The organism is Streptomyces sp. NPDC059895 (assembly GCF_042731035.1).
In the GTDB taxonomy this organism is placed as follows: Bacteria; Actinomycetota; Actinomycetes; order Streptomycetales; family Streptomycetaceae; genus Streptomyces.
Window position 1 is genome coordinate 1 of the sequence record NZ_JBHWKO010000046.1, and the last position, 57671, is coordinate 57671.

Annotated in this window: 37 protein-coding genes and 5 pseudogenes (1 of these 42 running past the window's edge); 20 read left to right on the forward strand and 22 right to left on the reverse strand. The window is 71.8% G+C overall.

Annotated elements, in window-relative coordinates; all coding sequences use genetic code 11:
* Nucleotides 1-583: 583 nt before the first annotated feature.
* Both ACFV9M_RS34285 and ACFV9M_RS34290 read right to left on the reverse strand, forming a co-directional pair.
* Nucleotides 584-925 (reverse strand): annotated as a pseudogene (locus ACFV9M_RS34285) (IS5/IS1182 family transposase); the annotation flags it as partial.
* Between the two features lie 335 nt (nt 926-1260).
* Entirely contained in the window at nt 1261-1830 is a 570-nt protein-coding gene (locus ACFV9M_RS34290) for a hypothetical protein (RefSeq protein WP_385079866.1), read from the reverse strand.
* 765 nt (nt 1831-2595) lie between these two features.
* Between ACFV9M_RS34290 and ACFV9M_RS34295 the strand changes: the two genes are divergently transcribed.
* The 4 genes from ACFV9M_RS34295 (at nt 2596) to ACFV9M_RS34310 (ending at nt 5474) form a co-directional block, all read left to right on the forward strand.
* Nucleotides 2596-2940 carry a MerR family transcriptional regulator gene (locus tag ACFV9M_RS34295; RefSeq protein WP_385077071.1) on the forward strand — a complete coding sequence of 115 codons (345 nt, stop codon included), beginning with the start codon at nt 2596-2598 and terminating at the stop codon, nt 2938-2940.
* Between the two features lie 211 nt (nt 2941-3151).
* Nucleotides 3152-4120 carry a hypothetical protein gene (locus tag ACFV9M_RS34300; protein ID WP_385077076.1) on the forward strand — a complete coding sequence of 323 codons (969 nt, stop codon included), beginning with the start codon at nt 3152-3154 and terminating at the stop codon, nt 4118-4120.
* A gap of 276 nt (nt 4121-4396) precedes the next feature.
* Nucleotides 4397-4657, forward strand: a complete 261-nt coding sequence (locus tag ACFV9M_RS34305) for a hypothetical protein (RefSeq protein ID WP_385077068.1) — start codon at nt 4397-4399, stop codon at nt 4655-4657.
* A 424-nt stretch (nt 4658-5081) separates the two neighbouring features.
* A complete protein-coding gene (locus ACFV9M_RS34310) occupies nt 5082-5474 on the forward strand; it encodes a hypothetical protein (protein ID WP_385077065.1) in 393 nt (130 codons plus the stop codon).
* 665 nt (nt 5475-6139) lie between these two features.
* On the opposite strand, the pseudogene ACFV9M_RS34315 reads toward ACFV9M_RS34310, so the two are convergent.
* The 3 genes and pseudogenes from ACFV9M_RS34315 to ACFV9M_RS34325 form a co-directional block, all read right to left on the reverse strand.
* Nucleotides 6140-6520, reverse strand: a pseudogene (locus tag ACFV9M_RS34315) (GyrI-like domain-containing protein); the annotation flags it as partial.
* A gap of 150 nt (nt 6521-6670) precedes the next feature.
* Nucleotides 6671-7727, reverse strand: a pseudogene (locus ACFV9M_RS34320) (ISAs1 family transposase); the annotation flags it as partial.
* A gap of 286 nt (nt 7728-8013) precedes the next feature.
* Nucleotides 8014-8595, reverse strand: coding sequence for a TetR/AcrR family transcriptional regulator (locus ACFV9M_RS34325; RefSeq protein ID WP_385077063.1), 582 nt, complete (start codon nt 8593-8595; stop codon nt 8014-8016).
* Nucleotides 8596-8736: 141 nt separating this feature from the next.
* On the opposite strand from ACFV9M_RS34325, the gene ACFV9M_RS34330 reads away from it, so the two are divergent.
* From ACFV9M_RS34330 to ACFV9M_RS34345, 4 genes are all read left to right on the forward strand, one after another.
* Nucleotides 8737-10239 carry an aldehyde dehydrogenase family protein gene (locus ACFV9M_RS34330; RefSeq protein WP_385077060.1) on the forward strand — a complete coding sequence of 501 codons (1503 nt, stop codon included), beginning with the start codon at nt 8737-8739 and terminating at the stop codon, nt 10237-10239.
* A 559-nt stretch (nt 10240-10798) separates the two neighbouring features.
* Nucleotides 10799-12136, forward strand: a complete 1338-nt coding sequence (locus ACFV9M_RS34335) for a cytochrome P450 (protein ID WP_385102629.1) — start codon at nt 10799-10801, stop codon at nt 12134-12136.
* An 85-nt stretch (nt 12137-12221) separates the two neighbouring features.
* Entirely contained in the window at nt 12222-13187 is a 966-nt protein-coding gene (locus ACFV9M_RS34340; RefSeq protein WP_385077054.1) for a pentalenene synthase, read from the forward strand.
* Between the two features lie 64 nt (nt 13188-13251).
* Entirely contained in the window at nt 13252-14451 is a 1200-nt protein-coding gene (locus tag ACFV9M_RS34345; protein ID WP_385077051.1) for a cytochrome P450, read from the forward strand.
* 351 nt (nt 14452-14802) lie between these two features.
* Here the strand turns inward: ACFV9M_RS34345 and ACFV9M_RS34350 are convergent, their stop codons facing one another.
* From ACFV9M_RS34350 to ACFV9M_RS34365, 4 genes are all read right to left on the reverse strand, one after another.
* Complete coding sequence (locus ACFV9M_RS34350; RefSeq protein ID WP_385077049.1) at nt 14803-15207, reverse strand: hypothetical protein; 405 nt, start codon at nt 15205-15207, stop codon at nt 14803-14805.
* A gap of 405 nt (nt 15208-15612) precedes the next feature.
* Entirely contained in the window at nt 15613-15789 is a 177-nt protein-coding gene (locus ACFV9M_RS34355) for a hypothetical protein (protein WP_385077046.1), read from the reverse strand.
* Nucleotide 15790: 1 nt separating this feature from the next.
* Nucleotides 15791-16447 carry an MFS transporter gene (locus tag ACFV9M_RS34360; protein ID WP_385077043.1) on the reverse strand — a complete coding sequence of 219 codons (657 nt, stop codon included), beginning with the start codon at nt 16445-16447 and terminating at the stop codon, nt 15791-15793.
* Nucleotides 16448-17407: 960 nt separating this feature from the next.
* A complete protein-coding gene (locus tag ACFV9M_RS34365) occupies nt 17408-18250 on the reverse strand; it encodes a helix-turn-helix transcriptional regulator (protein WP_385077040.1) in 843 nt (280 codons plus the stop codon).
* Nucleotides 18251-18520: 270 nt separating this feature from the next.
* Here ACFV9M_RS34365 and ACFV9M_RS34370 point away from each other — a divergent pair, with 270 nt between their 5' ends.
* Nucleotides 18521-19465: an SDR family oxidoreductase gene (locus ACFV9M_RS34370; protein WP_385077037.1), complete on the forward strand. Its 945-nt coding sequence runs from the start codon at nt 18521-18523 to the stop codon at nt 19463-19465.
* Nucleotides 19466-20100: 635 nt separating this feature from the next.
* Here ACFV9M_RS34370 and ACFV9M_RS34375 read toward each other — a convergent pair.
* From ACFV9M_RS34375 to ACFV9M_RS34385, 3 genes are all read right to left on the reverse strand, one after another.
* Nucleotides 20101-21474: a family 43 glycosylhydrolase gene (locus ACFV9M_RS34375; protein ID WP_385077034.1), complete on the reverse strand. Its 1374-nt coding sequence runs from the start codon at nt 21472-21474 to the stop codon at nt 20101-20103.
* Nucleotides 21475-22651: 1177 nt separating this feature from the next.
* Complete coding sequence (locus tag ACFV9M_RS34380; RefSeq protein WP_385077073.1) at nt 22652-23104, reverse strand: GNAT family N-acetyltransferase; 453 nt, start codon at nt 23102-23104, stop codon at nt 22652-22654.
* 148 nt (nt 23105-23252) lie between these two features.
* The gene (locus ACFV9M_RS34385) at nt 23253-24230 is read right to left on the reverse strand and encodes an oxidoreductase (protein WP_385077031.1); all 978 of its coding nucleotides are present in this window, start codon (nt 24228-24230) and stop codon (nt 23253-23255) included.
* Nucleotides 24231-24310: 80 nt separating this feature from the next.
* On the opposite strand from ACFV9M_RS34385, the gene ACFV9M_RS34390 reads away from it, so the two are divergent.
* Nucleotides 24311-24916 (forward strand): TetR family transcriptional regulator, encoded by a 606-nt coding sequence (locus ACFV9M_RS34390; RefSeq protein WP_385077029.1) that lies wholly within the window; start codon nt 24311-24313, stop codon nt 24914-24916.
* A gap of 531 nt (nt 24917-25447) precedes the next feature.
* On the opposite strand, the gene ACFV9M_RS34395 is transcribed toward ACFV9M_RS34390, so the two are convergent.
* Nucleotides 25448-25750 carry an NIPSNAP family protein gene (locus tag ACFV9M_RS34395; RefSeq protein ID WP_385077027.1) on the reverse strand — a complete coding sequence of 101 codons (303 nt, stop codon included), beginning with the start codon at nt 25748-25750 and terminating at the stop codon, nt 25448-25450.
* 155 nt (nt 25751-25905) lie between these two features.
* Here ACFV9M_RS34395 and ACFV9M_RS34400 point away from each other — a divergent pair.
* Nucleotides 25906-26646 (forward strand): annotated as a pseudogene (locus ACFV9M_RS34400) (integrase core domain-containing protein).
* A 31-nt stretch (nt 26647-26677) separates the two neighbouring features.
* On the opposite strand, the pseudogene ACFV9M_RS34405 reads toward ACFV9M_RS34400, so the two are convergent.
* Nucleotides 26678-27172: pseudogene (locus ACFV9M_RS34405) on the reverse strand (hypothetical protein); the annotation flags it as partial.
* A 217-nt stretch (nt 27173-27389) separates the two neighbouring features.
* On the opposite strand from ACFV9M_RS34405, the gene ACFV9M_RS34410 reads away from it, so the two are divergent.
* Nucleotides 27390-27764, forward strand: a complete 375-nt coding sequence (locus ACFV9M_RS34410) for a hypothetical protein (RefSeq protein ID WP_385077024.1) — start codon at nt 27390-27392, stop codon at nt 27762-27764.
* 219 nt (nt 27765-27983) lie between these two features.
* On the opposite strand, the gene ACFV9M_RS34415 is transcribed toward ACFV9M_RS34410, so the two are convergent.
* The 4 genes from ACFV9M_RS34415 to ACFV9M_RS34430 form a co-directional block, all read right to left on the reverse strand.
* Nucleotides 27984-28910, reverse strand: coding sequence for an Imm49 family immunity protein (locus ACFV9M_RS34415; protein WP_385077021.1), 927 nt, complete (start codon nt 28908-28910; stop codon nt 27984-27986).
* A gap of 315 nt (nt 28911-29225) precedes the next feature.
* The gene (gene gap, locus ACFV9M_RS34420; protein ID WP_385076341.1) at nt 29226-30224 is read right to left on the reverse strand and encodes a type I glyceraldehyde-3-phosphate dehydrogenase; all 999 of its coding nucleotides are present in this window, start codon (nt 30222-30224) and stop codon (nt 29226-29228) included.
* Nucleotides 30225-30331: 107 nt separating this feature from the next.
* The gene (locus ACFV9M_RS34425; protein WP_385076338.1) at nt 30332-31288 is read right to left on the reverse strand and encodes a GlxA family transcriptional regulator; all 957 of its coding nucleotides are present in this window, start codon (nt 31286-31288) and stop codon (nt 30332-30334) included.
* A gap of 256 nt (nt 31289-31544) precedes the next feature.
* Nucleotides 31545-31925, reverse strand: a complete 381-nt coding sequence (locus ACFV9M_RS34430) for a MerR family transcriptional regulator (protein WP_385076336.1) — start codon at nt 31923-31925, stop codon at nt 31545-31547.
* 58 nt (nt 31926-31983) lie between these two features.
* Between ACFV9M_RS34430 and ACFV9M_RS34435 the strand changes: the two genes are divergently transcribed.
* From ACFV9M_RS34435 to ACFV9M_RS34450, 4 genes are all read left to right on the forward strand, one after another.
* Nucleotides 31984-33174 carry an MFS transporter gene (locus ACFV9M_RS34435; RefSeq protein WP_385076334.1) on the forward strand — a complete coding sequence of 397 codons (1191 nt, stop codon included), beginning with the start codon at nt 31984-31986 and terminating at the stop codon, nt 33172-33174.
* 412 nt (nt 33175-33586) lie between these two features.
* A complete protein-coding gene (locus ACFV9M_RS34440) occupies nt 33587-34837 on the forward strand; it encodes a GNAT family N-acetyltransferase (RefSeq protein WP_385076332.1) in 1251 nt (416 codons plus the stop codon).
* Between the two features lie 378 nt (nt 34838-35215).
* Nucleotides 35216-35686, forward strand: a complete 471-nt coding sequence (locus tag ACFV9M_RS34445) for a hypothetical protein (RefSeq protein WP_385076331.1) — start codon at nt 35216-35218, stop codon at nt 35684-35686.
* Between the two features lie 197 nt (nt 35687-35883).
* On the forward strand, nt 35884-36417 hold the full coding sequence (locus ACFV9M_RS34450) for a hypothetical protein (RefSeq protein ID WP_385076329.1): 534 nt from the start codon (nt 35884-35886) through the stop codon (nt 36415-36417).
* Between the two features lie 291 nt (nt 36418-36708).
* Here the strand turns inward: ACFV9M_RS34450 and ACFV9M_RS34455 are convergent, their stop codons facing one another.
* The 3 genes from ACFV9M_RS34455 to ACFV9M_RS34465 all read right to left on the reverse strand — a co-directional run bounded on the left by ACFV9M_RS34455 (nt 36709) and on the right by ACFV9M_RS34465 (nt 43285).
* Nucleotides 36709-39633, reverse strand: a complete 2925-nt coding sequence (locus ACFV9M_RS34455) for an AAA family ATPase (RefSeq protein ID WP_385076326.1) — start codon at nt 39631-39633, stop codon at nt 36709-36711.
* A 137-nt stretch (nt 39634-39770) separates the two neighbouring features.
* A complete protein-coding gene (locus ACFV9M_RS34460; protein WP_385076323.1) occupies nt 39771-39992 on the reverse strand; it encodes a hypothetical protein in 222 nt (73 codons plus the stop codon).
* A gap of 155 nt (nt 39993-40147) precedes the next feature.
* A complete protein-coding gene (locus tag ACFV9M_RS34465) occupies nt 40148-43285 on the reverse strand; it encodes a type 2 lanthipeptide synthetase LanM family protein (RefSeq protein WP_385076322.1) in 3138 nt (1045 codons plus the stop codon).
* 798 nt (nt 43286-44083) lie between these two features.
* Here ACFV9M_RS34465 and ACFV9M_RS34470 point away from each other — a divergent pair.
* The gene (locus tag ACFV9M_RS34470) at nt 44084-45079 is read left to right on the forward strand and encodes a LuxR C-terminal-related transcriptional regulator (RefSeq protein ID WP_385076320.1); all 996 of its coding nucleotides are present in this window, start codon (nt 44084-44086) and stop codon (nt 45077-45079) included.
* A gap of 353 nt (nt 45080-45432) precedes the next feature.
* Here the strand turns inward: ACFV9M_RS34470 and ACFV9M_RS34475 are convergent, their stop codons facing one another.
* Entirely contained in the window at nt 45433-54300 is an 8868-nt protein-coding gene (locus ACFV9M_RS34475) for an amino acid adenylation domain-containing protein (protein ID WP_385076318.1), read from the reverse strand.
* 527 nt (nt 54301-54827) lie between these two features.
* On the opposite strand from ACFV9M_RS34475, the gene ACFV9M_RS34480 reads away from it, so the two are divergent.
* The 3 genes from ACFV9M_RS34480 to ACFV9M_RS34490 all read left to right on the forward strand — a co-directional run.
* The gene (locus tag ACFV9M_RS34480) at nt 54828-55298 is read left to right on the forward strand and encodes a cobalamin B12-binding domain-containing protein (RefSeq protein ID WP_385076316.1); all 471 of its coding nucleotides are present in this window, start codon (nt 54828-54830) and stop codon (nt 55296-55298) included.
* A complete protein-coding gene (locus ACFV9M_RS34485; protein WP_385076314.1) occupies nt 55285-56583 on the forward strand; it encodes a methylaspartate mutase in 1299 nt (432 codons plus the stop codon). The genes ACFV9M_RS34480 and ACFV9M_RS34485 overlap by 14 nt, the downstream gene beginning before the upstream one ends.
* 111 nt (nt 56584-56694) lie before the next feature.
* Nucleotides 56695-57671 carry the 5' portion of an asparagine synthetase A gene (locus ACFV9M_RS34490; RefSeq protein WP_385076312.1) on the forward strand. 40 nt of this gene lie beyond the right edge of the window, so 977 of the gene's 1017 nt are visible here — the first part of the coding sequence; it begins with the start codon at nt 56695-56697; its stop codon lies off the right edge, out of view.

Below are 57671 nucleotides of genomic sequence, written 5' to 3' on the forward strand. Positions count from 1 at the left end.
CACCTGACTCCCATGGAGCCAGACTGATCACTCGATCACGGAAGGGGTCACTTTTCATCGACCGATAGGGGGTCACGGTTCAAGGAACGGCGACAGGGGGGTGTTCCGGCTGGGTGCCGGAGCAGGGGGCGCGGCAGCTCTGTTGAGGCGGGGGCAGGGCTGCTGGTCGCGGGGCTTCGGTCGGCTACTGCATCCTGGTGAAGCTGCCGGTGTCGACTTCGATGAGGACGTCGAGCTTGACCAGTCGTCTCGGCTTGGCGCGGGTGCCCTCGATGGTCCTGGGCAGCAGCTCGTGGGCGAGGGCATCGCAGACGTCACGGGCCCGTAGCGGGCCGGCGGCTTCGTGGAAGACGGCGAGGATGCGCGGACAGTCCGGGTGCTCGGGCAGGTCCGGCGAGGAGGGCTGGGCCGGGAGACGGTCGGCGAGGGCGGTGATGGTCTTCCGGGTGATCGCGAGGTGCGAGATGGGCCTCGGCCTCCCGCAGTCGGCCCTGCAGTTCGTCGACTGCGTGCGCAGATCGTCGGCCAGGACCCCGGCGGCGTGCTCCTGGACGTCGAGCGCCTCGAGCAGGGGGCTCGACGTTCACGCCCCTACCGCCTGCGCATCGCGCCAGGTGGAAGTGGTCGCGCCGGTCAGACGGCGGACCATGAGGTGGGTCATGGCCCAGTAGACGCGGGAGGCGGAGGAGGCCGGGTGGTGCTCGTGGTCGCGCACCAGACGCCGGTGCAGCATGAGGATCCCGTAGGTCTGCTCGACCCTCCACCGTTTCGGCTGCGGGACGAACCCCTCGTCCTGCGGGTTGCGCTCGACGGTAGCGACGCCGATGCCGAGACCGCTGCCGTGCGTGGCGACCTTGTTCTTGAAGCCCTGGTCCACCAGGGCCTTCTCGACGGTGCCGCCGGCGTGCTCGGCGACCTGGTTGACAGCCCGCGGATGCCCTGAGACACCGACTGGCTGAGGCGCACCGACAGGTCACATGACCCCGTCCAGCCCGTTGTCGTCCGCCGGCAGCGCGCGAGGGACGCCGTGCGGATCTCGGGAACCGGGGCCGTCTGTCCGTCCGCTGCCGGGAGCGCGGCAGCACCCGGCCGCCTGTGCGCACGGCCAGCTGGGTGCGGAAGCCGCCCCAGGCCGGCCCCGCAGCCCACCCGGCCGACAGTGCGGGGCCGGCCGCGGCGAGGGAGCGGACATCGGCTCCGTTCTCGCCGTTCCTGTGGCCGAAGCCTTGGAGCACAGGATCGAGTTCGGCAGGCGGAGCCCTACGACACGAAGGGGGTCGCGGAGCGGGCCCGCTCCCAGATACCCGGAATCTGCTCGACGGGACGCTGCTGCTCACCGTGCAGGGCGTTGAGCACCACCAGGCATCCGGTCAGGGCCGGCACCGCCCACTGCGCGCAGGCGAGCTGCCGTCGGGCCTTGTCGATGTCGATGGGGTGCTTCGCCGCCTTCTCGGTGTCCTCGGGATCGGAGGAGGAGGCCAGCTCGATCTTCTTGCCCAGGACACGGGCGTAGGCGGTGGCGGCCAGGGCTGCGGCGGTGACGACGGTCTTGGCCGTGGTGGAAGCGGCCACGCCCTTCTGGGTGGCGACGCGATGGGCGTTCGCGGCGAGCAGGCCACCGCCGCCGTACAGGTGCGCGCCGATGGCGGCGGCGTTGACCGGCGCCCACTTCGCCCACCCCGACGAAGAGATGCGATCCCTGATCGCCTCCACTCCGCCCTCGTCCTTCGCCGCGCCGTTCAGGCCGACTGCGCCCATCAGCGAGCCGCCGAACCAAGCGGCCAGACCCACATCGTGCAGGCTGCGGATGACGGTGTTGCGTTCGGACATGACAGTGCTCCTTCAAGGGAAACGGGGACAGGCCGATGGGGACTTCGAGCGCTACCCCACCCTCGCCGGACCTCGGCCGCACCGCCATCACGGCTGACCCGGACGGGTGCAAACCACCGGCGAAACGACGAGTCCGACGGGGCTGTGGCCCTGAACGGACCGCAGAGGGCCGGGGGGCTCGGAAGCCGCCGTGCGGGCCGCCTCCGTGCTGTCCATTCGTTGCTACCGCCGCCCTGGACGGCCTGCGCCCGACGCTCCTCGGGTTGGAACCCCACCCCCTGGCATCACCCTTTCGGGCGCAGCTCTGCCAGAAGTCCGGACAGCAGCCGTAGAGAAAATCTGTCGTGGCGAGGGTAGACATTGCCCTGTCGCAGGGCTACTGTTCTGGTTGTAGCCAGGAAGTCGAAGAGGGCGCGGCAGAGACGAACTGCCGTGCATGCACGTCGCAGGACGCAGCCCCACGGGGGCTGCGAGCAGTACCAGCGGTATCCAGCAGTACAACCGAGTAGCCGAAAGTCCGAAAGTAAGGAGCAGACGCCATCAGGATCGCCCGGGCGAGGAAGAAGTCCGCCCGGGTACCGCAGGCCCCGGATTGGAAGGTGGTCCCCGGTCACGCATCCGCGATCCCCGCAGCTCGCCCTTCCGAGGGAAGCCTGCGGAAACAAGAGGCCGGCGCAGTCAGCCGGTAGATGGTGTTGAAAACTCGGGGCCCGGGTGCCGGTACGGCACCCGGGCCCCCGACTCGTCCCCTGGAAGAAGAGGTCTATGCCCCCTCGCAGTACCCGTTCCGTCGCCCCTCTCGACGACGACGACTATCCCGCCTACACGATGGGCCGGGCGGCCGAGATGCTCGGCGCCACCCCCGCCTTCCTCCGCGCCCTCGGCGAACACCGCCTGATCACCCCCCTGCGCTCCGAAGGCGGCCACCGCCGCTACTCCCGCTACCAGTTGCGCATCGCCGCCCGTGCCCGCGAACTCGTCGACCAGGGCACCCCCGTCGAGGCCGCCTGCCGCATCATCATCCTCGAAGACCAGCTAGAAGAAGCCCAACGCATCAACGAGCAACTGCGCGCCCAGGGCGATGCGTCGCAGTCGAAGACCACGGCCTGATCGCAACGCCAGGCAACAGGAAGCCACCGGAGACACACACCCGCTCCTCATCGCACTCCTCCGCACGCGTGAACCCGCAGCAAGCCTGTCTGGCCGGTGCCGGGCGACCCGTATGCGCCCTCGCGTGTTCGATTTTCCGTTCGATAGTCTGGCGGGGGAGGTGGGAGCAGTGAGCGTGGAGAAGGCGTCCGGTGGCGGGGTGTCGTCGGTGATGCATGTGCGCTGCCCGGACCGCTTGCCGGTAGAGGCCTACCGACAGGTCCTGGAAGAGCTCGCCGGCCTGTCGGCGGTCGTACAGGCGCTGCCACCGACGGCGGCGCTGGTGGAGCTGAAGGGCGCCCTGCGCTATCACGGCGCCGACGCCCGCCGCCTCGGCGAGCTCCTGCGGGTGCGGACCCTGTCCCGTCTCGGCGTCGACGTACGGGTGGGCATCGGCCCTACGATCACCGTCGCCGCCACCGCCTCCGCCCAGGTCCCTCACCCCGGCGGCGTCCTGGCCGTCGACCCGGGCCAGGCCGCCGACTGGCTGGCACCGCTGCCGGTGGAGGCCCTGCACGGCATCGGCCCCCGCCAGGCCGAAGCGCTGCACGACTACGGCATCCACCGTGTCGGCCTCCTCGCCGCCGTCGACCCCACGACCGTGCAACGCCTCCTCGGCGGCCGCGCCGGCCGCCAGGCCGCCGACCGGGCCCGCGGCATCGACCCCCGCCCCGTCGTCCCCCGCACCCTGCCCGCCACCGCGACCGTCCGGCGCCCCTTCGACCGGCACGTCGTGGACGGCGCCGACGTCCGCGCCGCCCTCCTCGATCTGGTGGTCCAGCTCGCCCTGCTGCTGCGCCGACGAGGCCAGGCGGCCCGCGCGCTGACACTGACGCTGACCTTCGCCGGGAACTGCAGCTGGGAGAAGACCCGCTGCCTGAAAGAGCCGTCCGCGCACGACGAGGACCTGCGCGTCCTCGCCTACCGGCTGATGGACGCCGCCGGCCTGCAACGCGGCCGCCTCACGCGGATCACTCTGAAGGGCGAGGACCTCATCAGCGCCGACCAGGTCACCCGGCAGATCAGCCTCGACGACGCCCGCGAGGCCCGCCTGGTCGCCGAAGCGGCCGTGGACCGCGTCCGCGACAAGTTCGGCCCGCACGTCATCGGCCCGGCGACCGTCTTCCGCCACGCCTCATGACCTCGGCAGAAGGTTGGCTGTCCGGCCGGTAACAGCACCAGAAGCCGTCGTCCGCGGAAATCCGGGGCCTCCTGCCCACCCCGCGTGGCCGTCCGGGCACCCCGACTCGGCAATTCCCGGCGAGGCGGCACACTGCTCGGGTACGGGCGGGCCACGGCGTACAGGACGTTCCGCAGGCCGGGCAGGGTTTCGCGGTCCTCGCGCCAGACGAGGCGCAGGCTGAGGTCCGGCAGAGGCAGGTCGAGTGGGACCAAGGTGCCGGCATGGAGGCTTTCGGTGACCGCGAAGTGCGGAGCACTCCGGGACGTTGACCAGGAGCCGCTCACGGTCGAGGTCGGCGGGGGACAGCGCGGTACGGCCGGCCAGGGGGCGGGCCGGAGCGGCGACGAGGGCGAGCGGGACCGGGTCGAGATCGATGGAGGCCAGTGGTTCGGCCGGTGCGGTGAGGGTCTTTCCGTGTCGAGGAGGCGGCGTGCCGGCATGCTCACCGGCATCTCGCTGGGCTACTTCATGGTGCTGCTCGGACCCGTTCGGTGACCTGCCCGTGCAGTGACCGCCGCATCGACTGGCCGACCCAGCTGGCCGCGGCAGTGGTGCTGGCGCTGCTCACGGACGCGCTGATCACCGCCGGCGCGCCGGGCCTGGGGCCACACTCTCTGGTCCTCGACGGGACTCGTCATCGCGGTGCTGACATTCGTGCTGCTCGAACGCAGAAGCAAGTCGCCGGTCGTGAACCGGGCCCTGCTGCGGTCGGACCGAGTACGCGCCGGCCTGCTGGCCGCCGCGGTCGCCAACGTCGCCCTGGCCGGGACACTGCCCCTGCTGCCCCTGCTGCCCCTGCTGCCCCTGCTGCTGCAGCGACAACGACACCTGAGCCCTCTCCAGCCGGGCTCGCGTTCCTGCCGCTCACCCTCCCCGCCGGCCCCCCTTCGCCGCCAACCCGCCACTGACCGGCCGGATCATGGCCCGCATCGGCCCGAGGCACCCCGTCCTGGCCGGCCTGGCTCTGCTGACCTGCGGCGGCACGGTCCTCGCCGGCACCGTCTTCGCCGGCACCGTCTTCGCCGAAGGCGCCTACCACTGGCTCGCCCTGGGCCTCCTGCTCACCGGCTTCGGGATCGCCTACGTCCTGCCCGCCCTCGTCGCGGCCGTCATCAGCGCCGCGCCCGACGGCACCGCCGGTGCGGCCGGCGGCCTCCTCAACGCCGTACGTCAGGTCGGCGCCACACTCGGTGTCGCCGGTATGGGCGCCGCCGCAGCCGCCAACACCGTATGGGCACTGATGCTGTCGGCCGGAGCCTGCGCCCTCGCCGGGATCGTCTTCGCGTCAACCCATCCCACTTACTCACCCTGAAATAGCGACGGCCCCTTTCTACAAGCAGGGCCGGTCCCGTCCGGCGGCGACGTTCGGGTGGGCTATGATTGATCTTGAGCTGGTCGACGTGAATTCGTTCGGCTGGTGCTGCGTTGGTGGTCCAAGGAAAGACGTCCCGCTTCCTGCGGGGAGATGCAGGTGCAAGGCCTGCCCAGCGCTCGATCATGGAGCCCGGCCGTGAAGTGCGCGGCCGGGCTCCGCCGTTTCCCGGAGCCGGGATGACTTCGACGCCCCAGCGCATGCGGGCCGACGCGGTGAGGCGGTGGCGCGGGGCCTCCGAGTACGAAACCCGCTCGCCCCCCCGTCGAACGGCCCCGCCGGCAGCGGCAGGTCGCCACCACCGGCGGGACCACGACCGATCCCTTCCGTGATCCGCCGGAGATCGCACGGCCCGGAGATCAGCGGGATCAGGAGTGGTGGGAACGGCTCCTGATCGTCCCCGAGCCGTTCCTGGGCAGCAGCTGCATGGCGAAGACTTCGGTCGCCGTACTAGGGTGTCGGCCTGGCTGACGGCATCTCCGGCTGCGAGTGCATGGGCAGTGTGGGTGTGGTGTCGGGTGGGTCGGTGGCGAGGTCGCCTTCCATGTCGACCCAGGTGTCGTTCCATGCGTGGCCGTGTTCGGGGCCTCGCTGCCAGGTGTGTGTCACCCGGCCTTGCGGGTCGCGGGCGAACACCGACGGGGCACCGTTGGGGCTGAGGACCACTGATGGGTCGCCTGCGAGCCGTCCTGCGACAGCCGGGTCCGCAGGATCTCGGGTCCCGGCCGGCTCCGGTACGGATTGGACGGGAACCACTGCGTGAACACGTCCCGCCAGAGGTACTGGAGCGTCTGCGGGAACGGACCGGAGCTCTCGAAGACCGCCCACGTCCCGGCCGGCACGGTGAGCGCATCCATGTCCTCGGGCACGGCGGCGTCGGTCACCACCCTGTGGTAGTAGTCGAGTTCGGTTCCTTCCGCCCGACTCGGGTCGAGGTTCTCACTCACCCCTACGATTCCCTGCGGCTCCTGATCAGACAGGCTCTGCATGCGCTGCGGCCGCCTCGATCCGCCGATCAAGGTGGCACTCGATGTGCTCCATGGCCTGGTTCAGCCGCTCCAGCACCCCGGCCTCCTTCGCTTTCGATCACTCACGGTAGGAAGGACCCACCCTGCCGGACCCGGCACCCTGTGCCCGAGGACGCGGTGGCGTTCGTTGTGGGCCCGGCGTCCGGCGGCGGTGTTGACGTATCCGGCGAGCTTGAGCGCGCTGCGGATCAGGTCGCGGACGGCGGCGAGTACGGCGGGCGTGTTGCGGGTTCTGACCTGGGACTTGTCCTCGCCGAAGACGACATCACGCACCCAGTGCACGGTGTTCTCCACGGTCCAGTGCCCGCGGGCCCAGGCGGCGATCTCGGCGGCGTCGGCCTGTTCAGCGGGCAGGTCGGTGATGGCGTAGACGGTCTCGCTGGGACCACTTCTTCGCCCCGTAGAGGCGGCGTCTGCGCTGGATGCGCAGGACCTGGCGGGCGTTGGGGAAGAGCAGGCTGTCGACGGTGACGACCTGCACCAGACGCTGCTCGTGGCGGCCGTGGCCGACGGTGTCGTCCCGGTGGATCACGGGGATCTTTTTCCAGGGCAGCCGGTGGAGTTGGCGGGCCTGATCGCGTTGATTGTTTTTGATCGTGAGGAGGTAGTGGGCGCCGCGCTGGCGCAGGTAGGCGGCGTGGGCGTGCTGGGCGTGCAGGGCATCGGCGGTGATGACCGCCCCGGCGAGGTCCACGTCGTCGATCTGGTCGAGCAGGGGCGCGAACTCGGGGATCTCATTCGTCTTCGCGCCGATCTCACGCGAGGCCAGGGTGATGCCGTCTCCGTGGCGGACCGCGGAGAGCACAGAAACCCGGCTGCCGTCACGGCGTCTTGCACCGCGCAGGCACTTGCCGTCCACCGCGATCGCCTGGCGTCTGCGACGCAGTGGACTGTCCTGGGCGGCAGCCTGGTGGGCCCGGCGCTGCTCGCGCTCCGGGCCGCTGTCGGGCATCAGCGGCGCGGGAACCACGCGCTGGTCAGGAAGCAGGGGCTTCAGGTAGGCGAATCCGGCCGCGGTGAGCTCGGCCGGATCGAGGCGTGACAGCACGCTGCGCAAGGTCTTCTCGCTCGGTACCCGGTAGCGGCCCAGGAGAGGGTGGTAAGGCAGGCCGAAGACGGCCGGTTCCTCAGGCGCCGCCCGCCGGCACCATTCCGCTGCCGCGGTCTGATCCACGCTCAGGCCCGTCCTACGCACTTCACCGGCAGACCCGGGCGAGTCGCCCTCGCGCAACAACTGGAGGACGAGGTCGAGCTTCGGCGCCGAAGTTCGACAAGACCGACTACCCCGAGCGCCATGCCGCCGAGGGGATCAATCATCTCAAGCGCCAACGGGCCGTGGTCATGAGATACGAGCATCAAGCCCGCCATCCGTTACGAGGCGACCGTGCTGGTCGCAGTCCTCAGCGAGTGGCTGTGCCCAGCACCTTCCCAACAGGCCTTGGAGCACTCGCTCATGGCTTGGCGGGTCCGGGTGTGGGCGGGCGCAGGCCGTCCAGCATGATGCGGATCAGGGCGCCGGGGAAGTCCGGGTGGTTGTCGACGGTGTTGAGGGCGACCAGGCCGTCAAGAATTTGTCCGAGAGAGACGTCGTCGCGTACTTCTCCGCTGCGTTGCGCGGCGAGGAACAGGGGCTCGCCAGCTGTGATCGTGCGGGATCGGCTGTCCCGGAGCACGACAGGGGTGTCGCTGGCCGATTCGGCGAGGAGCAGGGATGCGAGCGGCCCTTTGCGGGCGCCGTTGGCATGGAAGCGCATGAGCCAGGCGAAGAACGCTTCACCGGGTGTTTCGCCTGTGACGTGCTCGGCGGCTTCACATATGTCATCGACCGCGTGGCGGAAGAGTTCTTCCACCAGTTCGAGCCTGCCCGGGAAATTGCGGTAGAGCGTGGCCATGCCGACACCGGCGCGTCTGGCGATCTCGGCCATCGACGGCGCGGCGCCCGGCGCAGCGAAGGCCTCGCGGGCCACCGCGATGATCTTCGCTCGGTTGCGCTCGGCGTCGGCACGCCGGACGGAGGCGGCGTCACCGCTCATGGCAGATCCCTCCTTCCTTGGTTGTCCCAGCATAGCGGATAGCCTTCTCACTTAGGTTTGCGAAACGGACTGCCTATCCGTTACGTTAATTGGACAGGCAATCCGGTTGGGTCGGATCTGCTGTTCAGGAGAGGAATGACCATGACTGGATCTGCGAGCGCCCCGCCCGTCGCCGAGGCCGCCCGGCGCGACGTCCCCACGTTCGTGCGGGCCGGCGACCGGACGATGTGGATCGACGGCCGACCCGCGGCCGCGGTCTCCGGGAAGACCCTGCCCAACACCGATCCGGTCACCGAGCAGCCGCTGGCGAGCGTGCCGCGCGGCGAGGCGGCCGACGTCGACGCCGCGGTCAAGGCCGCACGCAGGGCGTTCACCGATCCTGCCTGGGCCGACATGAGCCCCGACCGGCGCGGCCAGATCCTCAACCAGATCGCCGACGTCATCGAGGAGCACGCCGACGAGTTGGCCACCATCGACTCCGTCAACATGGGCGCTCCCCGCTTTCTGACCGGACACATGCTGACCGAGGCGAGTGAGGTCTTCCGCTACTACGCGGGCTGGCCCACCAAGCTGTCCGGCGTGAGCGTTCCCGCAGGCAACGACCGCGTGGCCTACACCCGCAAGGAGCCGCTCGGCATCGTCGGCATCATCTGGGGCTGGAACGGGCCGATGGGCCAACTGCCCGGCAAGCTCGCTCCGGCACTCGCCGCCGGCAACACCGTCGTCCTCAAGCCGGCCGAGACCGCCTCGCTGAGCACGCTGCGGCTGGCCGAGCTGCTGGCCGCCACCGACCTGCCCGCCGGCGTCATCAACGTCGTAACCGGTCTGGGTTCCGAGGCGGGTCAGGCCCTGGTCGCGCACCCCGGCGTCGCCAAGATCGCCTTCACGGGATCGACCGCGACCGGCAAGGGGGTGCAGCGCCTGGCCACCGACACGCTCAAGCGCGTCACCCTCGAACTCGGCGGCAAGTCGCCGTCGGTCGTCTTCGCCGACGCCGACCTCGACGTCGCGGCCCGCGGCGTGGCGGCCGGCTTCCTGGGCAACGCCGGGCAGGCCTGCGTCGCCGGATCGCGTGTGTTCGTCGAGGAGAGTATCCGCGACGAGTTCGTCAAGAAGCTGCTCCAGACCATGGAGGCCTTCACCCCGGGCGACCCCCTGGCCCAGGGCACGCTGGTGGGTCCGCTGTCCACCAAGGCGCAGTTCGACCGCGTCAGCTCCTACCTCGACATCGCCCGGCAGGAGGGCGCGAACGTGGTGACCGGTGGTGGACGCTTCGGCGATCATGGCTACTTCTTCGCCCCGACCCTGCTCGACGACGTCCGTCCCGACATGCGCGTGGTACGCGAGGAGATCTTCGGCCCGGTCGGCGTGCTGACGACCTTCACCGACATCGACGACGCGATCGCCCAGGCGAATGACACCAGCTACGGGCTGGCCGCCTCGGTCTGGACGACGAACCTCACCACCGCGCACCGCATGGCCGCGGCCATCGAGGCCGGCACCGTCTGGGTGAACACCTGGGCCGAGATGAGCACCGGCAACCTGCCCTTCGGCGGGTACAAGCAGTCCGGTCTGGGACGCGAAGGCGGCCTGGAAGGCCTGGACACCTACACCCAGGTCAAGACCGTCCGCATCGCGCTGTGAAGACACCACCCCGCCGCCACGCGAGGTGCGGTGCCTGAACCGGATGCCTGCGACGCGGGCGGCCCCTCACGCGACGGGCCGCCCGCGCCTCGTCAGTCCCCTCGTGACGGTCGGTCCCGCACCGACGTACGCCGCCGACATCAACCAGCACAAGTTTGGACGAGTCAGGCAAACGCCGGGGCCTTGGTCGTGGCTGGAAGTCTGTTCATGGAGCGACGACATCGAGGTGACGTTGGCCGCCGCGCGGCACTGGCTGAGGACACGCTCCTGATCCCGAACGGCCGGGGGCCAGCGGGTCTCCGCACCGGCCGACATGCTTCGGAGTGCCGGGGCCGTCCATGGCAGCATGCCCGACGGCTTCGGGCTGAATTCTGAAGGAATTCACCTCCTTCGGCTCAAAACACTCCGGCCGTGCATTTTCAGCCGAACCCTTGACCTCTCCTGAGGTGGCGGACGATGATCACGGTGCACCGCGGATGAGCGAACTTTCCAAGAACGAGCGACTTTTCGAGCTCACGTTTCAGGGAGGTGCAGGGCTGTGCGTTCCATCACCGCTCCAGTGGAGGCGCCCATCGCGCCGGGCCGCTTTCCCTTACTCGGTCACCTGCCGCAGTTGGCCGTCAAACGGGTTGACTTCCTGCGATCGGTCAGGGCGCAGGGCGACATCGTCAGGATATTCCTCGGAAATCGGCCGGTGTTCGTCCTGAACTCACCGGAGGCCGTCCACGACGTTCTCGTGACGCAGAGCAGGAGATTCGGCAAAGGGCTGCTGTTCGACATCGCGCGGCCTTTCATCGGGAACGGCATCATCACGTCCGAGCGGGATTTCCACCGGCGTCAACGGCGCGCGCTCCAGCCCGCTTTCCACCGTGACAGCATCGCCGCGTGCGTCGGCACGATGACCGGCATCGCCGAGGAACAGGTATCGGCCTGGAGGCCGGGCGAGGTGATCGCCATGGACCTGGTGATGCGTCGGATGATGACGGTCATGCTCGTCGCGACCCTGTTCAGCACCGAGCGCCCGGACGGCGCCGCAGCCGTGGCCGAGCTGGGGGAGCGCGTCGCCGAGCACCTGACCACGGTGATGCGCGGAGTCTTCGTGGGCACCGTTCTGCCCGCGCCGATCGCCTCCTCGCCCGCGCTGGGACACCGCAAGTACCTGTCCGCGGCCGCAGCGCTGCGCGAACTCGCGGACACCGCTGTCCGGCAGGCTCGGCAGGACCGCACCGACCGCGGCGACCTGCTGTCGATCATGTTCGCCGGGACTCCCGGGAATCCGCAGGGGATGACCGACGCGGAGGCCCGCGACGAGCTGCTCTCCCTGCTCATGGCCGGTGCCGAAACCACGTCGACCACCCTGTCCTGGGCGCTCCACGAACTCGGCCGGCGCCCGGAGATCACCGCACGGATCAAGGCCGAGTGCGACGCGCTGCCCGCCGGCGACCTGCCCGGCGCGGCTGCGCTTCCCTTCACCGACCGGTTCCTCCGGGAGGTGCTCCGCCTGCATCAGCCCAACTGGCTGCTCATGCGGCGCGCTCTGGAGCCGGTGCGGGTCTGCGGTGTCGAGCTCCCGCAGGGGGCCGAGCTGATCTACAGCGCGGTGACGATGCACCGTGACCCGGCGTACTTCCCGGATCCCCTGCGATTCGACCCGGACCGCTGGCTCAGCCCTACCCAGAAGGATCTTCCACCGGGCGCCTACGTTCCGTTCGCCCTCGGCAACCGGAAGTGCATCGGGGACCACTTCGCGATGACCGAGATGCTGGTCGTCCTCCGCTCGATCGTCTCGCGGTGGCGACCGCAGCCGGTCGAGCGGCGCCGGGTCCGGCCGGTGGTCCAAGCGCTGATCCGGCCCAACGAGCTGCCCATGCGCGTCTCGCCCTGGCCGACCCGTTGAACCGGACCCGCTTGTGGAGGTGAGACACACCATGACATCGACGGCAGAGCCGTCCGTGCCCGTGCCCATACCCATACCCGTGCCCGTGCCTGTGACCGAGAACAGCCCCGGGGCCCCGGCCTCGGTTCCCGTCCCCTTTCCCCGCCGGACCAGTCCGGACTTCCGAGCCGCTCACGACCGCCACCTCGCCTGGCCGAAGTCCTTCGGCTTCCTGTCCTCGCAAGCGGAGGAGGCCCACCACCTCAAGGGCCAGTACCCGCTGATCGCGGCCATGTTCTATCCGAACGCGACCGGAAACGAACTGGACCTGGGAGTCGACCAGCAGAGCTGGTACTTCCTGTTCGACGACGCGCTCGACGAACAGTGGGGCCGGTCGCCCGAGCGGGTCCGCCACCTCGTCCAACTCGTCAAGGAAGGCACCACCGGCGAGGCGTCCCCGTTGCCCCTGGCCAGTGCATTCGCCGACATGCGACGACGCAGCTGCCAGGACATGCCCGAGGACTGGATCCAGCGATCGGCAGCCCACTGGTCCTCCTACCTCGACCACCATGTCCACGAGGTGCGCAGCCGGCAGGCCGACACGCCCCTGTCTCTGAGCACGTACCTGCGCGTCCGGCGCCACACCATCGGCGTGGCACCGGTCATCGACCTCGCCGAGCGCCTGTCCTCGTGCGTCCTCCCGGACCACCTGTACGCGCTACCGCACCTGTCGATCATGCGCGAGATGACGAAGACGTTCATCATCTGCGACAACGACGTCGTCTCCCTGGACAAGGACGCGGCACTGGGGGAGCGGAACAACCTCGTGCTCTGCCTGGAACGGGAACACGGGCTCTCCCGGCCGGAAGCGATCAAGAGGGTTCTGCGCCGTCAGAGCGAAGCCCTGGAACTGTTCACCAACGCCCACCGAGCCCTTCTCGGTGCAACAGCCACGAGCCACCTCGACCCGGCCGAACGCGACCTGCTGCAGCGCTACTGCACGGAGGCACTGCAGACCACCATCCGCGGCGCCTACGACTGGCACCACGCCTCCACCCGGTACCGCGTGTAGGCCGGCGCTCGCGATCACGACAGGACGGCGTTCCCAGGATCGACACAACTGAGGAGCATGCACCGTGCCCGATCACCGCTCAGCGTCCTTCGTAGCCTCCGAACGGGACCGGACCTGCCCGTTCGCCCCGTCGCCGGACCTCCTCCGCATGCGCGAGGAGGACGGCCAGCCGCGGCTGCGCGTCTTCCATCCGATGCGCGGCGAGATCGAAGCCGTTGTCGTCACCAGGTACGGCGACGTCCGGGCTGCCTTCGCGGACGAGCGCCTGGTGACGGGCGACGGCATCGACCCGACGCTGCCGCGCACCCTCTTCAACCACCCGGGCTTCCTGCCTGCCTACAGCGGTTCGGAGCACACCCGCCTGCGCCGCATGCTCACCGGCAGCTTCACCGTCCGCCAGGTCGAGCAACTGCGGCCCGCGATCCAGACGATGGTCTCCGACCACCTCGACGCCATGGTGGAACACGGACCTGTCGTCGACCTGGTCGAGGCGTTCGCCCTGCCCATCCCCTCACTGGCGATCTGCGAACTGCTCGACGTCCCGTACGGAACACGGTCCATGTTCCAGCGCTGTTCCCAGGTGATCATGGACGGGACGGCCGATGCCGACCAACTGGTGGCCGCATCGGCCGAGCTGAACGCGGTCATGGCGGACATCGTCGCCCGTAACCGGGTCACCCCCGGGGACGGAGTGCTGGGCTCGGTGGTCCGGCAGCATGGCGCGGAGCTCACCGACGACGAACTCATCGGATTCGGAACCACCCTCCTCGTCGGGGGACATGAGACCACGGCGACCATGCTTGCCCTGAGCGTGCTGGCCCTGCTCCGCAATCCGGACCAACTCGCCGCCCTCCGCGACGATCCCACGGTCACGGGCACAGCCGTGGAGGAACTCCTGCGCCATCTCGCCATTGCCGCGCCGCTCCTGCGCACGGCCGTGGCCGACGTCGACATCAACGGCAACAGGATCGCCGCGGGTGAGCACGTACTGCTCTCCCCCCTGACCGCGAACCGCGACCCCGACCTCGTCCCCGAGCGCCCCGACGACCTCCACCTCCGCCGCCGTCCGGTCGCCCAGCTGTCCTTCGGCTTCGGCGCCCACCAGTGCCTCGGACAGCAACTGGCCCGACTGGAAATGAAGATCGCCCTGCCGGCCCTGCTGCGCCGCTTCCCCACCCTCCGACTCGCCGTCCCCGAAACCGACCTCCGCTTCCGCCAGGACTCGACGGTCTACGGCGTCGAGGCGCTCCCGGTCACCTGGTGACCGGCCGACCACCCGCCTCCGCACCTCAGTTTGATCGGTGACCTCAGGTGTCGAACATCCCCTCGGAGTCGCCGCGCCGGCCCGAGAGGAAGGTGTCTCCCGGGCCGGCACGTACCGGGCTGACGACGTCTGGAGCTCTTCCGGCAGCGCGTCTTCCGGCAGCGCGTCTTCCGGCAGCGCGGCGGCGAACGGTCCAGCGGTTCCGACGTCCCAGCGACCCTGTGTGAACGCATCCGAGCACTACGAGGCGAACCTCGCGTGGTACGTCGAGACCCTCATGAGGAGATCACCGGTCGTCGCCGCGCGGTCGACACGCTAGCCCAACGGGTCGGCCCGGTCAGTCCTGCGTGGTCAGATGCGGTAGCAGAGGTAGATGTACTTACCCCCGGCTCCCATGTTCAGGTCGACGTCGATCCGCTTGAACCCGTTCGGCGGGTTGGCGCTGGGGTCGTTGGAGGAGATGACCGCGAGGTCCTCGATGGGGTCTCCCACCGTTCGGGTGAACGTCGCGTAGATGTAGGCGCCGCCGGCGCCCTTGTTGAGGTCGGTGTCGATCTTCTCGTAGCCGGGGGGCGTGGGCTGGCCCTGGCCGATGAGGAAGTAGATGTCGGTGATGGGCCGGTCGGCTCCGTCCCTCTCGTACGCGAAGTACAGGTACTCGCCGCCTGCGCCTTCGTTCAGGTCCACGTCGATCTTGAACCAGCCGGGGGGCGTCGCCTCGCCGTTCTCCAGGACAGTGAGGTTGGTGACAGCCACGTATGCCTCCAGGTGTGTGCGGGGGCGGCTGCCGGACAGCAGATCCGCCCACGCATGACTTCCCTGGGCGATCAAGTCGATACATGAAGTGACGGGCGTGTGAGAGTGCGCATGGGCGCATGAGTGGTGCTCGCGCGCGTTGTCGTGAACACCCGCCCACTGACGCGAACGGTCACAGTCGTCCGCAAACCGCGGCTTGAGGCCCATACCAGCGATCCCTGTCCGCAGGTCAGCCGCTTTCCGGGTTGGTTCGTGTCCGCTTCCGGGTGTGAGGTGCGCCGGACGCAGACCGAAGGGCACGGCTGATGGCGCAGACGAACTTCGACCAGCAGGTTTGACCAGCAGGTGGGGGAGTCCGCCGGATCACGCGGGTACCTGAACGCCAGAAGATGGCGTCGGTCCGCTTCACGCCGTCCAGATCCCGGCCGTCCAGTCCTGGTCCTGGCCGGCCAGGACCCGTCCGGCCGATGCCGAACAGAAGGACGACTTCTCGACAACCTGTGCGATGAAGAATTCGCCCGGCTGCACCCCGTGGTCAGAGCCCTGGTCGAGACACCAGGCACCCGGGGGGCCGGCGGTCATTTCAGCAAGTTGGAGGAGGGCAGGGTGATGTCCTCGGCCCCCTGTCCGGCCCTGTCGGCGGGGACCGCGTCGGCCTTCGGGGCGCGCAGCGCAGCGGCGGCGAGGAGCGCGCCCACCATCTGCAGCCGGCGGCCACGAGGAAGGAGGTGTGATAGCCGCCGGTGGCGGCCTCGGCTGGGCTCTTGCCCTGGCTCGCCAGGGTGTCGGTCCGGGAACCGGCCAGCGCGGCCAGGATCGCCACCCCGAGGGCGCCGCCGATCTGCTGCGTGGTGTTGACCAGGCCTGAGGCGAGGCCCGAGTCGGCGGGCGTTGCACCGGACATGGCCAATCCCATCGCGGCGGGGAGCGAGAGGCGCGCGCCGACGCCGAGCAGCAGCACCGACGGCAGGATGTCTGCGGAGTAGGACGCGTGTACGGGAAGCCGGCCGAGCAGGGCCAGTGCGACCGCCGTGATGACCATGCCGGCGAGCAGCACGGTGCGCGCCCCGAACCGGGTGATGATTTCGGCGGAGCAGCCGAGCGAGATCACCGCAATCACGATGGGGCCGGGCAGATAGGCCATGCCGGTCCGCACCGAGCTGTCTCCCGTCACGGACTGTAAATAAAGGGCGAGCAGGAACTGGAAGCCGAACGTGCCCTCAAGAGAGTTGGGAGACACGACCCAGGCCGGCTGTGTGCCCGTGTGCCCGTGTGCCCGTGTGCCCGGGGCGCCGGGCTGACCGGAGAGCGGGTGTGCGGGGGCTGCGGTGAACGGCTGAGGCCTGATGCGCGGCCTGATGCGCGGCCTGATGCGGTGTACCGCTCGCCGGCATGTCGTTCCAGGCAGTGGCGTCGGGACCGGCGGTTGCGCCAGCGGGTAGCCGCGGAGCCGAGCGGTTCCGGCCTGGCCGAGTGCCCCGAGTGCGGGGCGACTTGGGTGGCTGGGTGGACCGCTGTCCCGTCTCATTTGATCTTGCCCGTGGCCGAGGGTGTGATCAGGGATGATGCAAAGGGGGCGAGACGGATCTTCGGCGGAGTCTCAGCTGGTGTTGTCTCCCCGCAGCACTTCCACAGGGTTGTCTCACTTGATGCTGTCGGTCAGTCGTCTTCGACCGCTGTGCGCCGGCGGAAGGCGGCTCGGCGGCAGCGCCCCGAGCAGTGGCGAGCGTCAAGACGTCGGTCGGTGCCGGTCGTCCAGGTGCCCCCGTGGACTGGGCACTCCATCGTTTCCATGCGGGAGGACGCATCACGCAGTGCGCGTCGGCGCTGCTGTCGCCTCCGGTTGCGTGATCTGCGTGCGGTTGCTGACCACACGGGCCGCCATCACGATCAGGACCAGGCGAATCACCCGCCGAAGCTCCCGCAGGCGCGGGCAGTCGGCCTCCCGTGAGGCCGACCTGGACTGATCGTTTTCAAGGTCAGGGCCATCCTCTGCGCCTTGCCGCGGCACCCATCGGGCTCTCAGCACCACTGTCCCACCACCGGCGAAGCCGCGTCAGTGACATCGCCGGGCCGGCGCCGGCACAGCACTCGCCACCCACCCAACACCTTCATGTTCTCCGCGATCCGCACGCTCCCGCGGGTACCGACGGTCAGATGGGACGACGGGAATGTGACGACGGGAATGTGACGACGGAGCCTAGCGGAGCGCCTGCGTTCCTACGGCGGACAGCAGTTGCAGCTTTTCGTAGCTGTCGCTGCCGGGAACGGCGGTGTAGACGAGCAGGTAGTGCGACTGGTTAGGGTCGAGCAGTGTCTGGCAGGTCAGTTCCAGCGCGCCGAGCTCGGGGTGGGTGAAGTGCTTCACCTCGTGGGGACGAATGCCGACCTCGTGGTTGTTCCACACCTGCCGGAACTCCTCGCTTTGAGTGAGGAGCAGGTCGGCGAGGTGCGCCGCCCGGGAACCGGGACCGCGCAGGGTGACCACCCCGCGCAGGCCCGAGGCGAACATACGGGTGAGGAACGGGTGCTCGTCGGGAGCGTAGAGCTGTCGCGTGGCGGGGTCGGTGAACCAGCGGTAGCCGAGGCTGCGGGCCGGGCCCTTGTAGACGGTCAGGTCGCCGGTGAGCGCAACGCCCAGCGCGGTCTGCCGCAGCGTCTCGCCGAGTTCGGTGACGATCTCCGCGGGAGTGTCGTGCAGGCGGTCGAAGATGCGCAGCAGGCCGGGGCTGATGTGCTCGCTGACCTCACCCCGCGCGGGTGGGTTGTGTCCGGCGAGCCGGAACACGTGGTCACGCTCGTCGAGGGAGAGGTGGAGACCCTGCGCGATGGAAGCGATCATCTGCTCGGACGGTTGGGGTCCACGCTCCCGCTCGAGCCGCGCGTAGTAGTCGGTCGACATGTGGCAGAGCGCGGCCACCTCCTCCCGCCGCAGCCCGCTTGTCCTGCGGCGCCGGCCACGCGGGAGACCGACGTCTTCCGGCTGCAACGACTCCCGGCGGCGCCTGAGAAACTCCGCCAGTCCGCTCCGGTCGATCATCATGGATGCCTCCTTCGGCGCTGCCCTCATTCCTACCGCCCGCGGATCTACGGATCCACGCCCTGACGATCCCCCCTTGGCAAGCGTGTCGCTGCACAGGCAGGCGACGGCCCTCTGGTGATCCTTCGGGCGATCGCCGCCTGGGATCCCGCATCCCCCGACACGGCTCCGGCCGGACGGTGGCTTTCCGTATCAGTGGATCGAGCGGCCCTGCATAACGCCGCCGTCTTCCACGACGGTGGAAGCAACGACGCAGCCTCCAGGAGTGAACACATGCCACGCAGGCCCATCGACATCACCGTCCCCGACCTGACCGGTAAGCGCGCCCTCGTCACCGGAGCAAGCGACGGCATCGGGCTCGGCCTCGCCACCAGGCTCGCCGCGGCCGGGGCCGAAGTGCTCCTGCCTGTTCGAAGTCCACACAAGGGCCGGGCCGCGATCGCCACGATCCGCCGGACGACCCCCCACGCGAACGTGTCGCTTCACCCTCTCGACCTGTCCTCGCTCGCCTCCGTCGCAGCCCTCGGCGAGACCCTGCGAGCGCAGGGAAACCCGATCCACATCCTCATCAACAACGCCGGCGTCATGACGCCGCCCGACCGGCAGACGACCGCCGACGGGTTCGAGCTTCAGTTCGCCACCAACCACCTCGGCCACTTCGCGCTGGCGGCCCAGCTGCTGCCGCTGCTGCGCGCCGGCCACGCACGCGTCACCTCGCAGATCAGCATCGCGGCGAACAGGGACGCCATCAACTGGCAGGACCTGAACTGGGAACGCTCCTACGACGGAATGAAGGCGTACAGCCAGTCGAAGATCGCGTTCGGGCTCTTCGGCCTCGAACTCGACCGTCGCAGTCAGGCCGGCGGCTGGGGCATCACCAGCAACCTCTCCCACCCCGGGGTCGCTCCGACGAACCTGCTCGCCGCGCGTCCCGAGGTCGGCCGTGACAAGGAAACCGGGGGCAGGAAGCTCATCAGTGCCCTGTCCGCCCGCGGCATCCTCCTCGGGACCGTCGAGACCGCGAACCTTCCGGCCCTCTACGCCGCGACGGCTGCCGACGCCCAGGGCGCCCGACTCTACGGACCGAGCGGTCTCGGTCACCTCGGCGGCCCTCCTGGCGAACAGAAGCTCTACTCCCGTCTTCGCAGCACCGAGGACGCCCAGCGCGTCTGGCACGTCTCCGAAGAGCTGACAAAGGCGTCGTTCCCCAACGGCTGAGGCACTCGACGCCTCCGCCGCGATCGCCGACCTCGGATTCAACTCCCACCATGCGGTAGTACAGCTCGGCAGCCCACATCCAGATCCGTCTCACGATCGCGTCCTCGGCTCTGTCGTGGGGTTCTGGTCATGGACGTCGCCGGCGTTCCGCATGAGCTGATCCGCCCGCAGGGCTCGCCGCAGCGAGCAGATCGCCGCCTGCCTGCCTGCGGGCTGGCCTGGCTCTCGGTCTGCCGCCGGTAGGCGGGCTCGTCGGCCGGGCGCAGGATGTACAGGGTCCTGGCGATCCGGCCGTAGCGGGCGATGGCATCGCCGAGCGGGGGTCGTTCGGCCGGCCCGTCAGAGCATGCGGATCACGGGTGGATCAAGACGCCTGGATCGAGCGGATCGACGCGCACACGCGGCAGACGTCCCTGCGCTGCCGCGCCCCTCGTCTCGGCCGTCGTCTCGGCGGCGCTCTGCGGAAACCGTGCGCCGTCACACCGTCACACCGTCACGCCGTCGACCTGGCGCCATGGCTCACGGATGCGTCCGGAGGGCCCGTGCGACGCGGCCTGCGGTGACGAGCGCTGGGGCGGTGCGGTCGGCCGCCGGAAGAGGGGGCGGGCCTGCGGCCGACCGCGCTCCACGTGTGGTCAGGCGCTGTCGCGGCGCTTGACGTAAAGGCGCTTTCCCTTGGGGCCGGTCCACTCCAGCCGTACGACGCCGGGTACGGCGGCGCCCTCGACGCGCGCGGAGTTGGAGTAGTAGCCGGCGGCCGGGTTGAGGAAGAACGTCGCCCACAGGCCGCCGCTGTGATCCACGAAGAAGTTGTTGTGGCCGGCGCCGACACCGGCGGTCCATCGCTGAGAGTACGGACCCTCGAACGTGTCCGACACGGCGACGACCGCGTCGTACTGGTACTGCACGCGGCCGGTGGCGGCCGTGTCGTACGCCTGCCGCGTCGTGCCGTCGCCGTTGAGCGAGGTCCGGTCCCATGCGGCGTGGACGAGGTAGTACTTGCCGCCGTACTTGAACACGTACGCGCCTTCGAGATAAGGCTCGGGGGAGTAGGGCTGCTGCTGGAACGTCGGAAGGCCTGTCGGCGTGACGATGTCCTCCATGTCGTCCGTGAACTTCGCGTACAGGTTGTTGTGCAGGACCAGCCACGCGTCGTCGCCCTCGGAGAAGAGCCCGCCGTCGATGTGGTGGTACGCGCCGGGCTCGATGAAGCTCGGCCCCCCGATGAACGACTCGCCGAAGGGCTTCTCGAGGTTGCCCTCGGCAAGCCGGTACGGGCCCTCGACCCCGCCCTCGCTCACCAGCAGGAAGGAGCCGACCTTCTTGGCGTAGTCGCCCGTGCACGCGACGATGTACCACTTGCCGCGGAAATAGTGCACTTCCGGCGCCCAGGCATGGCCGCGCTTGCCGTACTTGGTGTCGTACCAGTACTCCTGCCACGGAGCGACGACGGTGCGCCCGGACCGGTTCTCGTCGACGAACTCGGGCGACCACACCTTGCCCTTCTCCGCGTCGGGCCGGATGCCGGTCGTGTCCGCCAGTCTCCACGGGCCCTGGAGCGAGGGGGCGGTCCACACGAAGATGCCGTCGTTCCACGGGGCGGCCACGTCGAGGCCGGGTACGCGCGTGGTGCCGGTGGCGACATACAGCGGACGGCCGTCGACGACGAAGCAGTTGACATACGTGTCCCGTATCCAGACCACGCCCCGCTCCTCGTCACGGGGGCGCAGTTCGAGCGGAAGGACGAAGGAGTTGTCGTCGCGCGGCCACAGGTCCAGCCGGGTGTCCGCCACGCCGTAGGAGCCGGGGTCGGGCCAGTTCGACGGGTACCGCTGCGCCGACGCCGACGCCGACGCCGACGCCGACGCCGACGCCGTCTTCGCGGGCTGCGCCTTCGCCGGTGCGGCTTGCGCCGAGGCAGCGGGCAGCGCGGTTGTCACGCCTATGCCGGCGCCTGCTGCCAGCAGGGACCGCCGGCCGACGTGCGACCTCTTCTCGGCACTGGTCATCAGTCACTTCTCCTTCGTCGTCAGGGTGCTGGTGCCCTGCCCGCGGCCGTGAGGGGGATCGCGGGCGGGGTGCAACGGGGGTGGGCCGGGAGTCGGGTGTGTGTCTTCCGTCTCCCGCGCGCGCCGTGCCGAGGACGTCATGTGCGGCGACGCGGGGGTCATCTGAACGGGACGGCGGGCGGAGCCGATGGCCGGGCCCGGCCCGGACCTGCAGCACGGTTCCGCCCCGCCGGAGAGCGGTGCATGTGGCCGGGGAGCCGGCCGGCTTCGAAAGCCGCGACAGCGCGACGGCTATGAGTGGTGCGGAGACGTCGCCGCCGGATACGGACGTCCCGTACAGCCCGTCAGCGAGGCCATGAAGTCCGCATCGGTCGAGGGAGCCTGGCTCGTGTGGCCGTTGTCGCAAGAGCCTTTCGTTCCGCGTCCGACGCGGGCCGACGGGCTGTCCTGGGGTGACATGCTGTCAGCATGTGAACGCTTGCTGATTTTCGTCAACACTCCGGATAATTAATCCGAAGCGTCCGGTATGCGGACGGGTGTGGGTGTCGAAGGTTTACGCAGGTCGCCCGAGGGATCGAGGGACCGGACGGGAATTCATAAGATCATGTAACAGGGTGGCGCGGTCGCGGTCGCGGTCGCGGTCGCGGTCGTCGGCCGTTCCGGGCGAAACGGGAGAGGGGCGAAGTCGAACCGCTCGGCGGACTCCCACCGCCACGTACCCCGCCCGGAGCGGACGCGCCGTGTCGCTTCGCAGCTGCCGCCGTCGTTTTCCACACACCGCGCGCGTCCGGCACCACCGTCCAGGGGTCGCAGGCGTCGGCCCGGTCACTGCCGGGGGCGGCGTCGCCGACGGCAGCCGGGGGATCGCCGCCCGCATCCGGCCCGCCCGGCCCGCGGCCAGGGTCGCGTGCCACGCCGGCGCGGCCACCGCGACCGCTGCCCGGCCCTCCACGACACACAGCACCCATCCGGGCTGCCCTCCCCGGCCCGCTCCGACTTCCACGAGCGCGTCATCGGCCCTCGGCTCCCGCATCTCTTCCAGCGTCGGTCCCACTGGCAACCGCAGGTCATGAGCGAGGCCGCCGCGAAACGGGTGCCGCTTTCGCCGCTGCGGGTGGCGCGGGCGGTGCCCGATGCCCCTCGGGTCGGTCGGCCCGGGCCGGAGGCGCGGCCGGGTTCATCCCTCCGCAGGGCGGTCGTGGAGGTCGAGGGTCCAGTTCTGGCCGACGAGATCGTGGCCGAAACTGTGGTGGGGCTCCTCGTCGGCGAGGACGAAGCCGAAGCGCTCGTAGATCCTGCGCGTGGACACCAGGTTGTCGTTGGTCCACAGCGTCACGCGCCGGTAGCCGGCCTCGCGGGCGAAGGTCAGGGACTCCTCGACGAGGCGGGTGCCGAGGCCGAGACCCCGGGCGGCCGGGGTGACGAGCAGGACTCGCAGCTTGGCCACCCCGGGGCGGTCGTCGGCGACCAGGAAAACGCAGCCCGCGCGTTCGCCGTCGACCTCGGCGATCCAGGCGACCTCGGTGGCCGGGGAGTGCCGTGTCGCGTAGTCGGCGACGATCTCGGCCACCAGGGCCTCGACGTCCGTGTTCCACCCGAACTGCCGGTCGTACAGCTCGCCGTGAGCCATCACCACCCAGCCCAGGTCGCCAGGACGGCCGACACGGCGGACCACGTCGGGGTGCCGTCGACTGCAGCAGTTCCAGGAGGGAGGGTGAGTGCCGGACCTGCACCACGGTTCGCCCGCCGCGAAGACCGCTGCGCCACTCGGCGCGACGTCAGCCCGTAGTGCCTGGCGTCGAAGGCGGCCTGATCCGCCGGGGTGTTCCGGTTCGGAACGTGAAACGCACATCGGTCAGTTGTTCCGACAACTCCCACAGGCGGCGGCCGGTCTCGGCGTCGGCTGCCGCGCGGGACAGCTGTACCAGTGCCGGTCCGCCGCGCAGTTCGGCCACACCGTCCGGCCCGATGAACTGACCGCTCTCGACACGCGGGTCGGTGGCGGCGTACAGCTGTGGCAGCGCGCCCTGGTCCGGGGACTGGGCGAGCGGGGTGAGGATGCGGCCGTACAGCAGCCTCACCATGCCGACCGGCGCGCTCGTCTGCAGGTTGGTGGCGGTATAGCCGGGATGGGCGAGCACGCTGCGCACCGGGCTGCCGGCCTGGGCCAGCCGCCGGTGCAGTTCCCGTCCGAAGACGGCGTTGGCGAACTTCGACTGGTTGTAGAAGGCCATGGGCGAGTACGAGCGTTCGCCGGTGAGGTCGTCGAAGAAGAGGCGTCCCTGCCGGTGGTTGGCCGAACTCACCGTGACCACACGGGGGGCGTCTCCGTCCTCCAGCAGGTCGAGCAGCAACCCGGTGAGCGCGAAATGGCCGAGGTGGTTGCAGGCGAACTGCAACTCGTGGCCCTGCGCGCTCAGCGTTCGGGGCGGCGCCATCACGCCGGCGTTGTTGACGAGCACGTCCAGCCGGGGATGGTCGGTGTGCATCTGACGCGCGAAGGCTCGGACCGAGTTGAGATCGGCCAGGTCGAGTCGTCGCACCTCAAGGCGGGCACTTGGCTGCTCGGCGGTGATCTCTGCGACCGCCCGGTGGCCCTTTTCCACGTCGCGTACCGCGAGGATGACGTGCCCGCCCCGGAAAGCGAGCGCCCTGGTGGTCGCCAGTCCGAGGCCGCTGTTGGCTCCGGTGACGACGAACACCCGCTTGGTCTGCTCCGGGATCCGCGCGGCGGTCCAGCGCTGATGCTGTGTCATGTGGCACACGCTGCCCCTGATGGCATCAAGTGTCAAGGCGCTACTGAGTGCCATGTGCGACATTGAGTTACCATGACTCGGTGAGCAGCCGTCCTGAAGTCAGCCTGGCCCAGCGCAAACGTCAGCTCGTCTCCGACGAACTGACCGAAGCGGCCTTGCAGTTGCTGGCCCTGAAGGGGTTCGACGCGGTGACCGTCGACGAGATCGTGAGCACCGCCGGCGTATCCAAGCGGACCTTCTTCCGGTACTTCGCGTCCAAGGAGGACGTGGTCGTCCAGTTTCTGACCGAGATGGGCACCGGCATCCGCGCAGAGCTGGCGGCGCGCCCCGGCGAGGAGCGGCCTTCCGTGGCGCTGAAAACCGCCGTCTCAGTCCCCATCGCCGCCTGCGCCGACCACTCAGACAGAGCACTGCGCGTTGTTCAGCTGATTCTGCGTACTCCCGCACTTCACGCGCGTTTCCTGGAGCGCCAGGCGCGGTGGCACGGCGACCTGACGGCGGAACTGGCACACCGCCCGGGGCTCGCCCCCGACACCGATCTGTACCCGCAGATGGCCGCCGGAATGGCGCTGACCGCCTTCAACACCGTGCTGCAACGGTGGAGTGACAGCAACGGTGCCGAGGACCCCACCGAACTGATCGACCGGGCTTTCGCCCTGATCTCCCCGGCCTTGGATGCCCGCTGACGACAAGCCCCGCCTCCACGGGCTGGGGCGCTCGCGCGGCGGCCCGACCACCCAACCGCGTCCGGCCGTCGAACAGCGGCAGAAGCCCATCATGTCGATCGTGATCACGGCCGGGCAGCGGGCGACTCTCCGCAGTTCGAAGCCGTCCCGTCCCAGGCCGCGTCCGGGTGCCGCGGCCCGGGACGGGACGGCCAGCCACGCACCCGACCGGGGCGGGGCCGCGCCGGCAAGGCGTACGTTTCCCGCAAGAACCGCGCCCACCTGCGGCGGCGTGGCATCCGCTGCACGATCGGCGACGAAGCCGACCAGGCCCGCAACCGCAGGAAACACGGCTCTCGTGGCGGCCGGCCGCCGACGTTCGACACGACCGACTACCGCGAGCGGCACGCCGTCGAGGGCGGCGGCAGCAACCGCCTCGAAAGGCACCGCGCCGTGGCCAAGCGATACGACAAGCCCGAGGTCCGATACGAGGCGACCGTGCTGGTCGCGGCCATCGGTGCATGGCTGTGACCAGCACGGTCGCCGCAGAACCTAGTCAAGCGGTCTCAGGAAGCGACGTTCGTACCGGCGGATGCACCCCGTCCGCCGAGCCAGCTCGATCGTCTCCTGACACTCCGGATCGCGCGCGCTGTCGGCGCGGTAGCGCTCGTATTCCGCAAGGCTGGGGAAGGAGAAGAGAGCGTACGCGATGTCGCTGTCGCCCTCGCTGGGCAGGAAGTAGCCGTGGTGTGTTCCCCCGAACCGGTTGACGAGGGCGACCCACCGACGGCCGTACTCCTCGAAGTCCTCGATGTGGTCAGGATCGATCTCGTACTTCAGGTGGACGGTGATCATGCAACGACATGATGCCCGAGCGGCGGCACAGGGCGGCGGGAGGGGGAGGCTTGCCCCTTCGCGTGCGCCGCGAAGGGGCATCACAATCCTGAGGCTGCCCCTTTGAAGTGGACACCCTGACAATGGATCTTGATGGTCCAGGGAGGGATGCCCAGGTGGGACGGAAGTCTCCGTATCCGGAGGAGTTCCGGAACGACGCTGTCGCGCTGTACCGCGCGTCGGACGGTAAGCGGACGTACGCGGCGGTGGCCGCGGATCTCGGGATCACCGGGGAGACGCTCCGCACGTGGGTCCGCAAGGACACCAGCCGGCCCGCGCCCGAGCCACCGGGCGGCACCGCGCTCAGCCCGGCCGAGGAGCTGGCCCGGCTGCGGACTGAGAACCAGCGGCTGCTGAAGGCGGAGAAAGAGTGGCAACCGGAACGAGAGATCCTGCGCCGTGCAGCCGCCTATTTCGCTCGGGAGGTGAAGTGAGCTCAGCCCCCACCGCTGGGACTTCATCTCCGACCATCGCGCCGCCTTCGGCGTGCAGCGGATCTGCCCGCAGTCGCCGCCCGCGGCGGCCGGGTCGACGGAGTCGTCTTTCACACGGACAGGGGCACCCAGTACGTCAGCCGGGCCTTCGCCGAGGTCTGCCGCCGGCACGGCATCCGCCACAGCACGGGACGTATCGGATCGAGCTACGACAACGCCCTGGCCGAGTCGTTCTTCCAGAGCATGAAACGCGAGTTGCTCCACGGGCGACGCCTCACCTCGAAGGCTCAGACACGCCTGGAGCTGTTCCGCCGGCTCGCCTACTACAACCGGCGCCGCCGCCACTCCGCCCTCGGCTACCTCACACCAGCCGAGTTCGAACGACAACTGATCTCGTCACATACGCTGTCACTTGTCGCATGAAGCCCGGTGTCCACTCCCGAGGTTGAGCCTCAGAGCCGTCCTGGCCCTCACCGATGTCCAGGTAGATGCTGCCGTCCCTGGGGTGCACGTGGTGGCCGGCGCCGTGCCCGACCGTCTCCAGTTCCCGGTGGGCGAGCACCACCCCGCTGTCGGCGTCGTACACGACCCATTGGTCTCCGCCTCCGCGCCGCGCCGTCGCGTCCGGCCGGTAGACCCGCACGGTCCGGCCGTCCAAGGACAGGGCACAGCCAGGCCGGTGGCCATGGCGCACCTCGGAGCGCGGCTCGAAGGCCGACGCCCACACCAGGTCACCGGCGCGGGTGAGGCAGACGACCCCGTTCAGCGTCGTGTACACGACCCGCTTCAGATCGGGCCGGACCGCCGACGCCACGACCTCGTCGTCGGCCCGTGGCTGGAACACCGCGGCAGGCTCCAGCGTCCCGAAGGCGCCCGGGTCCATCACGTAGGCATGGATCCACCCGTCGCGGTGGCGCGTGATGACCTTCGAAGGCCCCGCAGGAATCATCCGCCGAGGCTAACGCCCAGCTCAGGCCGACCGACAGCCGGCCTTCCGATGGCTCCTTGGCTCTCCGTTCCTCCGTGTCGCGGTCGGCACTGCTTCTCCGCGTTTTTCGGGAGTTGTTTGTTCGGCGCCAGTGACCGAACGCGAACAATGCGCGAGCCGCTACACCTGGAGCGCACGGGCCCACCACCTGCCTACCTGCCAGGAGGAATGAAGGATCATGAGTGTGATCAAACGAATCGCCGTCATCGGTGTGGCAGCCGCCTCGCTCGTCGCCGCCGGCCTGGCCACGGCTCCCGGCGCCTCGGCCGACACGGCCTATGGGTGCAACTGGCCGCGGGTCTGCTTCTACCTCACCGACGCCGACTGGAACGCGCGGGTGCCGACCGCGGCCTACCAGGACATCACCAGCAGCCCGCAGAATCTCGGGTCCCGCAGCTACAACTCCGAGTGGGCCTTCAACTCCCGCAATGACGACGGGGCGTTGTTGTACTACACCAACGGCTCGACGCTCTGTCTGCGCCCGAACAACTGGGTCGACAACAACGACTGGGTGGTCAACAAGATCCGGATCATGGACTCTCCGACCTGCTAGCCTCGACCTTTCGACAGGGCCCGTCGACGGAATCGGCGGGCCCTTTCCAGGTTTGATGTCCGGGGCGGCGGCCCTTTCGTTTTCCGGGGGCGGGGCCCGTCGTCTCGTGTCTTCTGGAGGTCGCCGACCTCCTGGTCCTCTTCATGGTGGCGTTCGTCATCGACGGCTCCAGCCGGCCGGCGCCCGCCGTCCGCCGTCGAAGGGGGGAGGGAGAAGTGATCAGGAGGCGGCGGGGACGGAGGCGTGCAGCAGCGAACCGGGGAGGTAGGCGGACCCGATCCGCAGGTCCCAGCCGTGCACCTGCACAGCGAGCGCGGCCAGGGCGATCGCGCCCAGGGGCAGCAAGCTCCTGGGCGCGGGGTTCTCACCGACGCCCGCGCGGTGCTCCACGAGCCGGTCATGCAGCGCATCCTCGAAGGCGCTCTGGTCATCCCGGAGCAGGATGCGCAGCAGGCGCTGGTCGGGGCTCCTCGCGCCGGCGGCATCGAGGGCGAGGGCCGCGTCGAGGCGTTCGTCGACGGACGGCATGCACAGTGTCACCTGCGGCCAGTCACGGGGGAGATGTCCGCGGGCCGGGGCCAGGTAGCCGCACAGGGCGTCCATGTGCGCCAGGTCGGCCGGATCGGAGACGGAGTCCCTCTTCGCGTGGGGCAGGTTCGTGTGCAGCATGGGTGCGTAGTCGCCCCGGAGCAGCAGCCCGAACGCCCGCTCCCAGTTCCCCACCAGGCCGCTGGCCACGCAGATGTCGAAGGCTTCGACCCACGTGCGGGCGGTGACCGTGTCGGTCGCGTCCCGCATCTCGTCGTAGTCCATCTCCCCGCTGGTGAAGCGCGTCCGGGTCAGCGGGAAGGGGATTTCCCAGTCGCCTTGCGGGCAGCAGCCCATCTCCAGTACGCCGAAGAGGCATTCGGCCGCCGTGGTCAGCGCAAGCCGGGTGCGCTCGTCCTCCAGGTGCGGGTCCTGCGTGCTGCGTGCGGCGACATGGTCGAGCAACTCGTGGCCAAGCTCCGACAGCATCTCGCGCATCGGATACCCGCGCTGGTAGACGTCCTCGAAACGGCGCTGGACACGGCCCGCCATGTCACCGAGCGCCTGCTCCAGGCGCTGCTGGTTCACCGGATGGCGCGTCACGTCGTTGATCCCCATCCAGGCATCCTGTCAGCCGCCACCGACACCCTGCCACTCAGAGGGTGTGGACATGTCCCTGAGCATCGGCAACCTGGGCTTCGAGGGCGCTCCCGCACCCTCCGAAGGCCGGGCAGACCCGCTTCTGTGACCGGGCGCGCGGGGTTTCCCCGCGGGCCCCCCGGGCCCACCCCGCCCCCCCCGCCGGCCGGGCTACCCGTCTTTGTGTTCCGGGCGGGGGTGGTCCACGCGCCGCCCCCCTTGTAAACCCTCCCCGCCCAGGGGAAGCGCCGGCCGGCGCGGTCACCGGAGGCGGGGTACCACCCCGGCGTCCGGTCAGCGGGTGGCGAGGAACTCGAGCGTGTCGATCACGCGGTTCGAGAAGCCCCACTCGTTGTCGTACCACGCGACCACCTTGACGTGCCGGCCTTCGACGCGGGTGAGGGCCGAGTCGAAGATCGACGAAGCGGGATTGCCCGTGATGTCGGACGACACGAGCGGGTCTTCCGAGTACTCGAGGATGCCGGCGAGCGGCCCCTCCGCTGCGGCGCGGTACGCCCCCAGCACGTCGTCGCGTGTCACATCGCGCGCGACGGTCGTGTTGAGTTCGACGATCGAGCCCACCGGCACCGGTACGCGGATCGAGTCGCCCGACAGCTTGCCGTCGAGGTTCGGCAGCACCAGGCCGATCGCCTTGGCGGCGCCGGTCGTGGTCGGCACGATGTTGACGCCGGCGGCCCGGGCGCGACGGGCGTCGCGGTGCGGACCGTCCTGCAGGTTCTGCTCCTGCGTGTAGGCGTGCACCGTCGTCATGAACCCGTGCTCGATACCGGCGAGTTCGTCGAGGACCGCGGCCAGCGGCGCGAGCGCGTTGGTGGTGCAGGAGGCGTTCGAGACGATCGTGTGCACGGCCGGGTCGTAGGCATCGGTGTTGACGCCGAACGCGAGCGTGACGTCGGCGCCGTCCGACGGCGCGCTGACGAGTACCTTCCTCGCACCCGCGTCGAGGTGGGCGCGGGCGGCCTTGGCCGAGGTGAAGCGGCCGGTGGCTTCCAGGACGATGTCGACGCCGAGTTCGGCCCACGGCAGCTGCGCCGGTTCGCGCTCGGCCAGCACCGTGATCCGGCGGCCGTCGACGACGAGGGTGTCCCCGTCGACGGTCACCGGGCGCCCGAGCCGACCGGCCGTGCTGTCGTAGGCGAGCAGCCGGGCGAGAGTGGCGGGCTCCGTCAGGTCGTTGACGGCGACGATCTCGAGGGCGCTGTCGCGTTCCAGCAGTGCGCGCAGCACATTGCGTCCGATGCGGCCGAATCCGTTGATGGCGATGCGAGTCATGAGTGATGTCCCTTCCCTTCGCCACCAGGGTCGCCCGCGGCTCGCGCCGCTGACAGTGGCGGGATGGCCACGGTTCAAAAGGATCCCGCCACGCGGCGCCGGGCGGGTCACTCGCCCCGGGTGAAGGTGCGCCGGTACTCGCTCGGTGTGGTGCCGAGGATGCGCTGGAAGTGCAGGCGCAGGTTGGCACCGGTGCCGAGCCCGACGTCGGCGGCGATCTGCTCGACGCTGCGCTGCGAGCGTTCGAGCAGTTCGCGGGCCAGGTCGATGCGGGCGCGCATCACCCACTGCATCGGCGTGTAGCCGGTCTCCTCGACGAAGCGCCGGGAGAACGTGCGCGGCGAGACCCCGGCCTGACGCGCCAGCACGTCGAGGGTGAGGGGCTCGCCGAGCCGGTGCAGCGCCCACTCGCGGGTGGCGGCGAAGCGCTCACCGAGCGGCTCGGGGACGCTGCGCGGCACGTACTGGGCCTGGCCGCCGCTGCGGTAGGGGGCGGCGACCAGACGCCGGGCCGCGTGGTTGGACGCGGCCACTCCGAGGTCGCCGCGCAGGATGTGCAGGCACAGGTCGATGCCGGAGGCGGCGCCGGCCGAGGTGAGCACGCTGCCCTCGTCGACGAACAGCACGTTCTCGTCGACCTGGACGAGCGGGTGCCTGGCCATGAGTGCCCGCGTGTAGTGCCAGTGCGTCGTGGCGCGCCTGCCGTCGAGCAGGCCCGTGGCGGCGAGCGCGAAGGCACCCGTCGAGATGGCGGCGAGCCGCGCGCCCCGGTCGTGCGCGGCGATCAGTGCGTCGACGACGGCCTGCGGAGGGTCGTCGCGGTCCGGGAACCGGTAGCCGGGGACGAAGACGATGTCGGCCCACGCGAGCGCGTCGAGGCCGTGGGCGACGTAGTACGCGAGGCCGTCGCCGCCGGTCACGAGACCGGGTGTCGCCCCGCACACCCGCACCTCGTACGGCATGCTCGCGCGGGTCGTGAAAACCTGCGCGGGAATGCCGACATCGAGCGGCTTCGCACCCTCGAGCACAAGGACGGCGACGCGATGCAGGGGGGAGGCTGGCACAGGAAGAGGTTACGTGGGGCGTGACTTCGAGACGCCCACGGCGCGGACCGGGCAGACGCCACACCGGCCGGGCTGTCTTCCACGTCGCGGTCCACCGCCCGTCCCACCCTCCGCCCGCTTCCAGCCGATCCGAGACCAGACCCGCGCTCAAGAGGAACCTCTACCCTCCACGCTCTCCAGAGCCCCCAACACTGTCTCAGCCGCCCGTACCGCGGAATCGGATCCGGCCGGTCATGTCTTTGCGGGCGGCTCGCGTTCAAGCCGGCCGGAGCCCGGTTGCCGCTGGTTCCGTGCCGGCCTCGATGACGGTGTCCAGCAAGCTGCGCGACGCCTGGAGGTCGTCGATGGCGCGGGTGATCCGCTCGCGCTCACGGCGCAGCTCGGCGACCAGGTCCGAGCAGACCGGCACCAGCCGCTCGCCCTCCTCACGGACGCAGGGCAGCACTTTCGCGATGGTGTCCGTGGTCAGCCCCGCGGTGAGCAGCGTCCGGATGCGGCGCACCGTGTCGATGTCCTTCGTGCAGTAGACGCGGTAGCCGCTGGGCAGGCGGGCCGGTTCCAGCAGGCCCTGCTCCTCGTAGTAGCGCAGCTGCCGCTCACTGACCCCGGCTCGCCGCACCATCTCGCCGATCCGCATGGCCGCCTCCTCTCCTCGACTTGACTCTCACACCGGTGTCAGACTTTAGCGTCACCCCATGAAGAAGAGCTCTGTGATTCTCACGGCCCTGTGCGTGTCCGTGTTCGTAGTGGGGACCTCCGAATACCTCGTCGCGGGGCTCCTGCCCCAAGTCGCCGACGACCTGGGAGTGTCGGTGGGGGCAGCCGGGCAGACCGTCACCGCCTACGGTCTCGGCGTGGTCATCGGCGGTCCGGTGGTGACCCTGCTCACCGCCCGCATGCCACGCAAAGGCCTGGCCCTGTCGCTGATGCTGCTGTTCGCGGCCGGCAGCGCCGTCAGCGCGTTCGCGGGTTCGTACGGGGTTCTCCTCGTCGGCCGCGTCCTGTCCTCGCTCAGCCACGCGGCGTTCTTCGCGCTCTCTCTGGTGGTCGCCAGCCGGATCGTCCCCGAGGAGAAGGTGGGACGGGCGACGGCGGCCGTCGTCTCCGGCCTTACCGTGGCGACCCTCCTCGGCGTGCCGCTGGGAGCTCTGCTGGGCGAGCGGACCACCTGGCGGACGCCATTCTTCGTCCTCACGGCGCTGGCCCTGCTCGGCACCGCGCTGCTCGCCGCCGTCCTGCCGCGCCAGGCCGCCGTATCGGCAGGCGCCCGCGCCGAGGTCCGTGTCATGTCGCAGCGCCCAGTGCTGCTCGCCATCGCGACCACCGCCGTCGGATTCGCGGGCGTGGCAACGGTCTTCACCTACATCGCGCCGCTGCTCACGGACGTCACGGGATTCGCCGCGTTCGTGGTCTCGGTCCTGCTCCTCGCCTACGGGGCCGGCAGCTTCCTTGGCAACATCATCGCGGGGCGCCTGACCGACCGGGCACCGGCGGCCACCCTGCGCGGTGTCTTCGCGGCCCTGGCGCTGCTGCTCGCCTGCATTCCGTTCGCGGTGACGTGGAAGCCGACCGCAGTCCTGGCCGTGCTGCTCCTAGGGCTGCTCGCCACCGCTACCATCGCCCCGCTCCAGGGCCTGATCCTGCGGCACGCCCAGGAAGCGCCCACACTTGCGGTCTCCGTCAACGTCGGCGCTTTCCAACTGGCCACCGCCATGGGGTCAGCGATCGGCGGGATCATCGTCGAGGCCGGCGTGCTGCGCTGGACCGGCCTCGCGGGTGCGGTACTGAGCGCACTGGGCCTCATCATCTCCTGCTACGCGCTGCCCCGGCAGCGCGGGACCACCACGATGGTCACGACTGACACCCCTACGTCCACCACAGCTTGAGTGGTCTCGATCCGGAGGGGTTCTCCCGTCATGCGCGCCGTACAGATCGATGTCCACGGAGGCTCGCTCTCGCCGGCATCGCCGTCGCGAGCTCCTCCGCGGTGTTCTCGGTCGTGACCGCGTGACCGCCATGTCGTCACAGATAGCCACCGGTCGGGGGACCGGCTGCGCTGGTCTCCCTGCCATCTCGGCGGAGAGCTTCAACGCACCGACAACCCTGACCTGCCTGCTGCGCGAGGAGTTCGCCGACCTGGAGCGGCCGACTCCGCCCGTCACCATCACGAGCAGTCACACGGTCGGAGGCATGGCGCCTGCACCGACGTGGCAGGAGCGCGGACTCATCTGCGCAAGGATCGGCGTCCTGCCGCGTAATTCGGTCGCATCTGGGCTCGGTGTCCGCTACACAGGCGCGGTGACTGATCCCTATCTCCTCCGTCCCGTCACCGACAGCGAGTTCGCCGTATGGGCCCGGATGATCGCCGGCACCTACGGCAGCGACCGGTCCGATGAGGATCTCGCCGCGGAACGCGCCGTCATCGAGCTGGACCGCACGATCGCCGCGTTCGACGGGGACACGCCCGTGGGAGGCACCGCGATCTACACCCGGTCCCTCACCGTCCCCGGCGCCGATCTCCCGGTCGCGGGGGTCACCTGGGTCGGCGTGGCCCCCACCCACCGGCGTCGCGGCATCCTCACCTCGCTGACGCGCAAGCAGCTGACCGGCCTGCACGAGTCCGGCGGCGAGCCGATCGCCGCTCTCCGCCCCTCCGAAGCCGCGATCTACGGCCGCTTCGGCTACGGCCCCGCCACCCGCGGCAACCGGATCCGCTGCGACAAGCGGTCCATGCGCTTCCGCCCCGGAACCGATTTCGGCGGCGGAAGCATCCAGCTCCTGGACCGCGACGCAGCCCGCCCCTTGATCGAGAAGGTCTACGACCAGGTCCGCAACGACTCCATCGCCTGGCCCGACCGGGCCCAGCGGTTCTGGGACAGTCGGCTGGACGATGCCCCGCACTCGCGCGGCGGCGCGACATCGCTGCGATACGCCGTGCACCATGCCCCAGGCGGCGACACCACCGGGTATGCCCTCTACCGGATCAACGACGCGCGGGACGTCCTGGGCAACGACATGAGTGCGGTGCAGGTCGTCGAGCTGGCAGCGGCCACCCAGCAGACATACGCCGCTCTGTGGCGTTTCCTTGCCGGGATCGACCTGGTGCCGTGGATCGAGTACGAGGCCGCCGTGGACGAGCCGCTGCCACACCTGCTGACCGAACCCCGGGCCGTCCGCTCGACCGTGGTCGACCGGCTGTGGGTGCGACTGGTCGACGTCGACCGGGCCCTGGCCGGGCGCCGCTACTCCACCCCGCTGGATGTGGTCCTGAACGTCGAGGACGACTTCTGCCCCTGGAACACCGGACGCTACCGGTTGCAGGCTGAGGGCGATGCCGTCATCTGCGAGCGCACGAAGGCCCCCGCCGACCTCCAGCTCACCGCAGCGGAGCTCGGGGCGGCCTTTCTCGGCGGCACAACGCTCGCCTCCCTCGCAGCAGCGGGCCTGGTCCGGGAACTGCGATCCGGCGCGCTGGCCCGCACCACACGCGCTTTCCGCGCCGACCGCGAACCCTTCTACCCCGGCGGCTGGGCATTCCCCGCCTACTGAAGAACGCACCCCTCAGGCGGGACAGCAAGCCGATGGGCTCGCTCTGCCTGCCGGCGTCCGTCGACCGCCGACTCCGGCCACCCCACGAAACCACGGCTCACGACAGCACTCGCGAGGAGGGATCACGGTGTCACCCTCTCGATGCGGTGCCGGTCGGGGTGCGGTTGCCAGTGGCTGGCCTCCGGCGTGACTGCGGCCGGGTGACCAGGTATTCAGGACAGGCCTGCCGGTCGTACTCCGAAATCAGCGGGTTCGGGTGCTTGGACGGTGCTCCGGGGAGAACCGCTGGGGGTGTGATGGGCCTGGGCGGATACCTCGCGGGTTCCGCTTCGCCGTGTGCGACAAGACGAGGCCTCCGATCCGGAGAGGACGTTGGAGATGAGTTACGACCTGCAAGCGGTGATCGCTGGAGGAGAGGTGCTGTCCAGTGCGGCGCGGGACCTGCCTGCCGCTCGGTTGGCGTCGATCGGACAGGGCCTGTCGCTGATGCCGATGACAGACGCCCTGTTCGATTCCGTTGCGGACGGCAGCGGTGCGGGCGCGTTGGGGTTCTGGCGCTTGCCGGTCGGATTCGAGGACACCCTCGCTGCATGGTCAGCCGGTGGGCCGGTGGCCTACGTGGAGGCTGAGTACTTCGGCGGCGTGGGCGAGCAGCGGGCTGCCGTGTGGAACGGTGGCACTGTCGTGCTGGGACCGCTCCACATCGAAGAGGGCCAGTCGTTCTCGCCCGCCGGTAGTCCCATCTCCCAAGCACTGCGGCGGTTGGGCGTAGTGGCAAGCGCCGGCGCGGACGAGTTCTCATCCGTGGGGTTGGACCGGCATCGACACGGCGAGGCGTGGATTGCCTGACGCGCGACGGGGTGTCCTGTCGAGCTGAAGGGCGACGCCGTTGTCGTCGCGGATGACATGTGTGGTGGTCAGGCGGCAGGTTGCGAAGGAGTCGTCGTTCAGCAGCAGCCGGGGAGGCGCAGGCGCGGAAACCGGCGCGCCAGGCTGACGCTTTCCGTGCCGGCATGCGGTTCCATTGAGCGGAGGAGGGGGTGTCCATGGCGCACGAGATGATCACAGTCTGCCTGCCGCCGGACGCCCACCAGTACCTGCAAGCCGCGATCGAGGAGGCCATGGCCCCCTTCGACCTCAACGGCGACCACGAGCCCTACCAAGGCGAATGGGACCAGTGGTGGCTTGGGCGGCCGGGTGAGGAGTTCGATGTACTGCCCGGCCACGAAGGCGACCCCCGTCTCGTCCGAGCGCTGCGGGACGCCCGTGGGGAGAACCGCCACTGGGCACGTGGACAGTGCGACGGAGGCCCGCGCGGTCTCCTCGACTTCCAGGGCATGCGCACCCGCGCCGCGCAGTTGGCCGCGCGTCTTGACTCCTGTCGCGTCAGCCGGACTCCGTACCGGCAGAGACAGCCCGAGTGGGCAGTCCCCACGGACCACCTGCTCACCCTGGACGGAACGTGGATCTACGTCACGGCCGTTACCCAGTCCGGGATGACTTGTCTGGACTTCGCTAACACATACCTGGACGATCTGGCACCGGACATCGTGATCGTCCGTCTGCGCATCCACTGCTGATGGACACCCGAGCGGACACGGGCCCGGGCGCTGGGCGACCATGTCCCGCAGTCCGTGCGCGTTGATCGAGCGGACGGCTTGGCCGGCGCCGGCGCCGGTGAGCGCGGCGACGTAGGTGCGGGCCACCCATGTCGTGTGCCGGGCCGCCTTGCCGGCAGACACGCTGATCAGGCGGCGGTGTTCGGCCTCGGCTGCCCGGTCGTTGTCATTCGGCCGGGCCAGGGCCGCGTTGCAGGCCGCGGGGCCGGCCTTGTGGCGCGCGTCATCGAGCCGGAAGGCCGGCCGTGCCCGTCAGGGCTCGCGCAGCGACTGCGGGAGCGCGGTCGAGCGCGCGCTCAGCTCCGCGCGGTTGGCGGCCCCGGTCTTGGTCATCAGGCTCGCGATGTGCTTCTCCGCCGTCCGGGGCGAGATGAACAGACGGTCCGCGATGTCCTTGTTGCTCAGCCGCTCGGCGAGCAGCCGGAACACGTCGAACTCCCGGACGGTGACGCCCAGGGCGCGCAGATCCTCGGGGATGCCGCTCGTCCCGCTGCGGTGCTGGTGCACGGGAGCGCCCAGCCGGCGCAGGGCGGCCCGGCAGGCGTTCGTGACGGCGGGCACGTCCTGCTCGTGGAAGTAGTGCTCCGCGCGGCGCAGCCAGGCCACCGGCTCGCCCCAGCCGTCCTCGTGCGCCGCGTCCGAGACCAGCCGCAGGCCCAGATGCAGAGCGGCCGGATGGCAGGCGGCTTCCCGCAGGGCCGCCTCGGCCTCCTCGGTGGCCCGTGCGCCCTGACCCTCGCGCCCCAGCAGGACGGCGCCGGCCAGGGTGACGAACTGGCGGTTCCACCGCATCTGACCGGCCGCGGTGGCGGCCACCTCCTCGTACCGGGCCCGGGACACGGAGCCGGACAGCACGTCGAGGAGCAGCCCCACCCCGTGGGTGCCGCCGAGGTGGTAGGTGCTGGGATTGTCCTTCTCCAGCGCGGTCAGCGCCCGCAGCTCCGCGCGGGCGAGGTCGCGGTCCTCCTCCATGAGGGCGCAGAAGGCGCGGGCCATGCCCAGGGTGAGGGGCTCCTCCTGGGAGCCGGCGCCCTCCCACTCGGCGAACGCCTCCAGCGCGGTCTCCATCGCCCGCCGGTCGCCGAGATGCGCCTCCAGCGTCGCCAGCGCCATGAGCACGTACCGCACGGCGGGCGCGAGCCGGAGCCGGCGCACCACGGCCAGGGTCTCCGCGGCGGCCTCGCGCGCCGCGTCGTACGCGCCGCGCAGTACCGCGTCGAGGACGAGGATGCCGTCCACGGTGTGCACGATGCTGACCGAGCCCAGCCGCAGCGCCTCCGCACGGGCGGCCAGCAGCCCCGTGGTGTCGCCCTCCGCCAGCCATTCGTTGCCGCCGATACGGGTGGCCGCGTACATCCGGCGCAGCGGCAGCCGGTGGCGTTCCGCCGTCGACAGGGCCTGTTCGAGCATGGCCTGCGACTCGTCGGGATCGCGTTCGCGGGCCAGCGTCGCCAGCAGCTCCCAGGCCTGGCAGGCGACCGCGGGCAGCCCGTGGCGTTCGGCCGCGTCCGCGGCGGAGCGCGCCAGTTTCTCCGCGTGCTGGGTGCGGTCGGTGCCGGGGGTGTCGAGAGCGAGATAGGCGGCGGTGACGTCGACCAGGGCGGTGGTGGCTTCGTCCCGCGCCGCCCCGAGCACCTCGCGGGCCCGCTCGATCTGCTGGTTCCCGTCGCTCCAGCGTCCCGCCATGTGCGCCACCTTGGCCAGCCGGGTGTGCAGGACCGCGAGGCGCGACGGGCTCAGTCCCGCGCTGTCGAGGGCGTGCAGATGCTCGGCCAGGTCGAAGGCGCGGTCGAAGTCGCCGGACTCGGCGAGCGCCGGAAGCAGGTGTTCCAGGGCCTCGGCCCGTTCCTGCGGGTCGGTGCCGAGGGCCAGCAGGTTCTCGGCCCGGCTGAGCAGCGTCACCGCGGAGCCGAGCGCGCCGGCCGCCAGCGCCCGGCGGCCGGCCTCGGCGAACAGCCGTCCGGCCGCCGCGTGGTCACCCGCCTCGGAGCGCAGCTTCGCGACCAGTGCGCACCACTCTCCCGGGAGCCGCGGATGCAGCTCCTGGACCGCCTCGGCGCCCCGCCGCGCCAGATCCGACCGCTGACCGGGCGTCAGCTGGGTGAACAGCGCCTCCACGGTGGTCGAGTGCCGGAACGAGTACCAGTCGGGTGCGGGCTCGTCGGATATCACGAGGCGGGCGGCGACACCCGCGTGCAGATGACTGAGCAGCGCCCGGTCGTCGACGCCGGTCATCCGCTGGAGCACGGTCAGCGGGAACCGCCGGCCCAGCACCGCCGCCGCCGACAGCAGGGTCAGCCCCTCCACGCCCAGCCGGTCGATGCGGCGCAGGATGCCGCGGGCCAGCGTGGAGGAGACGTCGCTGCGGGGCTCGCCCACCGTGCGCCAGCCGTCCGGCCCCTGCACCAGGGTGCCGGCGCCGATCATCGACTGGAGCAACTCCTCGACCAGATAGGGGCTGCCGACGCTGTCCTCCCACAGCCGCTCCAGGACCGGCCGCGGAACCTGGTCGGCGGTGGTGCCCAGCTGCGCCGCGATCAGCTCGTGCACCTGGGGGCGGTTCAGCGGCGGCAGTTCCACGACCGAGGCGGCGCCCCGGCGCCGGGCGGACTGCGCCAGGTCCAGGGCGTCGCTGAAGTCGGTGCGGACCGTCGCCACCAGCAGCACCGGCGTGTACTCCAGGTTGTCGACCAGGTATTCCAGGACGCCGAGCGTCTCGGGGTCGGCGTCGTGCAGGTCCTCCAGGAGCAGGAGCCGGCCGTGGCCGTGGTCGGTGGCGATGAGCAGGCGCAGTACGGCCTCGCCGAGGATCACCATGGAACTGCGGTCGCTGTCCCCGGTGTTCCAGTCGGGGATGAGGCGCCCCAGGACGGGACGGTAGGGTCCCAGTTCCAGCTCGTTCAGCGGTTCACCGCTGCGGAACAGCGACATGAGCGCCTCGGTCAGCGGCCGGAACGGCACGGCCGGGCCGGTGGTGCTGCTCCGGCCGCGCAGCACTCGCATGCCGCCCCCCAGGGCGGTTCCGACGGCTTCGGCGGCCAGCCGGGACTTGCCGACCCCGGCCTCGCCCACCAGGAAGACGACACCGCCGCGTCCCTGTCGGGCATCGGTCAACATCCGCTCCAGGAAGCCCAGTTGGGAGTCCCGGCCGACGAGTGAAGGCGCATGGAGACGCATGAACTAAAAGCATAATAGGAATATCTGGAACCGTGGCAGGTCGTCCTGATCCCGTATCCGGCGACGGCGTGAAACGCGGGGGTGCCCGGCCACCGGACGGCCGGGCACCCCCGCCTTACGACGGACGCGGGCTCAGGTCACTGGGGGGCGGAGACCGAGGTGTCGATCGTGCTCAGCGTGATGACGATTCCGCTGGTGAGGACCATCCCGGCCAGGACGCGGGCCCGTGCGCAGGCGCGGTTGCGGCCCGACAGGGTGATGCCGCCGGCCGCGTCCCGCTCGTCGGTCGCGCTCGTCACGGAGTCCCTGGAGTCGGCGGCGGCGGGGACGGTCGAGGCGTGCGAGAAGTGCTGGTTCATGGCGGTGAGCCCCTTGTCTCTGTGTGGAGGGTGAAGGCGGGGGAGCAGCGGGAAAGCGGGGATGCGGGGATGCGGGGATGCGGGAAGGTTGTGAGGAGCGGGCGAGCGGGCGGGCGAGCGGGGTGAGGGGGCGAGCGGGCGGGCGCGGTGAGCGGTCAGTGGCCGGGCAGCCGGCCGGTACAGGGATGCCGCAGCAGGAGCGCGGACGGCACGAGGGCGGGGAATCCGAGCCGCAGCAGGCCGTAGCCGATGCCCGCCAGGCCCGTCAGCAGCCCGGGGGTGGGCACGCGGTCCGGGGTGGCGCAGTGGTGGCCCTGCGCCTCGACGGTCCCGAGGACCTGACCGGTTCGGCGGGCCAATGCCCCCGACGCCGTCGCGTCGCCCCGTTCGGCGAGCACCGACAGCGCCTCCAGCGCGCCGAGGGCGCCGTGGCCGAGGCTCAGGTCGCCGGCGTCGCGCCGCCCGGCCAGCCGTGCGGCGACCGGGGCGGTCCGGGAGCCTGCCGTCCGGTCGCCCGCGCCCGCCCCCGGCACGTGCGCGGCGGCTGCCGCGACGCCCGGCAGGCCCGAGAGCCACGACAGGTCGGCCGGTTCGGCGAGCGCCGCGTCGAGCGCACCGGTCAGCAGCCGGTCCGCCGTCGCGGCGTGCCCGTCACCGGGCCGGTGCGCCGCGTGCAGCCGCAGTGCCCAGCCCACACCGGCGTCCCCGTCGGCGAACCCGGCCGGGCCGGCGCCGTTCCCGGCCGCCGCGGCCAGGGCGTCCGCCACGGCGTCGGCCAGTTCCAGGGCGCGCGGCGAGCCGTAGGCGTCGTAGGCCGCCACCGCGGCGGCCAGCCCCCCGGCGGCGCCGCTCGCGAGTCCCGGTTCCGTGCCCTGCGCGACGGCGTGCTCCAGTGCGGTGAGCGCGTCCGGCAGCGACTCCGCCAGCTCCGGCTCCAGCACCGTGGACAGGCGCACCAGGGAGTAGAGGATGCCGCCCAGTCCGTCGTACGCGCCGGGACCGACCGCCGCGCACAGCTCGGGATCGGCGGCCAGGTTCCTCAGCAGGCCTGGCAGCGGGCGCACCGCCTCGCGGGCGAGGGTCGTGTACCGCTGCGCCCCCGCCAGCAGTCCGGCCTGGGCCAGGAAGAGCGCCACCCCGGTGTAGCCCTGGGCCAGCCCGGCGCCCATCGGGAGGACCGACCAGTGTCCGCCGGGCAGACGTTCCAGACCGAGCCAGTTGGCCCGGCCCCCGGAGCGCACCGCACGGGCGGCGATCTCGTCGGCGATCCCGCAGGCCGCCGCGAGCAGCCGGGACGGCTCGGACATCACGGCCGGTGCCGGTGCGGGCACCAGCTCGGACCGGGGCCGGCCGTTCGCGGCGCCCGCCCCACGGGCGGCGAGTGCGGCCGAGACGATCCACTCCTGGTCGTGGCAGTCGACCTCGTTCATCCGCCCGACCTTCTCGCGCACCGCGGCCAGACTCGCCACGGGCAGCAGGTCGGGCAGCCACGTCCCGTCGGCCGCCCGGACCCCCGTGCCGGACGGCCGGTGGACGAACAGCGGCACGTCGCCGCGCCACAGGTCGGCGGTCTCGTGCTCGACGAGCCGCCGGCGCGCCGGGTCGTGCGCCGACTCGGTCCACAGCACGGCGAACACCGCGTCCCGGGCCAGCGCGTCGCCGAGCAGCGCCGGGTGGGTGGACTCCTCCAGCAACGTGGAGTACAGCCGCGTGGAGCGGACGATCAGGCGTGCCGGGCTGTCGGCCCGACCGGCCAGCGGCCCGTCCTCGCCGACCAGTTCGGCGCCGTGCGCGGCGATCGCCGCGTAGGCGGTACGGAAGCCGTCGAGGAGCGCCGCGCGATGGTCGGCGCTCTCCAGGCGGCCGCCGCGCGGCAGCGGCTGGTTCTGCGCCGCCGGGCTGACGACCGGACCACGCACGACCCGCATGGTGTCCAGGCCTGAGTCCTCCCAGCGCAGCCCCTCGCTCGGGTACGTGCCCTCCTCGCAGCGGCCCAGCGCGGAGATGTCCAGCGCGCCGTGCTCGCCGATGAGCAGGTGGGGCAGCAGGCACGTCCGGTGCACCGACGCCTGGAGGGCGTCCGCCGCCGGGTCCGCGCCCGCCGTGGTGGCGTGGGGGAGTCCCGTGTGCAGCAGCGTCTCGGCGTCCACCAGGACGGGCTGGCCGCCGCTGGCGATCACGTTCTCGTAGTGCATGTCCGCGCCGTCCACCGCGTACAGCAGGGCGAGCAGCGCCCCCTGGCGGCGGTAGAAGCCGTCGGCCTCGGTCACCGAGCGGCACCAGCGGTGCTCGACGAACTCCAGCCAGCCGTGGTCCTCGCGCCGCACCGTCCGAGGGGTCCGCAGGTCCAGTCCGGGCACCCGTTCCGCGAGCCAGTCCGCCAGTCCGTCGAGGAGCGCGTGCTGCTCCAGCGGACGGGGCTTGTAGACCACCCGTGATCCGTCGGTGAAGCCCAGCACCGCCACCGACCGGCCGCCCTGGTGCGCGTCGCCGCGGCCCAGCTCGATCCGGGCCAGGGGGCCGGGGTCGCGTCCGTCGAGGAGGAAGGAGACGAGTTCGCCGCGGTCGGCGGCCAGCCGCAGGCCCAGTTCGCCCACGGCCTCCGTCGCGTCCAGCGCGGTCTGGCCCAGCATTCTGGCCAGCACCGGGTAGGCGGTGAACAGGCCGCGCAGTCCGGCGGAGCCCCCCGTCGCGGCGACGAACGAGGCGAACCGCTCGCGCGGGCCGGCCCCGGCGAGGTGTCCGGCGCGGCGCGCCGCGTCGAGTTCACGGACGAGCGTGCGGGCCGCCTGCCGGGCCAGCGCGCTCTCCAGCCACTGGTCGAACGCGGCCCGGACAACCTGCCGTTCGACCGCGGGCAGCGGCCCGAGGAGGCGCTCCAGCGCCTTCGACGCGGGCACCACCAGCGGTCGTACGACGGGGGCGAAGACGGCGGGGCCCGTCAGCTCGTCGGACGCCGGGGCCGGTCCGGCCGGGTTCTCCCGCGCCGACCTCAACGCCCGCTCGACGTAGGCGGCCCAGTGCGGGGTGCCGGTGCGTTCGGCGAGACGGTCCGCCGGTTCGTCGGCGAGGGCGTGCAGCGTGCGCTCGTCGAGACCGAGGTGGTCCAGCCGCGCCGCGAAGCCGGCCGTGTCCCCGGCGGCCCAGGGGGCGCGGCCGGTCGCGACGGTCACGGACGTCGTCAGGGGGCGTCCCGGTGCGGCGACGCGCTCGGCGAGGGAGAGCGCCGGGGCCCACCAGGCGTGCGGCAGGTGGGCGCTCCGGGGAGTCGGAAGGGCGGCTGGTTGAGTCACGGGAAGAACTTCGCCGACCCCCCGCGGCCCCCGCATGGGGAACCGTCCCCCATATTCTCCGGCGGGCCCCCATCCCACGGTCGGTGTCCGGCCGCGACAGGGGGGACGGGCGGCGGCTCACCGGCCGCCGCGCGGGGTGAAGCCCCCGGCCGGGGCAGGGATTTCGGCTCGTGGGAGCCCTGGGTCGTCGGGGCGGTGCGACACCGGGCGGGCGCCCCGCGCGGCCGGCGTCGGAGCAGCGGAAGCCGCCCGGTGCCGCGGCCGCTGGGTACGCCGTCACCGTACGCCGTCACCGTACGGCGGGAAGCCCGGCGCGGGAGCGACCGGGCGGCAGTGGTGCCCGGGCGCAGTGGTGACCGGGCGGCAGCCACGGCCGAACGAGCCTGTCGCCCCGGAACCGGGGGAACCGCGGAACCGCGGAACAGGCGGAACCGGAGCACGGAGCCCCGCCGCCCCGCGCGCCCCCCGCACACCGGCCGTGACGGGCACGGCGTCACCGGCGGCCGCCGTGCCCCCGCGAAGCACTGGTGGCCGCCGTCGATGCGCGCCCGGAGCGGCCGACCGCCCGGCACCTGCCCGTCGCCCGTCCACCGTCGTACCGCCGGGTACCGCCGGGTACCGCGCGGGAACTTGGGTGAACGGCACGCATTCGCCCCGCGGGCCCCTTCCCGTCTACTGGTGTCCGGCCGGTGGATCAGCCGGGACGGCGGCCGCGGGGCCGCCGCGCCCCACGGCGCGCCGTCCGATCGGATCCGTGGGCCGCAGGTGCCGTAGGACGAGACGACAGGAGTGCAGGAGATGCGGACCTCTCTGGGTATCGACGCCGTCGCGCGGAGCGTCTATCTCGCCGTGGTCGCCCGGCCCGGGGCAGAGGTGGCGGAGCTGGCGCGGCAACTGGACGAGACCGACGACACCGTCCGGGAGGGACTCGAGCGCCTGTCCCGCATGATGCTCGTCGTACCGGGCGACAGCGCCACGGGCTGGGTCCCGGTCGACCCGGAGGTCGGGCTCGCGGCGATACTCGCCCGGCAGCAGGCCGAACTGGCCCGCCACCGGCTCCAGGTCGAGGACAGCCGGCTGGAGGTGACCCGGCTGCTGTCGCAGCACGGCCGCGGCAGCCGCGAGAGCGTGCCCGGCGTGGAATGGCTGTCCGGCCCGGACGCCGTGTGGCAGCGTATCGCCGAACTGGCCGGGGGATGCGCGCAGGAGTGGCTGACGGTCGGGCCGACGGAGCGGCTGGGCGCGTCCGTCGCCGAGGCGATGCGACCGGTGGACGAGATCCTGCTGCGGCGCGCTCCCCGCGCCCGCACCATCGTGCTGGAGAGCGTCCGCAACGACCCCGGGACCATGGACTACCTGCGGTGGAAGGGCGAAGCCGTCGGCGCGGTCCGCACGCTGCCGTCCCTCCCGGTGTGGATGGTCCTGTGCGACCGCCGGCAGGCCGTGGTGCCCGTCTGCAACGCCCGTTCCGTCGTGGGCGCGATGGTGTGCGGTGTCGAGTCGGTCACCGAGGCCTTCGCCGCCCTGTTCGCCCGGCTGTGGAAGGAGGGCCTTCCGCTGGCCGAGGCACGGCCCAGGACCGGCGGCAAGCTCTCGCTCCAGGAACAGCACGTGCTCCGGCTGTGGGCACAGGGCCTCACCGACGCCGCCGCCGCCCGCCGCATGGACGTCTCCCTGCGCACCGTGCGCCGGCTCTCCGAGAGGCTCACCGACCGGTTCGGCGCGCACAGCCGGTTCCAGCTGGGCGCCCTGGCCATCGCCCAGGGAGGCATCCGCGCCGAGGACATGGTCTGACCCCGTCGCACGCCGCCCCCGTCCGGGAACGCCGGGCGGGGGCCGGTCGTGTGTGCGGCGGGGCAGGTTCTGGGTATGGCGCTGAGCGCGTGGACGCCTGACCGGGTCTTCCCGGCCCCGGGGGCCGGTCGCGTGCACGGCGCGGTGGATTCCGCGTACGGCGCGGGGCGTGCGGGCGCCGGGTCGGGTCTCCCTGGCCGGGGCGTGCGGGCGCCCGGCGGGATCTCCCCGACCGGGGCACGCGGGCGCCCGGTCGGGTCTCCCTGGCCGGGGCACGCGGGCGCCGGGTCGGGTCTCCCCGACGGGGCGTGCGGGCGCCCGGCCGGATCCCCCCGGCCGGGCGTCCCGCCGTCTCATCCCGCGGGTGCGAACTGCGCCGTGATCGCCGACATCATCAGGTCCGCGATGCTCGCGGCCAGCTCCGCCGGGGTGGGTGCGTCGAAGACGGTCCGCACCGGGACGTCCACGCGCAGTGCCTTGCGCAGCCGCGAGGCGACCTGGGTGGCGAGCAGCGAATGCCCGCCCAGCTGGAAGAAGTTGTCGTGGACACCGATGGTCTCCACGCCCAGCAGGTCGCTCCACACGGAGGTGATCGTCCGCTCGACCGCGTTGCGCGGCGCGGTGTACGCCGACCCGAGGTCGGGCCGCCGGGTGTCGGGGACCGGCAGCGCGGCCCGGTCCACCTTGCCGTTGGCCGTCAGCGGCAGCCGGTCCAGGGACACGAACGCGGCGGGGATCATGTAGTCCGGCAGGCAGCGGCCCAGGTGTGCGTGGAGTTCCGTGGTGGTCGGGGCGGTTGTGCCCGACGGCACCACGTAGGCCACCAGACGCTTGTCGCCGGGCACGTCCTCGCGGACCACGGCACTGACCTCGCCGACACCGCCGTGCGTGAGCAGGTTGGCCTCGATCTCCCCCAGCTCGACGCGGTTTCCGCGGATCTTGACCTGGTTGTCGATGCGCCGCACGAACTCCAGCTGCCCGTCGGCGCGCCACCTGACGAGGTCGCCGGTGCGGTAGACCCGCTCGGTCGTGCCGCCGGCCTCGAACGGCACGAACCGTTCCCCGGTCAGCTCCGGCAGGCCCAGGTAGCCGCGGGCCACCTGCACACCGCCGACGAGGAGCTCGCCGGGCACCCCGACCGGCACCGGCCGGTCGTGCTGGTCGACGACGAACGCCCGCGTGTTGTCGATGATCCGGCCGATCGGCGGGACGGTGTCCCCGGGTTCGACCACGGTGGAGGTGATGATGACGGTGGTCTCGGTGGGCCCGTAGTTGTTGACCACGCGGAACGGCAGCCTGGCACGCGGCGGCATCCGCAGCCGGTCGCCGCCCGTCAGCACGTAGTCGAGGCTGCTGTCCTCGTCCCACGGGAGCGCCGAGAGCGACTCCAGCATCGGCGTGGACAGGAACGTGGCGTGGATCTCCCGCTCGTTCAGCCAGTCCCGCAGCAGATGCGGGGTGAGCCGCACCGTCTCGGTGGTGGTGCAGCAGGTCGCGCCCCGGGTCAGACCGAGCCACAGCTCCCAGGCGGCGGCGTCGAAGCCGACGCCGGCGAGCAGTGCCAGCCGCTGCCCGGGTTCGAGACCGTACCGGCCCGTGGTCCAGTGGATCAGGTTGACCAGACTGCGGTGTTCCACCTGCACGCCCTTGGGGCGCCCGGTCGAGCCGCTGGTGTAGATCAGATACGCGAGGTGGTGTGCGGCGGCGGCCGGCTCCGGGTCGGTGGCGGGTTCCCCGGCCAGCAGCTCCCCATCCCGGTCGAGCAGCAGCACCGGGACGTCGCCGGGCAGCCGGCCCGCGTGGGCCGAGTCGGTGAGGACGACCGGGGTGGCGGTGTCGCGCACCATGTACGCGAGCCGGTCCACCGGGTACTCCGGGTCCAGCGGCACGTACGGCGCGCCCGCCTTGAGGGCGCCCAGCTCGGCCGTCACGAGGTCGGGGCCGCGCTCCAGGCAGACGGCGACCGGCAGGTCGGGACGCACCCCGTACCGCCCGCGCAGGTGGTGGGCGATCCGGTTGGCCCGCTCGTTGAGCTCGCCGTAGGTCAGCGTGCCCTGCGGGCCGTCCACGGCGACCGCGTCCGGCCGCTCGGCGGCACGCGCCTCGAACAGCCCGTGCAGCGTGGCGTCCCGCGGGAAGACCGCGGACGTCGCGTTCCACTCGCCCACGATCTGCCGGTGCTCCGCCTCGGTCAGCAGGCACAGCTCCGACAGCCGGGCCCCGGGACCGTCGCCGACCGAGGCCAGCAGGCTTCCCAGGTGTCCGGCCAGCCGGGCGACGGTGTCCCGCTCGAAGAGGTCCGTGCGGTACTCCAGGGTGCCCCGCAGGCCCCCGTCCGGGGCCTCCGACATGATCAGGCTCAGGTCGAACTTGGCCTCGCCGACGGCCACCGTGAACGGCTCCACGGCCAGGCCCGGCAGGCTCCAGGCGTGGCCGTCGGGCGTGTTCTGGAGGACGAACAGGGTCTGGAAGAGGGGGTTGCGGGAGAGGTCGCGGTCGGGGGCGAGTTCCTCGACGAGGCGTTCGAAGGGGAGGTCCTGGTGGTCGTAGGCGCCGAGGGCGGTGTCCTTGACGCGGGTGAGGAGTTCGGTGAAGGACGGGTCGCCGGACAGGTCGGTGCGCAGGACCAGGGTGTTGACGAAGAAGCCGATCAGGTCCTCGGTCTCGGCGCGGTTGCGGCCGGCGATGGGGGTGCCGACCGCGATGTCGTCCTGCCGGCTGTACTTGGCCAGCAGCACCTGGAAGACCGCCACCAGCACCATGAACAGGCTGGCGCCCCCGTCCGCGGCCGTGGCACGCAGCCTCGCCGCCACCTCCGCGGACACCTCGAACGGGACCGTGTCACCGCCGCCGGGCCGACCCGCCGGGCGGTGGCGGTCGGTCGGCAGCTCCAGCGGCTGAAGCCCGGTGAGCCGGTCGCGCCAGTAGTCCAACTGGCCCTGCAACACTTCCCCGACGAGCCGCTCCCGCTGCCACACGGAGAAGTCCGCGTACTGCACCGGGAGTTCCGGCAGCCGCGCCGTGCCTCCCGCCGCCGCGGCCCGGTACCCCTCGCGCAGCTCCCGCGCCAGCACACCCTCCGACCAGCCGTCGCACGCGATGTGATGCACCATCAGCAGCAGACGCGCGTCCTCGTCGGTCATCCGCACCAGACGGGCACGCAGCAGCGGGCCCGCCGCTAGGTCGAACGGACGTCCCGCCTCCGTCTCGGCGAACAGCCGCGCCGCCCGCTCCCGCTCCTCCCCGTCGGCGAGGTGCCGCAGATCGTGCGCGACGGCACGCACCGGCGCCGGCGGGTCGACCAGCTGCCCCGGCTCGCCGCCCTCCCCGGCGACGAACCGGGTCCGCAGGATCTCGTGCCGGGCCACCACGCCCGACAGCGCCGCGTCCAGCGCCGCGGTGTCCAGCGCACCGGTCACGCGCAGCGCGAACGGGACGACGTACTCGGCCCGGCCCGGCTCCAGCTGGTCGAGGAACCACAGCCGCTGCTGCGCGAAGCTCAGCGGCAGCGGCGCGCCGGTACGCGCCACCGGGGCGATCCGGTCGGCCGCACCGGTGTCCAGCTCCTCGACGGCGGCAGCCAGCGCGGCCACGGTGGGTGAGGCGAACAGCGCGCGCACCGGGACCTCCACGCCCAGCGCGTCCCGCAGCCGCGAGGTCACCTGGGTGGCGAGCAGCGAATGCCCGCCCAGCTCGAAGAAGTTGTCCCCCACGTCGGTGACCTCGGCGCCCAGCACCTCGGACCAGGCGGCGGCCACCGCCCGTTCGGCCGGGGTGCGCGGCGCGACGGCGTCCCCGCCGGCCTCACGCGGCTGCGGCGCGGGCAGTGCCCGGCGGTCCACCTTCCCGTTGGGGGTCAGCGGCAGCCGCTCCAGCGCGACGAAGGCGGCGGGCACCATGTAGTCGGGCAGCTCACGGCGGAGCCCGGCGCGCAGCCGTTCGGCGGGCAGGTCACCGCCCTGCGCGGCCACGACGTAGGCGACCAGGCGCTTGTCGCCCGGCACGTCCTCCCGGACGACCACGGTGGCGGCGGCGACGTCGGCGCGGGCCAGCAGCGCCGCCTCGATCTCGCCGGGCTCGATGCGGTGCCCGCGCACCTTGACCTGGTCGTCGAGCCGGCCCAGGAACTCCAGCTGCCCGTCCGGCAGCCAGCGCACCCGGTCGCCCGTCCGGTACACGCGCCGGGGCGTGCCGTCCAGGTCGAGGACGACGAACCGCTGCGCGGTCTGCTCGGGCCGCCCCAGGTAGCCGCGCGACAACCCGGCTCCGCCGACCAGGAGTTCACCGGGCACCCCGACCGGGACCGGCCGGTCGTGGCGGTCGACGACGTGCACGGTGGTGTTGCGCACGGGCCGGCCGATGGGCGGCACGGGCACCCCGGGGACGACCTCGGCGGAGGTCGCGACCACGGTCGACTCGGTCGGGCCGTAGTTGTTCACGACGCGGAAGGGCAGCCGCAGCCCGGCCGGCAGCCGCAGATGGTCGCCGCCGGTCAGTACGTACTCCAGCGACGTGGGTTCGCTCCAGTCCGCCGACGCCAGGGCCTCCAGGAGCGGCGTCGACAGGAAGGTGCCCGTGATCCGCTGCCCGGCCAGCCAGCGCTGGAGCAGACGGGGGGTGAGCCGTACCGTGTCGTCCGGCACGCACAGTGTGGCGCCGGCGGTCAGCGCGGGCCACAGCTCCCACGCGGCGGCGTCGAAACCGACCCCGGCGAGCAGGGCGACGCGCCGTCCGGGCGCCTGCCCGAAGCTCTCCGTCGTCCACCGCACCAGGTTGACCAGGCTGCGGTGCTCGATCTGGACGCCCTTGGGGCGCCCGGTGGAGCCGCTGGTGTAGATCACGTAGGCCAGGTCGTCCGGCCCGGCCGCGGGCCGCGGGGCGTGGGCGGGCAGGTCCGCGAGCAGCGGCCAGTCCCGGTCGGTCAGGAACCGGCCGGCCGTCTCCGGCAGACGCGGCGCGTGGGTGCCGTCGGTGACGACCAGCGCCGCCCCGCTGTCGGCGAGCAGGTAGGCGAGCCGGTCGGCCGGGTGCTCCGGGTCGAGCGGTACGTAGGCGGCGCCGGACTTGAGGACCGCGAGCAGCGCGGTGATCTGCTCGGGGCCGCGGGCCAGGCACACGGCGACCACCCCGCCCGGCGCCGCGCCGAGCGAGCGCAGGTGGTGGGCGAGCCGGTTGGCCCGCTCGTCGAGCTCCCGGTAGGTGAGGTCACCGGTGTCCGAGAGCACCGCCGGTTCGTGCGGTTGCAGGGCGGCGCGCTCCTCGACCAGCCGGTGCACGGTGGTGGCGTCCTCGTCGGCGGTCGCCGCGTCCGTGCCGCTCCACTCGGTGAGGAGCCGCCGCCGCTCGGCGGCGGTCAGGACGTCCAGGCCGGACAGCCGCTCGTCCCCGCCGGAGGCCACCGCCTCCAGCAGCGTCCCGAAGTGGCCGGCCAGCCGCCGCGCGGTGGCGCGGTCGAACAGATCGGTGGCGAAGACCAGGTTGCCCTCCAGCGCGCCGTCGCGCCGCTCGGTGAGGAACAGCGTCAGGTCGAACTTGGCCTCCTCCGCGCGCACCGCGAACGGCTCCACCGTCAGCCCCGGCAGGCTCCAGGCGTGGTCGTCGGGCGTGTTCTGGAGGACGAACATCGTCTGGAACAGCGGGCTGGCGGACAGGTCGCGGTCGGGGGCGAGTTCCTCGACGAGGCGTTCGAAGGGGAGGTCCTGGTGGTCGTAGGCGCCGAGGGCGGTGTCCTTGACGCGGGTGAGGAGTTCGGTGAAGGACGGGTCGCCGGACAGGTCGGTGCGCAGGACCAGGGTGTTGACGAAGAAGCCGATCAGGTCCTCGGTCTCGGCGCGGTTGCGGCCGGCGATGGGGGTGCCGACCGCGATGTCGTCCTGGCCGCTGTACTTGGACATCAGCAGCTGGAACACGGCGAGCAGCGACATGAACAGACTCGCCCCGTGCCCGGCCGACATCCGCCGCAGCGCGTCCACCGGGCCGGCGGGGACCGTGAAGGCCACCGTGTCCCCCCGCCCGGACCGCTCGGCGGGCCTGCGGCGGTCGGCCGGCAGCTCCAGCGGCTGAAGCCCGGCGAGCCGGTCGCGCCAGTACCCCAACTGCCCGTCCAGCGCCGGACCGTCCCAGGCCGCGCGCTGCCACACCGCGAAATCCGCGTACTGCAGCGCCGGCGGAGCGAGAGCGGCCTCCCGCTCCTCGACGGCCGCCCCGTACAACTCGCGCAGCTCCCTGGCGAACACACCCTCCGACCAGCCGTCGGACACGATGTGGTGGACCGCGACCAGCACACGCCAGCCCTCGTCGGCCACCCGCACCGCCACCGCCCGCAGCAGGGGCCCGACGGCGAGGTCGAAGGGCCGGCCCGCGGCCTCCTCCAGGAGGCGGCGCGCCTGCGCCTCGCCGGCGTGCCGCGCGTCGTGCACGGCCACGGTGACGTCCCCCGGCGCGTCGACGACCTGGACCGGGCGGCCCGCGGCGTCCGCCACGAACCGCGTCCGCAGGATCTCGTGCCGGGCCACCAGCCCGCTCAGCGCGCGGGCGAACGCATCCGGCGCGAAGGGCCCCTCGACCCGCAGCCCGAACGCGATGACGTACTCCGCGCGGCCGGGCGCCAACTGGTCGAGGAACCACAGCCGTTGCTGAGCGAACGACAGGGGCGGCGCGCCCGCCGACCGGTCCGCCCGGGGCACCGGCGCCGCCGCGCCCGGACCCAGCGCGTCGACGGCCGCGGCCAGCAGCGCGGGCGTCCGCGCGCCGAACAGCGTTCGGTACGGCACGTCGACCCCGAGGGCGGCCCGCAGCCGGGAGGCGACCCGGGCCGCCAGCAGCGAGTGGCCGCCCAGCTCGAAGAAGTCGTCGTCGGCGCCGACCCCGTCGACCCCCAGCAGCTCCGACCAGATCGCGGCCACGGCCCGCTCCGTCCCCGTACGGGGCGCCGCGTAGGCGGCGGACACCTCCGGCCGGTGGCTCTCCGGCGCGGGCAGCGCCCGCCGGTCCACCTTGCCGTTCGGCGTCAGCGGCAGCCGCTCCAACGGCACGTAACGCACCGGCACCATGTGGTCCGGCAGGTCGCGCCCCAGCGCCGCGCGCAGCTCCGCGGCGGCCGGGGCGGCCACGCCCTCGGCGGGCACCACATAGGCCACCAGGCGCTTGTCGCCCGGAACGTCCTCGCGGACCACCGCGGTGGCCGCCGCGACACCCGGGAGCGCCAGCAGCGCGTTCTCGATCTCGCCCAGCTCCACCCGGTGCCCGCGCAGCTTCACCTGGTCGTCGATCCGGCCCAGGTAGACCAGACGCCCGTCGGGCAGCCACTTCACCAGGTCCCCGGTGCGGTACACCCGGGCACCCGGCTCCGCGGAGAACGGATGCGGCACGAACCGCTCCGCGGTCAGGTCCGGACGGCCGAGATAGCCGAGGGCCAGGTTCACCCCGCCGATCAGCAGCTCGCCCGGCACCCCCACCGGCTGCGCCTGCCCGTGCGCGCCGACCACGTACACCTCGGTGTTGTCGATCGCGCGGCCCATCGGCACGTGGTCCGCCGCCGGATCCACCGCCCCAGTCCTGCTGACGACGTTGCCGACGGTCGCCTCGGTCGGCCCGTACTCGTTGACGATCACCGTCGCGTCCGTGCCGCTCGTCAGCACCCGGTGCGCCAGCGCCGGCGCCAGATCCTCGCCGCCGGCCACCACGGTGGTGACACCGTGCCGCAGGCCCTCCTGTTCCAGCCGGGTGACCAGCAGTTCCAGGTGCGAGGGCGTCGCCTTGAGGAAGCTGACCGGCACACCGCTCGCCACCGTCTCGACCGCCGCGTCGAACACCGTCTGCCCCGGCCGCGGTGTGGGCACCACCAGTCGCAGCCCCTGCACCAGGGGCAGGAACAGGGCGGTGACGGTCAGGTCGAACGCCGCCGACGAGCACAGCAGCGAGCCGATCCCGGCGCCCGGCGCCGGCGGGTAATTGCGGTCGCACCAGTGGAGATAGTTGACGACACCCCGGTGCGCGACCCGTACACCCTTGGGGCGGCCCGTGGAACCGGAGGTGTAGATGACGTACGCCAGGTCCAGCGGACCGCCGGCGGCCACCGGGGCCGCGCCGTCCCCGGCCGGCCACTCCCGGTCGACCGCCAGCACCGCGGGACCCGAGGCGAACAGACCGGCGGGACCCGAGGCGAACAGACCCTCGTACGCCGTCTGGGTGATCACCACGGGCGCGGCGCTGTCCTCGACCATGTACCGCAGCCGCTCGGCCGGGTACGCCGGGTCCAGCGGCACGTACGCGGCACCCGACTTGAGCACGCCCAGCAGGGCGCACACCAGGTCGGTGCCGTGGTCGAGGCAGACCGCGACGAGGGTGCCGGGGCCGATGCCCCGCTCCTGGAGGTGGCGGGCCAGCCGGCCGGCCCGCTCGTCGAGCTCGCGGTAGGTGAGCCGCCGTTCGCCGTGCTCCAGGGCGATCGCGTCCGGCCGCTGTGCGGCGCGGTCGGCCACCAGCGCGTGCACGGTGGCGGTGTCGGGGAACGCGGCGCGCGGCCCGCTCCACTCGGTGAGGATCCGCCGTCGCTCCGCGCCGGTGAGCATGCCGAGCGCGCCGACCGCGTCGTGCGGCGACCGCGCGACGGCCGCGGCCAGCACCAGGAAGTGTCCGGCCATCCGCTCGGCGGTGGCCCGGTCGAACAGGTCGCTCCGGTAACCGAGCACGCCGCGCGGCACGCCGTCGCCGACGACGATCTCCAGGGTGACCTGCGCCCGCGGGGCGAAGACGGCGGCCTCCGCGCCCGCCGCGCGCGACGCGAACCAGGGGGCGCCGTCCAGGGCGCCGTCCGCCGCCGCGGACAGCTCCGCGAACGGCACCGCGCCGTGCTCCCGCGCCCGGGACAGCGCGTCCGTCACCCGCGCGAGCAGCGCCGCGAAGCCCAGGGCGTCGTCCCCGGCGCGTACCACCGAGGCAGTCCCGCCGTCCGCCCCGGGCACGACGACCGGGACGTCGCCCCGGCCGCCGTACCGCGTGAGCAGCACGTGGAACACCGCCAGCAGCGCCGTCGACAACTCGGTGCCGTGCTCGCGCGCCAGCGCGGCCAGCGCCTCGGCGGTCCGCGCCGGGAGCGCGAAAGGCACCCGGTCCGCAGCGGCGGAGCCGCCGCCCACGGGCCGCCGGTCCGCCGGCAGCTCCAGCGGCTCCAGACCCGTCAGGGCATGCCGCCACTCCTCCACCTGGTGATCAGCCACCGTTCACTCCCCATCGTCAGCGCGTCGTCAGCGGTCAAGCGGTTCAAGCGGTTCCATCGGTGCAAGCGGTGCAAGCGGTCCCATCGGTTCAAGGTCCGGACGATCGAAGGCCGGGCGGTGCAAGGGCGCACGCGCCCCGCGCGAACAGCGTGGAGGGCGCGGAGGGCGCGAACGGCTCGCACGATGCGCACGGCTCGCACCGCTCGCACGGCGTTCACGGCTCGTACGACGCGGCGTCCCGGTGCGCCCGGGGCCGCGCCGGACCGGAGGGCGCCGCGCGGCGAGCGCGCACACCACGATGTCCGTGCCGAGCACGCTAGGACGTGCGGACGGGCGCCCCCAGTGGGCACAAGTGCCGCCCGGACGGCTGGTCACAAGTGCCCAGTGCCGCCCGGCGAGGACGCTCACCACGATGGACGACGTCACTCCCGGACGACCCGGCGCCCCGGCGGCGGACCACGTCCACCGGTGACCGGCCCGGTCGCAGCGATCGCGGTCCCATCACGGTGTCGAGAGGAAAGCCGGTCGTGTACCTGCGTCACCCGCCCCCGGACAGTCCGCGTCACGCTGTCCTGAGCACCATCCCGTCGGACTCGCACACCTGGAACCTCCTGTTCCTCCAACTCCTGCTGGAGGAGCAGGGCTGGGAGGTCACCAACCTCGGTGCCTGCGTCCCCGTCCGCACCCTGATCGGCGAGTCCGCCGCCCGCGTGCCCGACCTGATCGTCGTGAGCACCGTCAACGGCCACGGCGTCGAGGAGGGCGCCGCCCTCGCCCGCGAGGTACGGGCCGAACCCGTCCTGCGTGACGTGCCGCTCGTCGTCGGAGGCAAACTCGACACCTCGGGCTCCGCCGACCCGGACGCCCACCCCGCCCTCACCGCCGCCGGGTTCGACGCCGTACTGACCGGCCCGAACGCCGTGCCGCGCCTGCTGGCCCTGCTCGACACCCTCGCCGAAGGCAGTCGCGGAAGGGCCTACGCCGATGTCGCCCGCTGACGCCGCCGCCCGGCCGCCCGGCGGCGCCTTCCACCGCTTCATGCAGACCGCGCGACGCTCCGGCACCCTCGTCCTCCAGCCCCGCATGGGCTTCGCCGACCCCGCCCGGATGCGCGCCGGCCTGCTCGCCACCCGCGACGCCCGCGCCACCACCGTGGGCACCCTCACCCTCGACAGCTTCACCCGCGTCGGCGACTACGCGGCCGCCGCCCGCGCCACCGAGCAGGGCCGCCATCTCAACGGCTACCCCCTGGTCAGCCTGCCCGTCGCCACCACCGCGGAACTCCTCGACGGCGTCCACGGCCCGGACTTCCCCGTCCAGGTGCGCCACGGCTCGGCACGGCCCGGCCGCATCGTCGACGCCCTGGTCGCCGCCGGACTCGACGCCACCGAGGGCGGCCCCGTCTCCTACTGCCTGCCCTACGGACGCACCCCGCTGCGCACCTCCGTACGGGCGTGGCGCGAGGCGTGCCACAAGCTCGCCGCGCTGCGCGCCACCGGCGTCGAACCGCACCTGGAGAGCTTCGGCGGCTGCATGCTGGGCCAGCTGTGCCCGCCCTCACTGCTGATCGCCCTCTCCGTCCTGGAGGGGATGTTCTTCCGGCAGCACGGCATCGCCAGCGTCTCCCTCAGCTACGCCCAGCAGACCAGCCCCGAACAGGACGAGGAGGCCGTGCACGCGCTGCACGCCCTGGCCGCCGACCACCTCGCCGACGTCTCCTGGCACGTCGTCGTCTACGCCTACATGGGCGTCTTCCCCGAGACGGAGGCCGGAGCCCTGGGACTCGTCGCGGACGCCGCGCGGCTCGCCGTACGCACCGGAGCCGGCCGCCTCATCGTCAAGACGGCCGCCGAGGCCGTGCGCATCCCGTCGGTCGCCGAGAACGTCACCGCGCTCGAGACCGCCGCGGCCGCCGCCGCCCGCACCACGCGACGCACGGCGCCACCGCCGGCCACCGGCGTCGAGGCCGAGGCCCGGGCCCTCGTCGACGCCGTCCTCGGCCTGGACGACGACATCGGCAACGCCCTCGTCCTCGCCTTCGCCCGCGGCTACCTCGACGTCCCCTACTGCCTGCACCCCGACAACGCGGGACGCACCCGCAGTGTCATCTCCGACCGGGGCCGTCTGGAGTGGGACCGCACCGGAGCGCTTCCGCTGGGCCGCCCGGCCGGCGCGCCCCGCGTCCGCCGGCTCACCTCCTCCGGCCTCCTGCACGCCCTGGCCCACGTCAAGAACCGCTACGACAGCCCCGCCGCGTCCCTCGCCGGCCGAGCCGGTGGCTGACGGGCCGTCACCGGCCCGGCCCGTTCCTCTTCCCGCCCGTTCCCCTTCACGCCCGTTCCCCTTCCCGCCCGGGTCCCGGACACCCGGTGGCCCAGACAAGGACCGACAGCCATGACTCTCCAGATCGACTTCCCCCCGGCGACCGCCGGCGCCCCCGTCCTGCCGCCCCCGCTGGAGCACCTGCGCGACCCGCGCACCCGGGCGGCCCTGCGCGTCCAGCAGACGCTCGTCGCCGGCGCCCGCGCCTTCCTGCGCTCCGGCGGCGCCGTGGAGATGGCCCACCCCGTCATCGGCCCCGTCACCGACCCCGGCTCCCGCGGCGCCAAGCAGGTCGACGTCGACTACTACGGCCACCGCTACAAGCTCATGACCAGCGCCATCCTCTACAAGCAGGCGTCCCTGCTGGCCTACGACCGCATCTTCCTCGTCGCCCCCAACGTGCGCCTCGAACCCGTCGAGACCAGCTCCACCAACCGCCACCTCGCGGAGTTCCGGCAGATCGACGTCGAGTACGCCGGCGCCACCCGCGACGACGCCATGGACGCCGCCGAGGGACTGGTCCGCCACGCCGTCACCACCGTCCTCGACGAGTGCGGCGACGACCTCGCGCTGCTCGGCCGGGACACCGACGCCCTGCGCCGCTTCGTGGCCGGGCCGTTCGCCCGCGTCCCGCACGCCGAGGTCGTCGACCGCCTCCGCGCCGACGGCTACCCGCAGGCACACGGCACCGAGATCGAGTGGGAGGCCGAGGAGCGCGTCTCCCGCGCGGCCGACGCCCCCTTCTTCGTCGTCGGCTACCCCAAGGGCTCCCGCGGCTTCTACGACAAGGAGAGCCCCGCGCAGCCGGGCACCCTGCTGAACTTCGACCTCATAGCCCCCGAGGGCTGCGGCGAACTGTGCAGCGGCAGCGAACGCGAGAACGAGTACGCCGCCCTGGTCACCCGCATGCGCGAGACCGGCGAGAACCCGGCCAAGTACGCCTGGTACCTCGACGTCGCCCGCCATGGAATCCCCCGCAGCGCCGGCTTCGGCATCGGCCTGGAACGCCTCACCCGCTGGGTCGCGGGACTGGACTCCGTCTGGCAGGC

Excerpts from the sequence above, each read along its gene's own strand:
- ACFV9M_RS34450 (WP_385076329.1), top strand. The coding sequence starts at position 35,884 with ATGGCGCACGAGATGATCACAGTCTGCCTGCCGCCGGACGCCCACCAG.
- ACFV9M_RS34355 (WP_385077046.1), bottom strand. The coding sequence starts at position 15,789 with ATGACCGCCGGCCCCCCGGGTGCCTGGTGTCTCGACCAGGGCTCTGAC.
- ACFV9M_RS34310 (WP_385077065.1), top strand. The coding sequence starts at position 5,082 with ATGGCCCGCATCGGCCCGAGGCACCCCGTCCTGGCCGGCCTGGCTCTG.
- ACFV9M_RS34300 (WP_385077076.1), top strand. The coding sequence starts at position 3,152 with ATGCATGTGCGCTGCCCGGACCGCTTGCCGGTAGAGGCCTACCGACAG.
- ACFV9M_RS34455 (WP_385076326.1), bottom strand. The coding sequence starts at position 39,633 with ATGCGTCTCCATGCGCCTTCACTCGTCGGCCGGGACTCCCAACTGGGC.
- ACFV9M_RS34460 (WP_385076323.1), bottom strand. The coding sequence starts at position 39,992 with ATGAACCAGCACTTCTCGCACGCCTCGACCGTCCCCGCCGCCGCCGAC.
- ACFV9M_RS34370 (WP_385077037.1), top strand. The coding sequence starts at position 18,521 with ATGCCACGCAGGCCCATCGACATCACCGTCCCCGACCTGACCGGTAAG.
- ACFV9M_RS34410 (WP_385077024.1), top strand. The coding sequence starts at position 27,390 with ATGAGTGTGATCAAACGAATCGCCGTCATCGGTGTGGCAGCCGCCTCG.
- ACFV9M_RS34365 (WP_385077040.1), bottom strand. The coding sequence starts at position 18,250 with ATGATGATCGACCGGAGCGGACTGGCGGAGTTTCTCAGGCGCCGCCGG.
- ACFV9M_RS34415 (WP_385077021.1), bottom strand. The coding sequence starts at position 28,910 with ATGGGGATCAACGACGTGACGCGCCATCCGGTGAACCAGCAGCGCCTG.
- ACFV9M_RS34325 (WP_385077063.1), bottom strand. The coding sequence starts at position 8,595 with ATGAGCGGTGACGCCGCCTCCGTCCGGCGTGCCGACGCCGAGCGCAAC.
- ACFV9M_RS34470 (WP_385076320.1), top strand. The coding sequence starts at position 44,084 with ATGCGGACCTCTCTGGGTATCGACGCCGTCGCGCGGAGCGTCTATCTC.
- ACFV9M_RS34380 (WP_385077073.1), bottom strand. The coding sequence starts at position 23,104 with ATGGCTCACGGCGAGCTGTACGACCGGCAGTTCGGGTGGAACACGGAC.
- ACFV9M_RS34430 (WP_385076336.1), bottom strand. The coding sequence starts at position 31,925 with ATGCGGATCGGCGAGATGGTGCGGCGAGCCGGGGTCAGTGAGCGGCAG.
- ACFV9M_RS34445 (WP_385076331.1), top strand. The coding sequence starts at position 35,216 with ATGAGTTACGACCTGCAAGCGGTGATCGCTGGAGGAGAGGTGCTGTCC.
- ACFV9M_RS34395 (WP_385077027.1), bottom strand. The coding sequence starts at position 25,750 with ATGATCACCGTCCACCTGAAGTACGAGATCGATCCTGACCACATCGAG.
- ACFV9M_RS34435 (WP_385076334.1), top strand. The coding sequence starts at position 31,984 with ATGAAGAAGAGCTCTGTGATTCTCACGGCCCTGTGCGTGTCCGTGTTC.
- ACFV9M_RS34295 (WP_385077071.1), top strand. The coding sequence starts at position 2,596 with ATGCCCCCTCGCAGTACCCGTTCCGTCGCCCCTCTCGACGACGACGAC.
- gap (WP_385076341.1), bottom strand. The coding sequence starts at position 30,224 with ATGACTCGCATCGCCATCAACGGATTCGGCCGCATCGGACGCAATGTG.
- ACFV9M_RS34375 (WP_385077034.1), bottom strand. The coding sequence starts at position 21,474 with ATGACCAGTGCCGAGAAGAGGTCGCACGTCGGCCGGCGGTCCCTGCTG.
- ACFV9M_RS34290 (WP_385079866.1), bottom strand. The coding sequence starts at position 1,830 with ATGTCCGAACGCAACACCGTCATCCGCAGCCTGCACGATGTGGGTCTG.
- ACFV9M_RS34485 (WP_385076314.1), top strand. The coding sequence starts at position 55,285 with ATGTCGCCCGCTGACGCCGCCGCCCGGCCGCCCGGCGGCGCCTTCCAC.
- ACFV9M_RS34330 (WP_385077060.1), top strand. The coding sequence starts at position 8,737 with ATGACTGGATCTGCGAGCGCCCCGCCCGTCGCCGAGGCCGCCCGGCGC.
- ACFV9M_RS34385 (WP_385077031.1), bottom strand. The coding sequence starts at position 24,230 with ATGACACAGCATCAGCGCTGGACCGCCGCGCGGATCCCGGAGCAGACC.